Below are 54,935 nucleotides of genomic sequence, written 5' to 3'. Positions count from 1 at the left end.
GGGGTTGGGGTTGGGGTTGGGGTTGGGGTTGGGTTGGGTTGGGTATGGGCTGGGGTTGGACTGGGTGTGGGTTGGGTGTGGGCTGGGGTTGGAGCTGGGTTGGGGTTGGGTATGGGCTGAGGAAGAGCTGGGTTGGGGTTGGGTATGGGCTGAGGAAGGGTTGGGTATGGGCTGGGGGGGGGGGCAGCCACAGAGCCGGCCCTCCAAGACCCACCTACCTTGCAGTAGAGCCGCGCCGCCTCTTAGAGCGGCAAAAGCGCCAAAGCCGTTCGCTGCTCCAAACCAGCGACCATGTCATGCCAGGCCTGCGGCTTGTTCGCCAGAACCGCATAGTAGCGCTTCAGGAACTCCACAACGATCGCGGCATCAAGTTCGGCAGCCTCGTCATCCGTCGGCAGGAAGCAGAGATCAAGCTCCTCTACGGCTTCGCCATTGTTCTCCCATGATGGGTGAACATAAGGGAAATCGATCCGCTTATACCCCAGATGCGACAGTACTTCACGTCGCACGTAAGGATCCATCGGCTTCACCCCGCCAAAAGCATGCCCCTCGATCCGATAAGGATCATAGATTTCGGCGAACATCCCAAGCATCGGCTTACCCGATTCCAAGGCCAACGCCGCCAGATCAGCCCAGCGTTTACGCGCCAGGAACCGCCCAATACCAAGCCCTGCTTGACCGATAATCGTGAAATCGGTCATCGCTACCTGGAAATCGTCATAGTAGCGATACTCTGTCGTACCCACCACTTTACCTTCATGCACCGCTACGAAGACACGGATGCCTGGGTCCTCCAACGGCTCTTTCCATAACGAATATTCGAGTACCTCTTCCGGAGGAAATACCTCCTTCATCAAATCATGCATCGCGCGAAATAAAGGATTATCAATACTTGTTATGCGGATGTACTCCATCTAATCTTGTCACTCCTCTCAGTTTGTCCAAAGCTTTTGCATCATGGCCGAAATGGATTCCGCCACTCCATCAGAAGCGCATAGTTCAGCGACTCCGCATCCTCCAAATAGTTCGGCACTACCTGCACCGGCGTCCTGCCGCATCGCAGCAAGAACGTAAGCACAGGGTCCTTCACATTCCCCTCCATCACTTCGTGGACATATGCGTCTGCGCTCCACTTATCGGCGTATCGCTGATATCCGGGCATCCGGCCACCGCCAAGCAGCCTGCTTAGACCCAGATGCACAACTACTTCATACATGGACTGCATCATCCACTTTCCGAGCCCAAGCTTGCGGTACGCAGGCCGTATGCAGATGTCTACAATGTAGAGGGTATCTCCGTCCGGTCGATGCGTACGAATGTAACCTTCATCCGTTATCGAAGACCAGCTATGGTCAATGGCATCGGCTTCCTCATAATTAACACGAAGACCTGTAAGGGATCCTACGACCTCGTCAGCCACTTCTACACAGAGCGCCCCTTCTGGAAACCGAGTGATATGCTCGGTCAGCTGTTCTTCATCCCACCAAAGCTCCGAAGGAAAGGGCGGAGGAAAACTTTCCTGCTGTACCCGAATGAGCGCGGCGAAGTCCTCCTGGCCGTATGTGCGAATGACAGCCTCAATCGGCTTGCCACCGTCGAAGACGAACATCTTTTTCATATAAAATGCTGCCATGCCGCTAAAGCACCTCCTCATTGCCCGCCCTTGTCTAGGACCAGTCCGTATACAAGTCCGTTCGGCGGTCACGCCATGTGGTGACAGAACCTTTTTCCCGCACGAGGGTCAAAAGGTCCAAATCCAGATCACCCGTAACGACCATGTCACCGTTGATCTCACCTTCAACCAAAATGCCTTTTGGCGGAAAAGGGACATCATTGGGCGTAAGTACCGCGGCCTGCCCGAAATTTCCTCGCATGAAATCAACTGTCGGCAAGGCCCCGACCGTCCCTGTCGTCACCACATAGATTTGATTCTCAATCGTTCTGGCATGGCACGTATAACGCACCCGATGAAAGCCATGGCGATCATACGTGCAAGACGGCACAAAGAGGACATCCACTCCGCGAGCCCTTGCCATCCGTACGATTTCGGGAAACTCCACATCATAACAGACCAACATGGCGATGCGCCCTTTAGCCGTATCAAAAACCTGGAGGGAATCTCCAGCCCCCATATGCCATTCCTTGACCTCAGTAGGGGTGATGTGCAGCTTTTTCTGCTCCCCAATTCGTCCGTCTGGATAAAATAAAAAGGCCGTATTATACAACTTGCCTTCCTCTGCAATAATATGAGTGCCACCAATCAAATGCATGCCCGTCTGCTGAGCCAGCCCTTGAAAAAGGCTGCGGTAAGCTTCCGTGTGGTAGGCAGAGCCTTTCCATTGTCGTCCCCGATGGACATCAGTTGCGTAGTAAACAACTCCGGAAATAGGACAAAATCCGCCTCAAACTCCTGCGCTATTTTAACATAATGCTCCACTTGCGCGGCGAACTCCTCCAAACTATGTATCGTGTGCAAATGGTACTGAACAGCCGAGACTCGCATCTTCAACGTCGACCTCTCCCCTTCAAGCACTTTTATCGCCTTCTCCAGCGATCCTGCAACCCTATAGTCCTACAACCGGACAAGCACTCTTCCTCTCACCTGCCCGTTCAAAACTTCACCGGCGGCCGCCTCGACTTCCTCCAGCGTCACTTCTTTATAAACAGTCCGTTCCAATAACGGTGGTTTCAACTCCGTCGCTATGCGCTCCCAAAGAGGCTTGCGAATCGCCATGGGACAGTACACCGAATCAATGCCTAATACGTTCACGCCTCTTAAAATAAAAGGGTACACCGACGCGCTGAACTCGCCGCCACCTGTCAAACCACTCAGCGCCACGGAGCCGCCGTATTGCATCCTGCTGAGCACATGCGCCAGTGAATCGCCCCCGACAGGATCAACAGCTCCAGCCCAATATTCCTTATTCAGCGGCTTCTGGACTTGCGGGGATAGTTCCTCACGGGAGATAACATGCTTCGCGCCAAGCTCCACTAAATACGCATGATCAGCGGATTTCCCCGTGCTCGCTTCCACTTCGTATCCCCGTCCTGCCAGCATGGACACGCTGTTGCTTCCCACACCGCCGGTGGCACCTCGCACCAGCACAGGCCCTTTGTCCTTGTTCAGCCCATTGTCCTCCAGCCGCTGAATTGAAAGCGCCGCGGTAAAGCCTGCCGTACCAAGAATCATCGCTTCCCGATGCGATAGTCCCGTAGGAAGCGGAACTACCCAATCAGCCGATACGCGCGCGAATGAGCTGAATCCGCCGTAATGCCCAGTGCCCAGTTCATAGCTGGTCACCAGCACGTCGTCGCCTTCCCGATAACGGCTGTCTGACGAAGCAACCACAGTACCCGCCAAATCGATCCCAGGCACCATCGGATAAGTTCTTACGACACGTCCAGATGGACTGCAGGCCAGCGCATCTTTATAGTTCATACTCGTATATTTAACACGAATCGTTACTTCTCCTGCAGGCAGATCCTCCAATGTCAGCTCTTTTACCTCAACAGCAAATTGACCATCTGCGCGCTCAACAACTAATGCCTTGAAGCTCTCCATCCACTTTGCCTCCTCAGTCGCAACGAATCCTGGTCCCGATCACCACTTTCTCAGTTTACTAAAATGAAGCCTTAGTTTCAAAGCATAGCGTGCACAAAAACTCCCCAGTCACCATGACCAGGGAGTTGAACTATCTATGGCTGCACAAAGCCTGCAGCGGTCAAAAACCGTTCAAAAGCCGCTTGCCCGGCTTCATCACGCTTGAAGACGCCTGCGTCCAGCAGCACGTCCATGAACTTGCTGCCGACTTCCGCCTGCAGCAGCGCATTGGCTTCGTCCTGCGTCAGCGAAGCGCCCTGCTTCGCGAGCAGCGACGCGATCCACTCCGCATGCTTGTGCAGCGGATGCGCGGCTTCGGCTTGGATCTCGCGGCCGAATTCGGCTTCGCCGGTGAGGATCTTCGCGATATCCGCGAGTTCCTCCTGCAGGCGGCCTGGCAATACGGCCAGCCCCATGACCTCAATCAAGCCGATGTTCTCCTTCTTGATGTGGTGCAAGTGCTGATGCGGATGGAAGATGCCATCCGGATGCTCTTCACTGGTGCGGTTGTTCCGCAGCACCAGGTCAAGCTCGTACTCGCCGCGCGCATTGTTGCGGGCGATCGGCGTAATCGTGTTATGCGGGGTCCGCTGTCCGTCCTTCTCGCTGAAGGCGAGGACGTCCGCTTCCGCATCACTGTAGGCGCGCCAGTCTTCGAGCAGCTTGCTGGCCAGCTTGTACAACTGCTGCTTGTTATGGCCGCTCAAGCGAAGAACCGACATCGGCCATTTCACGATGGCCGCTTTCACGCCTGCAAAGTTCGCATGTGAGAATACTTTCTCACTTGGCGCTATTTCCATCGGGAATTGGTGGCGACCGCCTTGGAAATGATCGTGGTTCAGAATCGAGCCGCCCACAATCGGCAGATCCGCATTGGACCCGATGAAATAGTGCGGGAACTGCTCAATGAAATCCAGCAAACGGTAAAACGTATTCGCCGTCGTTTTCATCGGAATGTGCTTCTCATGGAAAATAATGCTGTGCTCGTTGTAATACACATATGGCGAGTATTGGAAGTACCACTTCTCACCGTCCAGCTCGAGTGGAATGACGCGCAGGTTTTGCCTAGCCGGGTGATTCACACGGCCGGCATAGCCTAAATTGTCCACACACAGGAGACATAAGGGGTAGCTGCTTTGCGGCAGCGTTTTGAGAAGAGCAATTTCCTTGGGATCTTTCTCCGGTTTGGAAAGGTTAATCGTGATCTCAAGATGGCCATAAGGTGTTTCGGCTAACCAATAGGCATTCTTCTGGATACGGTCCATTCGAATGTAGTTGGAATCAATCGATTGCTTGTAGAAATAATTCGTGGCCGCTTCAACACTAGTCGATTTCGCCGTATTCCAGAATTGATGAACAACCTCGGAAGGACGGGGCATTAAGAGCCCCATAATGCGTGCATCCAACAAATCACGGTAAGTCGTCGTATTCTCTTCTAGAAGGCCGATTTCATAGGCAGCATCCAAAAGCTCCTCCAAAACGGCAACTGGACTCGCCAACTTCACATCCGGCACCTCCCCTTGAAAGGGCTCAGCAAGTCCGAATAGATCGAGTAAAGCATTCCGTGACGTGTACACATCAAGGTGCTCAACCAGCCCATTTTGCTTGGCGAACTGCAGGAGCCTTTCGATCGTTAATGCTGTATGCTGCGACGCTTTCAATGCGTGTTCCATGTACCACTTTCCTTTCTGCCTAACAGATCTATACCCTACTTTTCGTAGCCGTTCGGGTTGTTTTGATGCCAGTTCCACGCGCTTTCGATGATGGCTTCCAAGGAATCACGTGTCGGTTTCCAGCCAAGATCGGTTCTTGCCCGAACTGAAGAAGCGATCAATGTAGCGGGATCACCGCCTCTACGCGGTTCCATCACGGCAGGAATCGCATGCCCTGTTACTTTGCGGGCAATATCGATTACTTCTTTGACCGAGAAGCCTGTGCCGCTCCCCAGGTTATAAATATTGCTGTCCGCTCCGCCACGCAGCTTCTCAACAGCAAGTACGTGTGCGCTAGCCAAATCGCTAACATGTACATAGTCCCTTACACAAGTGCCGTCAGCTGTCGCATAGTCTTCTCCGAAGATGGAGATATGCGTTCTTTGACCAAGCGCCACTTGCAAAATAATCGGGATCAAATGCGACTCTGGACTATGATCTTCCCCGATTTTACCGCCAGCATGCGCGCCCGCTGCATTAAAATAACGCAGGGATACATATTTGATGCCATGTGCCGTATCGAACCATTTCATCATTTTTTCCATAGCCAGCTTCGTTTCGCCATACGTATTCGTCGGCAATGTACGATCGCTCTCCAGGATCGGGATATTTTCAGGATCCCCGTAGGTGGCGGCTGTCGAGGAGAAAACGATTCTTTTCACGTCGTATTGTGTCATTTTCTCAAGCAAGCAAAGCGTTCCGTACACATTATTGTGATAGTATTTCGCCGGATTCGCCATGCTTTCGCCAACTAGGGAGTTAGCCGCAAAGTGGATAATAGCGTCAATGCTATTTTCCGTAAAAACCGTATCTAGAAATTCTCCATCGCGCAAATCCCCAACGTAAAGCTTGCCGCCCAGCACAGCATTGCGGTGCCCTTGCTGCAAGTTATCCACGATCACGACTTCTTCGCCTTTGGCCAGCAGTTCTGCTACCGCATGAGATCCAATATATCCAGCTCCACCTGTTACCAAAATAGCCATCTTATAACGCCTCCCCGATTTGCTCAACACCATTGCCGATATCACAAACGTAGAAACTTGGTGTGAGACCTGTTTTGTCTGTATATTCTTTGCCTACTTGATCGATAAATGTTTGAACACTGTCTTCATGAACCAAGGAAACCGTGCATCCGCCGAAGCCTGCCCCGGTCATACGTGCGCCTAGCACACCAGGAACTTTGAGCGCTGCAGCGACCATAGTATCCAGTTCCACGCCTGTTACTTCATAGAGGTCACGCAGGGAGTCATGAGAACCAATCATCAGCTTGCCAAAAGCTTCAAGGTCACTGGCTTCCAGCACTTCGATTGATTTAAGAACACGGTCGATTTCTTCTACAACATGCTGCGCTCTGCGACGAACCGTTTCGTCTGGAATCAGGTGCTTGAACTCGTTGAACTGCGCCAAGTTCAGTTGACCTAGCAATGTAATAGCTGGGAACTGCTTCTGCAAGTAAGTCACAGCCTGCTCGCACTGGCTTCTTCTCTCGTTGTAAGCAGAATCTACGAGCCCTCTGCGTTTGTTCGTATTTCCGATGACCAGTTTGTAGCTGCCGCTTTGGAAAGGCACATGGCGATATTCCAGCGTGTCGCACATGAGCAGGATCGCGTTATCCTTCTTACCGTTTGCTACAGCGAATTGGTCCATGATGCCACAGTTCACACCAACGAATTGGTTTTCCGTTTTTTGTGCGAGAAGGGCAATTTTTACGGTGTCGATCGGATAATTTTCAAGTGTCAGCAAGCCGAAAGCTGTAACCACTTCAATAGAAGCGGAGGAGGAAAGTCCAGCTCCATTCGGGATTTCACCGTGGAATAGAAGGTCGTACCCCTGTGTCACCGGGAAGCCTTCTTTAGCCAAGTGCACGAAAATACCTTTCGGATAGTTGATCCAGTCGTCCGCTTCTTGGTAACTCAAGTCATCTATGGAAATTTGTTTGCGAAGTGCCAAATTGGTTGAAGCAAACCCGATAACACGATCTTGTCTCGGACGAATGATCAGAGTAGTTCCGAATGTTAACGCTGCTGGAAAAACATAGCCGCCATTATAATCCGTATGCTCACCAATCAAATTTACACGCCCTGGAGCATGAAAAGCTGAAATTGCCGTCGCTGATGTCCCATAAATCTCAATAAACGTGTCTTTTAAAGCCTGCAAATCTGCCATTTTGGCACCGCCTTTAGTAGGTTTAGAATCAATAGGAGAAGTAACTTTGTAACTTCAGTATACGAGAAGAAGCTGAGATTGGCTATGGAGGCATGTTATTTTCACATGGAAAAATGTGATCTTAGGATTTCGTGACTCCTTCCTTTTATGGTAATCTATAGTTAGATGATTTCCATCGATCGGAGAGGATATCCGCTATGTCCAAGCCTGAAAGTTATTATGTCGTTTCGAATCCGCTCCCTGCCGAGGAAAAGAGGCTCACCGTGCTGTTCGCCGGAGAGAGTCAGACGAAGCCGGAGCACCGTTTGGGCCCCAAGGTATATGACTACTATTTGATTCATTACGTCATTTCGGGGAAAGGCGTGTTCTCCTCCCAAGGCGAAGAGTACGCACTCGGAGCTGGCGATAGCTTCATCATCGAGCCTGAGCAGTTGATCAGCTACGTCTCCGACGAGTCCGATCCCTGGCATTATTGTTGGATTGCTTTCACAGGGGAGCAAGCGGCTCCAAGTGTATCTGCAACGGGATTAAACCCTTTACTGCCCATCATCCATACTACGCGGAATCGGCATATTCCCGTCCTGTTTCGGCACATTCAACAAGCCTTGAAAGCCAAGAAAACCAATGCGCAGCTGAAATCAGTCGGATATCTTCATCTATTATTAGGTGAATATTGCGAAGCTCTAGCCTCCTCTACGGCTGCCGGTCCAATAACAGAAGCAGAGAGCGACCGGATCGTGCAGCAAGCGATTCATTACTTATCCACGCAATATGCTGAACCTATCACCATTGAGCTGATGGCCGAGAGTTTGGGCTATAATCGGGCCTACCTTTCGCGCATGTTCAAGCGCCATACCAAAGTAACACCTGTCACCTTTCTCCTCAAGCTGCGAGTAGATAAAGCAAAACTGCTGTTGCGTGAACGGCTGGAGCTTACCATTGAGCAAATTGCCTCCTCCGTTGGCTTCTATGATCCGCTCTACTTCTCTAAGCAATTCCGCCGGTGGTACGGCGTCTCGCCCACTGAGTATCGGAATCAGATGAAGTCTTTATGAATGGTTAGGGGTTACATTCTTTCCATCTTTGCAGTCAATCCTCCCGTAAATTAAGAAAAGCGGCTTTGCCGCTCTATGAGATGAGCGTCTTCATAGCTGTTTTCAGCAATCTAGCAGATACTAGTTCCCTTTGGGCTTTGCAATGGCAGAGAGCGTCGCGTGAAAAGGAACTATGATCCGCTAAATGGCGGGAAATGGGGTAAACGTAGCATGAAAGGGAACTGAGATCCTCTATTTAAGCGGAAACTGCTGATTCCAACGGGGAAATGGTGAAATAGCGGATCGTAGTTCCCCCTGGTGTGGAATATGGCGGTTTTCAGAATGATAGCGTACTGTAGTTCCCTCAAACTCGCGATCATGACACATTCTGCTAGTATCGTGGCTTGACGTTCCCTTATTTCCGCGCGATTGCAAAGCTAGAGGATCTCACTCTGAAAATCTAATGAATGCCAGATGCTCTATTTCAAGCAAATGATCACCAATCGGCCAATATAGTGGCGGGTAGCGCCAACTCCGTTCATTAAATCTCCAAAGTAGCCATTTTCCGGTCTATACGCATCATACAGTTCATTAGATGCCCTTTGGGACCGAAGACCTCCAAAGCAAAGAAGACTGCGGTGGACGCCAATAAATAAGAGGTAAGCTTCGCTCGTCTCAAACATATAAACAATATTAAATAAGGCCAACCGGACATCCGGTTGACCTTTCTTCTATTGCCTTGCTATTGGCAGTTCCTTTGCCAGCTCCTAAGGAGTTCCCTGGGGCAGATCCCTAAGGCAGATCGGTGTCCTACGCTCTAACGCGTTTTAAACCTAGCCAGCGATTCTTGCAGTTCTTGTGCCATGGTACTTAAATCCTCCGCTGAAGCAGAAATTTCCTCCATTGACGAGAGTTGTTTCTTCGACCCTTCTGAAATGCCTTGTCCATGATCATGAGAAGCTTTCGTCATGTGGACAATTTCGTTCATAGATGCTGTGACCTCTTGTGTGCCAGCTGACATTTCCTCCGAAGCCGCCGATACCTCCTGAATTTGATTAGAAATCTCTTGGAACGCCACGATAATGCGATTAAAGACCTGACCTGCGGTATCAATCAACTCGGAACCTTTCCCTACGTCCATAACACCTTTGTTCATCGCTTGTACAGCTCTTATCGTTGAAGTCTGCACCTCCCGGATCAACGTTGAAATATGAGCTGCTGAAGTAGCAGACTGTTCGGCCAGCTTCTTCACCTCGTTAGCTACTACCGCAAACCCGCGCCCTTGCTCGCCCGCTCTCGCCGCTTCGATCGAAGCATTAAGTGAAAGCAGCTGAGTTTGGTTGGTGATTTCACTTATTACCGATACAATTTCTCCGATTCTATGAGAGTACTGCTCCAGATCTCTCATATCTTCTGCCGATTTCCCAACCGATTCATGAATGAACTTCATCTGTTGGACTGCCTGATTAATGGCATCACGTCCTTGCTGTACTTCTTGCAGGGAAGTTTGCGATGCTTCCGTCACAACAGATGAGGACTCGGCAATACGCTGCACACCAACGGCCATTTCCCCCATCGCAATGGACGTTTGCTCAGCTCCCTGCAATTGCCCTTTACTCGCGTTGAATACTTCGTGTATGGATTCCGCAATACGATTGGAGATGCCTACTGATTCGGCAGCTACAGCCGTTAGTTCCTCCGACGAAGCCCCTAACTGCTCAGCCGTATAGCTGGCTTTGCCAACGATATCTGCGAAGGAATCCAGCATCTGATTCATATTGTCGCCAAGCTCTCCAAGTTCATCACTACGCTTGATGGCAAGACGCTCCGTTAAGTCTCCCTGTGCCATCTTCTTTACAGCTTTGGTAATGGCAAGAATCGGTTTTGTTATGGTTGTGGAGACCATCAAGGAGATAGCCGCTACAAGAATAGCCGCAATTACCGCCATCCATATGGATACTTTATTGGCAGTTTTTACTGAACCATACACTTCAGAATCAACCACATCCGTAACCAACCGCCAGCCTGTTGACGGAATCGTTTCAAAGCTGATCTCTTTGACAACCCCATCCTCGCCCTTAAATTCAAACCTGCCGCGCGCTTGTTTCAAGACAGTCTCTTTATATTTGGCTGCTTCCGTTGGAGTAAACACACTCTCTATAGTCTTCCCCATCTTATTAGCGTCTGGATGAGTTAAGAAGGCTCCAGATGGTGACATTAGGTACCCATAGCCAGACTCTCCAATCTGTATCGTTTTTGTATAAACCGTAAGGTTATCCGTGGAGATTGGGCTGGAAACGCCTCCAATATAATTTTGCTTATCATCCAACAGCGGGACAAATAAAACCACAATATGATTTCCCGTTGATTTACTAACTAGCAGGTCGGTACTAACTGGTTTTTTCGTTTGCTTCGCTTGCTTGACATAGTCACGGTCAGCTACAGAAATTTTTTGACCCGTTGACGTCAACGCCATATCATCTTTGTTGATATAAATATACTGTTCAACGTCCTTGTTGGCTTGTTCAAATTTTTTGAGCGTCTTAACAATTTCCTGCTCATTCCCGCTCTTGATCTCGTCGAACTTGAGTATCTCATTTAAAATCGACATTTGACGTTGGATTGAAAAGTCTATCGCTGTTACATTTGTTTTAAGGACACTCTCTTCCTTGGAATGAACTTCTTCTGTGACGACATTATTCAAATAATAAGATGAAAAGATCGTACTAAACAGCATAGGAACCAGCGCGATAAAAAGAAGCATGACTGTCATCCTAGCCTTAAACGACTTCAGTGATATAATTCTTGTCCACCCTCTTGCATTAGCTGGTTTCTGTAAACTCATTATCACTTCTCCCCTTCACTAATAAATTCAAACATATAACCTATTCCTAGTAATTTCGACAAATTCCTGCAAAATACGACATTAGTGAAAAAATGCTCGCAAAATTTGGCGTTAACGCTGAAGGAAACGCGTGCCGGACGCGCTTCCCTAGTAGTTAAGGCTGTATTTCAGCGTTAACTCGGCCACTTCAGCCAGCTTCGCCCCTGTAACGCTGTGAAACAGCCTTAACTTTCGGGAAAACGCGTGCCGGACGCGCTTTCCGAGTAGTTAAGGCTGTATTTCAGCGTTACTGCGCCCACTGCGGACGGCTTCGCCCCTGTAACGCTGTGAAACAGCCTTAACTTTCGGGGAAACGCGTGCCGGACGCGCTTTCCGAGTAGTTAAGGCTGTATTTCAGCGTTAACTCAGCCACTTCGGACGGCTTCGCCCCTGTAACGCTGTGAAACAGCCTTAACTTTCGGGGAAACGCTCGCCGGACGCGCTTTCCGAGCAGTTAAGGCTGCATTTCAGCGTTAACTCAGCCACTTCGGACGGCTTCGCCCCTGTAACGCTGTGAAACAGCCTTAACTTTCGGGAAAACGCGTGCCGGACGCGCTTTCCGAGTAGTTAAGGCTGTATTTCAGCGTTAACTCGGCCACTTCGGACGGCTTCGCCCCTGTAACGCTGTGAAACAGCCTTAACTTTCGGGGAAACGCGCGCCGGATTCGCTTTCCGAGTAGTTAAGGCTGTATTTCAGCGTTAACTCAGCCACTTCGGACGGCTTCGCCCCTGTAACGCTGTGAAACAGCCTTAACTTTCGGGGAAACGCGTGCCGGACGCGCTTCCCTAGTAGTTAAGGCTGTATTTCAGCGTTACTGCGCCCACTGCGGACGGCTTCGCTCCTGTAACGCTGCGAAACAGCCTTAACTTTCACGGAAACGCGCGCGCGCTGCGATTTCCGAGTAGTTAAGGCTGCATTTCAGCGTTAACACCGCTCCCTCGCCCTTCTTCGCTCCAGTAACGCTGCGAAGAAGGGAAACCACAATTTTTGTCGAAATATAAATTCACTATGACAAAAAGAAAAATATGGCTCATCTCTATCGCCTTTCTCCTGATCCTGACAGGCTTGCGGCTTATGTGGTTTTCCGCACACAAAACACCTGTCTATCCGCAAGCGGTTCAAGGCGTTCTGGACTTACGCAATGAAACTCTGTCGGATCGAGATACGATCCCCTTAGACGGTGAGTGGGAATTTATCCCGAATATCCTTGCAGAGCCTGCTGCTGATCTGCCTCATGCTCAAGACAGTTCTTCCTATGTTCAAGTTCCATCCAAACGCCCCATGATCCTACTTGATGATAAAAAGATATCCTACACATATGGTACGTACCGTCTACGCATCCTGATACATACTACCAAGCAGCAGTCGCTGGGTATTCGCATTTCTGATATACAAACCGCCTCTGAGCTGTTCGTGAATGGCCAATCTCTCAATCGCTCTGGAAATCCTTCTGATGATCCCAATCAGTTTATTGCCCGCAACGTCCCTTATTTCGGAACTTTCATAACGGACCGCAATGAAATTGACGTCCTCATTCACGTTTCTAATAGCAGTTTCATCGGAAAAGGCGGCATCGTTGGTCCTATCAAATTCGGAACCGAACAGGCCATCACCTACAAAAAGTACTATTCCATGGGACTACAGCTTGTTGTCTGTGTAGTGCTTATCTTGCATGCCTTTTATGCCGGCTTGTTGGTTTGGATGGGAAAACCGCGCCGCGCGTTGACTTACTTCTTCCTTTTAATCTTGTCTACGATAATTACTGTACTCGTCGATGACGATCGCCTATTATTGGTAGCCATACCTTTTGATTTTGGCGACTCGCTGAAAATCCAGTTTATTTCGTACACAGGAGCCGCAGCATTCCTGCTGCTGTTCGCGAAGCATATGTTTCCGGAATACGGGCGAAACCGTGTATTTAACTGGTTCGTCTATACGAGCAGCCTTTTCTCGCTATTCGTCTTGTTTGCACCTACGAAGTACACAGTGATGGGGGGATTTCCCTTTCTAATGCTGCTTCTCTTGCCGAATTTATTGATTCCGGCCTTCATGCTCCATGCCGCTCTGAAGAAAGTTCCGGATGCTGTCTTTCTGCTGCTGGGCGCAATCAGTATTATGAACACAACGGTATGGGGCATTATCAAAAATGTAGACAGTTTAGAAATGACCTATTATCCGTTTGATCTGATATTCGCTTTCTTGGGATTTGCTGCGTATTGGTTCAAAGCCTTCTATCGAAATGCGGCAGAAACCAAAGTGTTAGCCCAGAAACTTAGTCGAGCCGACAAACTAAAAGACGATTTCTTAGCTAATACGTCTCATGAACTGAGGAATCCGCTGCACGGGATTATGAATATGGCTCAAGCGGTCTTGGATAGTCAACGCGAGGTTCTGAATGAGGCGAATACGAGGAATATGGAGCTGCTGTTGCGCGTAGGCAAGCGGATGTCCTTCCTGTTAAATGATTTACTTGATTTAAATATCATCGCTATGAATGCGAGCCATTTGTACAAAACCAACCTTCAGCTGCGGGCAGTAGCTGCGGGCGTTATCGATACGCTTAGATTTATGACAGAGGGGAAGCCGCTTCGTCTAATTCTACAGCTTCCGCCTGATTTACCACCCGTTCTGGCAGACGAGAACCGACTGATTCAGATCTTATTCAATCTCATCCATAATGCGATTAAATTTACACATGAAGGCGATATAACGCTCAAAGCTTATGCGGACAAGGACCATGTGCACATCAGCATCTCGGATACAGGGATCGGGATTGATCCTGCGGCTCAGCGTCATATTTTCGAAAGGTATGAGCAAGCAGACCCCCTTACGGCATCTGCCGGAGGCGGGTTGGGCTTAGGTTTGAGCATCTCCAGCAAACTGGTGGAATTACACGGCGGCACGCTGACTGTTAGTTCATCTCCTGGCGAAGGTTCCATCTTCTCCTTTACACTGCCTGTTTATAGACAAGACAGCCACTCGCTAGACATGCCGATCGAACAGGCGCAATCAATAACGGATTCGCCTCTCTATCCGGTACAGCATGTCCAAGCTCCTGCAGCAGCTGCTGTAGAAGCAATAGCTTCCGCAGAAGGTAGACAGCGTATTTTGGCGGTAGATGATGATAGCTTGAATTTAACTATTATTTTATCCATTCTCGCGTCGGAATCCTATGAAGTTGTCCCCGTAATGAGCGCCAAAGAAGCGCTAGTCCTGCTTGATTCCGAGCAATGGGACCTGGTTATTACAGATGTCATGATGCCAAACATGTCTGGCTACGAATTATCCCGTCGCATTCGAGAGCGATTCGCGCTATCCGAGCTGCCTATTCTTCTGCTAACGGCACGCAGCCGACCTGAGGATTTATATGCTGGCTTTCAATCAGGGGCCAACGATTATGTAACGAAACCTATGGATGCCGTTGAATTCCGTTCCAGAGTCCGAGCCCTGACTAATCTGAAAAAGGTTGTCAGCGAACAACTCCGTGTAGAAGCGGCATGGCTGCATGCCCAGATTAAGCCTCATTTTCTGTTCAATTCCCTCAATGCGATTGCAGCACTTGGCGATATCGATGTGGAGCGGATGAAGCAATTACTGGATGAATTCAGCACGTATTTGAGATCCCATTTCGACATTGGAAACTTGGATAGAGTCATTCCTTTGGAAAATGAGCTGCAGCTTGTCCGCTCTTATTTGGCCATCGAGCAAGAACGTTTCGCTGAGCGATTGGAAGTCATCTGGGCCATTGACGCGCCTATTCACATCTGGGTACCTCCATTATCCATTCAAACCTTGGTGGAGAATGCCTTGAACCATGGGATCCTCCAAAGGGCTAGGGGCGGAACCCTGATGATCCGTGTCGAGCAAACCGAGGATAGTCTGACCGTCGCGATCATCGATAATGGTGTGGGCATAGAGACCAAAAAACTGCAAAAGCTGCTCGATCCGCACCCCGGAAGAAGAGGCATCGGCCTGTATAACACGCACAGTCGTCTGAAGCAGCTCTACGGCACAGGACTTCATATCCAAAGCACAGTTAGCCAAGGCACGACAGTTTCGTTTACTATACCGCTTCCCGCACTATCGCTGGCTGCTGAATGATGCTTGAACAAAAGTATCAAACAAGCAGCACTGGATGCCAAAAAAAGAGGCTGCTCTCTAGGTTTGTAACCTTTTGAGTCAGCCTCTTTTTCATTCCCGTTGCAATTTCTTGTTATCTTTTACCTGGATCGTAAGGCTCACCAAGAGCAGACGGGGCTTTGGCCCGGCCTACAGCGCCCGCCAAGACCAGAATCGTCAAGACATAAGGCAGCATGTACAGGAATTCCTGCGGGATATTCTTGGAGAAATCAAACAACCGCATGAAGTTGTTAAGTGCTTGCGCCATACCGAAGAATACTGCGGCTCCGAGCGCGCCGACTGGATGCCACTTGCCGAAGATCATGGCCGCCATGGCAATAAAGCCTTGCCCCGAGATCGTATTATGCGAGAAGGTGCTTGTCGTAGTTAACGTGATGGTTGCCCCGCCAAGACCGCCGAGCAAACCGCTGATCAGTACTGCGATATAACGAATTCGCTTCACTTTGATCCCGACGGTATCCGCGGCGCTTGGATGCTCGCCAACCGAGCGCAGGCGCAGACCGAACGGGGTTTTGAACAAGATATAGTAGGTTAACCCTACTAGAATTAAGGCGATATACGTCGTTGGATACGCATTGAACAATGCAGGACCAATGTATGGTATTTTGGACAGAAGCGGAACTTCCCACTTGGAGAACACATCGTTCAGCGTTTCGGTTTGACCCGCGCCATTGAACAATACTTTGACCAGGTACAACGTTACGCCAGCAGCCAAGAAGTTGATAACGACACCGCTGATCACTTGGTTAGCTTTAAATGTAATCGTAGCGACCGCATGAATGAGCGCAAAAATCAGCGCAAACAGCATGGCTGTCAGCAAACCAATCCATGGCGACCAAATCCCCATGTTGGCTTCTTCCGCATAGTAGGCTCCCACCGCTGAAGCGAAAGCTCCTGAAACCATAAGGCCTTCGATCCCAATATTGACAACCCCTGAACGTTCCGAGAAGATCCCACCCAAGGCTCCGAAAATGAGTGCGGTCGAGTAGACGAGCGTTGTGTTGATAAGTTCACTAAATTTCGAGAAAAACGCGTTAAGCATCGTGAGCAGGTCCATATTACGAAGCCCTCTCTTTCTTGCGTTTGCTATAGAACGGAATCAGTACCCATTTCACAATCCCTTGTGTGGCTACGAAGAAAATGACCGAACCGATGACGATCCGGATAATTTCCGGCGGCACATCGGCACCAAAGCTCATCCCCGCCGAGCCATAGGACAATCCGCCGAATAAGGCTGCTCCTAGAACAATCCCAATCGGATTGTTGGCCCCTAATAAGGATACCGCAATACCATCAAAGCCATACCCCGGCGAGCCGGCTGCAATGACTTGATAGTGGAACACGCCGAGAACCTCGAATACGCCGCCTAAACCGGCAAAAATACCGGAAATAAACATCGCTTTAATAATGTTGCGTTTCACGTTCATGCCCGCATACTTCGCCGCATCCATATTATGGCCAACAGCTCGAAGCTCATAACCTTGCTTCGTCTTCCAGAGGATAATATAGAATGCTACGGCTGCGAGTATCGCAATCACAGTCCCCCAGTGCATTCTCGCATGATTCATAAGATCCGACAACCCGACAAGACTTAGCGACGCGGAATCTTGAATCATATAAGAGCGCTGCTGCTTTGGCTCCAACAGAAACTGGTTGATAATGTAATTGGATAGAAACAACGCAATCCAGTTCAACATGATCGTTGTAATTACTTCATTAACGCCGCGTTTGGCCTTCAAATAGCCCGCGATGGCTCCCCACAGTCCGCCGACTAAAGCACCGACGATTACCGCTAATGGCGCGTGGATAATCCACGGAAGCCCATGTATTTTCACGCCGATAAAGGTAGCCCCTGTCATCCCCATGATGAATTGGCCTTCTGCACCAATATTAAATAAGCCTGTCCGGAAGGCAAATGCCACGGATAACCCAGTTAAAATCAAGGGTGTAATCGCGCGAATCGATTCGCCAATATCATACGAATTACCGAAGATTCGTGAAAATAACGCGCTGTACGCAGCAATCGGATTATAGCCGCCTACCAGCATTACGAGTGCTCCGAATATTAGCCCCAGTATAATCGCCACGATTGGATTCACCGCTGATTCACTTGTCAAAATGCGAGCAACTTTATTCATGAGCAGCCCCTTTCTCTGTGCGCTTGCTGCCAGCCATGAGCAACCCGATTTCTTGGTCGTTCGTCTCTTGCGGCAGCACTTCTCCCACAATTTGTCCTTCGTAGATAACGGCAATCCGGTCGGAGACATTCATAATTTCATCCAGCTCAAAAGAGATCAGCAGCACGGCTTTGCCTTTATTCCGCTGCTCGATCAACTGCTGATGCACGAACTCAATCGCCCCCACATCCAAGCCCCGCGTCGGCTGAGCGGCAATCAGCAGATTGGGATTCTTGTGTATTTCCCGAGCAATAATCGCCTTCTGTTGGTTGCCTCCCGACAAGGAGCGCGCTTTATTATAAATACTCGGCGTTCTGACGTCGAATTGCTTAATCAACGCTTCCGCATGGCGATCAATCGCCTCATAATTCAGGAAGCCCGCCTTATTATAGGCTGGGTGGAAATACGTTTCCAAGACCATATTTTCGCTCATGCTAAAATCAAGAACGAGTCCATGCTTATGACGATCCTCCGGAATATGCGATAAACCAGCTTCAGAAATTTGTCTTGGCGTATGGTTGGTGATATCGCTGCCAAGCAGCAGAACATGTCCGCTATCGACAGCCCGCAGACCTGTGAGTGCTTCAATCAATTCGCTTTGACCGTTGCCGTCGACGCCAGCAATACCGAGAATCTCTCCGGCTTTCACCTCGAAATTAATCCCCTTGAGAGCAGGCAGCCCCTGCTGATTGCGTGAAACTAAATCCTGCACTTGAAGCACAGGTTGTCCAAGCTTCACATCCGCTTTATTCACCTTGAAGGTAACATCGCGCCCGACCATCTTCTCAGCGAGAATTTGCGGATTGGCATTTGCGCACACCAAGGAGTCAATCACCTTGCCCCGACGAATAATCGTCACGGTATCCGCAATCTCCATAATTTCTTTGAGCTTATGTGTAATGAGAATGATGGACTTGCCCTCTGTGACCAGATTGCGCATGATAACCATCAATTCACTGATTTCTTGCGGCGTTAGTACAGCTGTTGGTTCATCGAAAATGAGAATATCGGCACCGCGATACAGCGTTTTCAATATTTCGACGCGCTGCTGCATACCGACAGAAATATCTTCAATTCTCGCTTTAGGATCAACACGCAATCCATATTGCTCAGATAACTTGCGAACTTTATCTTGCGCAGTCTTATAGTCAATATTCGACCCTTTTTTAGGCTCCATGCCCAAAATAATGTTTTCTGTTACCGTAAAAGGCTGTACCAGCTTGAAATGCTGATGCACCATACCGATTCCAAGCTCGATCGCCCGATTCGGACTGTCAATAAACACTTCTTGGCCTTGCACTTTAATAAAGCCTTCGTCCGGCTGATACAGACCGAACAATATATTCATCAGCGTGGACTTCCCCGCGCCGTTCTCGCCAAGGAGAGCATGAATCTCACCTTTTTGGAGTTTTAAGCTAATGGCGTCATTCGCCACAATACCCGGAAATCGCTTCGTAATGTTGCTTAATTCAACGACAGGCACTACTTCACTCATGAGATCACCCTAAGGATCAATTTTGTATTTCCTTAAAACTAAAGAACAAGGCTAGTTAAGATAACCAGCCTTGTTTGAACAAAAGTACATCTATCGTTCGTTACCACGACGCTATGAATATCTGTGCAGCTAGCTATTAAGGTTTCTCAGGAACTTTGATTTCGCCACTGATGATTTTCGCTTTGTACTCGTCTACTTTTTTCAAGATATCAGCAGAAACGTTTTTCTTGGATGTTTCAGGAAGGCCTACGCCATCATCTTTCAGACCCAATACAACGACTTTACCGCCTTGGAATTTGTTGTCGATTACGTCTTTGGACACACGAGTTACCGCGTTATCTACACGTTTCAACATCGAAGTCAATGTCACTTCGTCACCGAATTCAAGGGATTGGTCTTTATCTACGCCGATAACCCATACTTTTTTACCGTTTTTAGAACGGTCTTTGGCTTCGTTGAATACACCGTTACCTGTTGAACCAGACGCGTGGAAAATGATATCAGCGCCGTCGTTGTAGATCGTTGCCGCTGCTGCTTTACCAAGGTCAGGCTTATCGAAAGCGCCTGTGTAGTTGATTTTCACTGTTGCTTTCGGGTTAACAGCTTTAACGCCAGCAACGAAACCAGCTTCAAAACGTTTGATAACCGGGATGTCCACGCCGCCAACGAAACCGATTTTGTTCGTTTTTGTTGTAAGACCTGCAACCACACCTACCAAGTAAGATCCCTCTTGCTCAGAGAAAGTAACGGATTCTACGTTAGGAGCTTCTACCACATTATCGATGATCGCTAATTTCGCGTTCGGGTTTTGAGTAGCTACGACTTTAAGTGCATCGCCCATCAAGAAGCCAATCCCCCAAGTCAGGTTGTAGCCGTCTTTCACGAATTGGTTTAAGTTAGGCGTGTAATCAGCATCGCTTTTACTTTCCAAGTTCTTTACGTTAGCGCTGGTTTGCTTTTTCAACTGCTGCAAACCTTCCCATGCGCTTTGGTTAAATGATTTATCGTTGACGCCGCCAATATCTGTAACCATTCCGATTTTGAAATCTTTACCGCTGTTGTTGCTTGGTGCTGCGGATGCTGCTGCACTAGCAGCCGGAGTTGCGGATCCTGCGGGTTTCGTTTCTTCTTTTTTGGCACAACCAGATAGAGCCAACGCAGAGACAGTTACGGCCATAAGCGCTGTGGAAAGTACTTTTTTCATCAATGTTACCCCCAAAAAATAAATTTTTAATTTCTACCTTGGACCCCATAGGTTAGGTTGACCAGAACTAGTTAAATTATGTAAGACTGGCTATATTCGAGTGTATCATGTTGAAAGCAGACTGGAAAGCAGATCACCCTTGAATACGCATAATTCGTGATGTCAAACAAGTTGACATGTCCTTTTTTGTAGCCAGCCACAACTTAGGCTCCAAGCCCCAATTATTTATTATACTACCGCCGGTCAATAAAATCTAGATCAGCCCATTTTAAATTTATCGGTCAAAAGGCTCAGAAATTGGTCGGGATTCAGCGGATTGCTGAACAGCTCTCCTTGAACCTCCGTACATTGCAAGAACCTCAGGTATTCCAGTTGTTCCTTGGTTTCTACACCTTTGGCAATCAAATTAAGTCCCAAACGGTGAGCCATGCGAATAATAGCTGCTGCCAACAATTGATTCTCATCGTCATCGACCAAATCCCGCACCAACGCGCTGTCGAGTTTCACGCTATCCAGCGGCATTCCCTCCAGTCCGCTCCTCGTGAACAGACCTGTGCACAAATCATCCATAGCAATGCGCACGCCGATTTTCTTCAGTAGAATCAGCCTTTCACTAGCTTCTTGCACATTAGATGAAGTAATACTTTCGGTCAAATCCAACTCGATCAGATCAGGTTCAATGTCCGTTTCTTTCAAAACAACAGCAATCTCTTCGATGAATTGGTCATCTCTAAACTGCGAGGCCGTAATCGCGATTGTCATCCGCAAGGAGGGGAAACCGCGCTCCCGCCATACGCGCAGTTGTTGACACGCTGTGCGAACAGCCCATTTGCCTATCGGTACCATGAAGCCCATTTCCTCAGCAGCCTTTGGACAACCTCCATAAGTCGCAGCCCCACTGTCTGCCTTACTCCAATGAAGACTCGCTTCCATTCCAATTAATTGTTGATTCGTAATCGCATATTGCGGCTGATAAAGCAGTTCGAATTGCTCATGCTCCAAAGCCTGCCTAAGCTCCGACTCCAGATGAGCCTTGCTCTTCACCATGGCATCAATCTCCGATGCGTAGAACTGGAATTGATTGCTTCCTCGCTTCTTGGCCTTGTACATCGCTTCATCCGCATGCTCGAGCAACTGCTCCGCCACAGTTCCATCTAAGGGGTATAAAGCAATCCCCATGCTGGCCGTAATCGAAACCGGCTTTCCTCCAAGGATGAAAGGCTCTTCCAGAGCTGATTGAATACGGGCAGCCACGAACCTCACATCCTCCGGTTTCGCAAAGGATTCCAAGAGAATGGCGAATTCATCTCCCCCCTGCCGGAATACCGTATCCGATCCCCGCAAGCAGCCCAGCAGGCGCTCAGCGGCAAGTCGAATGAGACGATCGCCATAGGCATGGCCTAACGAATCATTCACTTCCTTGAACCTGTCCATATCCAGGAACATAACAGCAGTCAGCTGTTCATTGCGCTTCGCATGCAGAAGAGCCCGCTCCAATCGATCATCGAATAATCGACGATTAGGCAGTCCGGTCAACGTATCATGGTAAGCCAAAAAAGCCAATTGCTCACTCTTCTCATCCTGTGAGCGACGCTTCAAGCGAAGATGACGAAGGCAAAGAGCAATCATGAAGCCGGTTACAAATTGAATCAACACGCTAAGGAGAACATAAGCCCCTGGGGAGAAAAATGCGGTTACAAGCACGTTGGCCGCCAACAATAGGAAGCCGAGCACGCCAACATACACGACTGCTTTTGCTCTCACATGCTGTTTCCACTTATCCAGATAGACTTTCACGCGATTCCTCCGTTCTCATATGAAAAAAGGCTATTCCAAATTGGAATAGCCGTAGGTGTACCTGTTAGGTAAACTTCAACCTGTCGGTAGTTCAGCCATCCTCGCTGCATCTGCAACCTTAGACCTGTAACTTTGCGTCCTTACCTTTCGATAAGTTTGCCTTTATCATCCGTATAAGTAATAAATGGGACTAAATAACTATATCATATCCCATTTGCCTTTGGCTAATTTTACTTAGATCAGCAAGTTAAATAACTTAGGATCTTTATTTATCTCAATATAGCCGTAATCTTTGCTGGAGAGACGTTCAATCAAACCGTCATAATCGTCCTTATTTTTAAGCTCAATACCGACTAAGGCAGGTGCATCATCCCGATTGTTCTTCTTCGTATATTCGAAACGGGTAATATCATCGGTCGGTCCTAGGACTTCCTCCAGAAATTCACGCAAGGCGCCTGCGCGCTGCGGGAAATTCAGTATAAAGTAGTGCTTCAAGCCCTCGTAGATCAATGATCTTTCCTTAATTTGCTGCATGCGATCAATATCATTATTGCCTCCGCTTATGATGCAGACGACATTCTTGCCGCGGATTTGATCCCTGTAAGCATCCAGAGCTGCAACAGGCAGCGCTCCCGCCGGCTCAATTACAATCGCATTGTTATTGTACAGCTCCAGAATGGTCGTACACTCCTTGCCGGAAGGGATAATCACGATATCCTCGAGCTTGTCTTTGCAAATCTCAAACGTTAATTGGCCGACCTGCTTGACTGCCGCGCCATCCACAAATTTCTCTATCGTGGACAGTGTCACGACCTTCCCTTGCTGCAGCGATTCCGTCATGCTAGCCGCACCCTCCGGCTCTACACCGATAATTCGCGTCCGCGGGGACACACTGTCCACATAAGTGGCTACGCCCGCTACAAGACCGCCTCCGCCAATCGTTGCGAAGATATAGTCCGGCGTATCGGACATTTGATTCATAATCTCCAAGCCTACCGTGCCTTGTCCGGCAATCGTACGCACATCATCGAACGGATGAATAAACACTTTATTCTCTTGTTCGCAGTAAGCCTTGGCTTGTGTGGAAGAATCGTCGAACGAATCCCCTGTCAGAATGACTTCAACAAAGGAACCGCCGAATAGCTTAACCTGAGAAATCTTCTGTCTTGGCGTTGTCGTCGGCATGAAGATCTTGCCCTGGATGCCAAGCTGCTTACAGGAATACGCCACGCCTTGCGCGTGATTGCCTGCGCTCGCACACACAACCCCGGCCTCGCGTTCCTCCGCTGTTAAGCTTTGAATCACGTTGTACGCTCCGCGAATTTTGAAAGAGCGAACCATCTGCATATCTTCACGTTTGAGATAAACGTTGCATTCATACAAGTTGGAGAGCAGCTCATTGCGTTGCAAAGGCGATGGTTCAATCACCTTGCTGAGCACATGATTGGCCCTAATAATATCTTCCAAACCTACTTTTCCGGAAACAACCATTCTCTTCTACTCCCTTTCTCACCAGTTCATTAAATAAAGTTTTAAAGTATATTGTAGCATATCTGCTACCATCTGTAAGAACTTTATCCAAGAGATCCAGCAGTCCATGTTTCACGTTCACTTGGGCGGGGTACTAATGAACAAGAAACCTTCAAAGGAGTGATTCCAATGTCAACTCAACCACGGAATATTGATATCGAGGAACGCCATGTGGAGAAAAAATCAGATTCCAGCCTAGTCGCCTCTACCTTCATCAAATATGCCGCCTATATCGTCATTATTTTCGGCGTTCTATACTTCTTAGTGAACTATGTATTCCCGATGTTCTAGACGCGGAGAAATGAGCTAAGCAGCTTGCGCATGCTTAGCTCATTTTTTTGGCGTCCGCTGCAGTTTGGTGCTGAGCACCGCAGGGCCCTCGCACAAACAATCCGGCACACTAATGAACTGTAGGATGCTTATAGTCGAGAAAATCGCTACTTTGGCGATCTAATGAACTGAATTGGCGTTATCGAGCATTTTATGGGCGGAATGGTGGCCTTTTACATGGAATAACGCATCAGGAATTCATTAGATTTTTCAAATGACCTATTTTGACCGAATAAAGGTTATTGAGTTCGTTAGGGGCTTAATAGTATGCAATAGGGAGAAGGCTGCCTCAAGGCCATCTTGACCTTGAGACAGCCTCTTTTTTAGTAATAGTTGCGTGGCTGATCTTGAAGCTCAGCGCGCTTCTGCAAGAAGCGGAAGAACGCACTGGCTGCCTGAGCTTTCGTCACTTCTTTTTCCGGAGCGAACTTTCCGTCCGTCAAGGACATGATGTCCAGGCCGACCACGATGGCAGCGACACCTACTTGCTTAAGCTTAGCCGCATCCGCAATCTGTTGATTGAAGACACCATCGAACTTCGTTAAGCTGTTGTAGCCAAGCCCCTTCACGATCATCTGGGCCATTTCTTCCCGACTCAGCGTTGCTTCCGGGTTAAACTCAGCGCCCGCTTCCAATAAGCCGCGATCTACGGCATTTTCGACATAAGCGAAATACGGTGATGCATTGCTCACATCAGCGAAGGAAGCCTTGCGCTCAGCTCCGTAATAAATGCCGCCGCTACCGCCATTCATCGCGATGACCATCATTTTCACCAGCTCGCCACGTTTAATCAGTTGATCCGGGCTCACCTTGCCGTCCTTTACGTCCAGAGCTTGATAATCAAGCATAAGCTGCAGCTCATTCTTAGCCCAGTGTTTATCGATATCGCTCACTGTTACTTTATCCAACGAAATCGTTTCACCTGTTTGGCTGTTTCTCCATACACCGGTTTGCGCATCAAGCAAGTACGCGTCCCGGTTAAATTTAGGAATAAGGGAATATACGAGCTTGGCCGTCTTCTTCTCACCTGCTGCATTCACAGAAGCAGATGGCGGAACTTCGCCAGCAGCCAGCATAACTCTGTATTTCTCAATCGGAATTCCGCCTACATAGCCGTTATCTTCCAATACATAATTAAGTTTGATATCGAATTGACCAAGCCATAGATCCTTGGCTTTCTCAATAGCCAGCACTTCCGGTTTTTGCTTAGGATACGCCATTGAACTGATGGAGAAGTAATAATTCGTAATTTGTCCGGTCACCCGATCAATACTAACGGATACATCTTCATTGTTCGCAGCGACTCCATCAATCACACGGTTGAAGTAGATGTCCCAGTTGCGCTGCTTCTTCAACTGCTCCGTCGTAAAGTCTTTGGCCGATTGCACACGAAGCACCAATTGGTCGGTATAGGCGGGAAGCTGCTTTTTCACGAAATCAACCGCTGTTGTCACGGCAGTTTCGTAGGCAATTTTACCTTCGATATCTTTGTCCGAATCATAAGGGATGTAGCTATTGAAGTTGGTAATTTCCCCTGTCTTGCTGTTCACATTCGCCCAAGCGCCTCTACCTGCCACTTTGCTCACGAAATCTTTCTCCGCTTTCACAGTCCAACTCAAATTCCAGTTGGAACTCGTCTCACCCGTCTCAGGATTGGTCCCCTCATTGTAGGAAGCATCCCTCAGAATGAAATCCTCCGGCAGATTCAACACCGAAGCAGCCTTCTTCACAGCTTCATCCTTCGTCAAATCCAGATTAGCTGCAGGCGCTGTCCCTAGAGGCTTGTCAGTTAAAGGCTTGGTCCCTTGCGTGCCGCCCATCGCTTTCACTGGACTCCAAATCTCCCCAGTCTGTGCATTCAGCGAAAAAGGAGCTAACATATAAGAAATGATCGGCAGTTTTTTGCCTTTGGCCCCATAAGGAATCTGATATTGCAAGGAAAGATCAGCCTTATCGTGGAACAATTGAGCAACTTTCTCTGCAGCAATCGGGGTTACATTGGTTTGGAAAGTAACGTCATTCAACCAATTATAATTATAACTGGTGACCACGCCATCCCCATTCACACTGACATTAATTCCGTTCATACCAAAAGGCACACCGCCTACAGAACGGTCATAACGAACATTGTAGACATAATTGCCATTCAATGGCGTGCGAAAAGCTTTCTCCTCCGCATCATTGTAAACAAGTTCCTTCTGTTTCTCAGGGTTCACTTTGGCAATGAACGCCGAAGCCACTTCCTTGGCCGCTTTGAAATCCACCTTAGGCGGATAGCTCACTTTGTGCGCGGGATCATTATCATTCATCGAAAAAGACGTCAGCGAGCCATCTAAACCATGAATAGACACATTCAGATTCCCGTAGGTCTGATCCTTCACTTTGCGCACATATGAAATGTTCCACGTGGGGAAATTTTGCCCGCTCATGCTGTAATACGCATTCAAACTAATCGACTGTAAAGTAAATCCATCCGGCAGCGCAATATATGACTTAGCCCGCTCTAATGCTTGCTCTTTGGTAATTTTGGCATCCAGCATCTTGTCGCCCCCCGGTGCCACAGGCAATGAAGAAATCGCTTTGCTCTCCACGGCTTCATTAGCCCATACGCCCGGCGCAGCGGTTAGCAGCAGTGTGGAAGCAAGGACCAATGTTCCTGCTTGTTTGACAATTTTCAAAGTCATCTTCCTCCTTAGCGTTTACACGCGTTTCCCTAAAAGTTATCTACATTTTCACTAACGGAACTTATTGGGAAAAGGTTGCTCAAAACCTGCCATTTTTTATTAAAATAAAAAAAGCACCTGCCCGAGCACTCCAAGAGTGTTCAGACACGCGCATTTATTGATTTGCTTTGGCGTTTTCCTGACCGAGTGTATGCATGAGATCCTGCATCTCACCTTGCGTTAAATCCCGCCATTTCCCCACCTTCAAATTCCCCAGATCAATATGCATGATCCGAACACGCTGCAAGCGAACCACGCGGTAGCCAAAAGCTTCACACATCCGGCGAATCTGCCGGTTAAGCCCTTGCGTCAAAATAATCCGGAATACGCGGTCGCCGACCTGATTGATCTCACAAGGCTTGGTCATCGTCCCGAGAATACGGACCCCGCTCCCCATCCCTTTTAAAAACATCGGTGTAATAGCTCGGTTTACCGTCACAATATACTCTTTGTCGTGATTATTTTCTGCCCGTAGAATCTGATTCACAATATCGCCGTTATTGGTCAGAAGGATGAGACCTTCGGAGTCTTTATCCAATCGGCCAATGGGAAAAATGCGTTCAGAATGCCCCACAAAATCAACAATATTGCCTTTGATATGGGCTTCCGTCGTACTCGTGATCCCAACAGGCTTGTTGAGCGCTATGTACACATGCTCCTTCTTCTCGCCAATCACACGACCGTCAATGCGAACCTCATCGCCCGGATTCACAACACTCCCGAGCCCTGCGAGCTCGCCGTTGATCGTCACACGCTTCGCCTCTACCCACTTGTCCGCTTCCCGTCTGGAGCAGACACCAGTTTCACTGATAAACTTATTAATTCTCATACCTGGGAAATTCCCTTCTATGCCGTAATCAGAACATGCAAGTATCTCCTATTATGCTGGATTCGCCCTTTCGGTTCAAGTAGCTAGGCCAGCAAAGAATCTCTCTACTAAAATGATTCAAATCTACCTCTGTCACTCGTGCTATTTCCTTTACGTTTGTAGCCAAACAGTGAGCTGGATAAAAGAAGGAGTTAAGCGGCTTTTATTGCTTAGCTCTTTTTGGGCGAGCGCGCGGCCAGAGCGCGGCCAGAGCATGGCCAGAGCGCGGCCAGAGCGTGGCCAGAGCGCGGCCAGAGCGTGGCCAGAGCGCGGCCAGAGCGTGGCCAGAGCGCGGCCAGAGCGTGGCCAGAGCGCGGCCAGAGCGCGGCCAGAGCGCGGCCAGAGCGCGGCCAGAGCGCGGCCAGAGCGCGGCCAGAGCGCGGCCAGAGCGTGGCCAGAGCGCGGCCAGAGCGTGGCCAGAGCGCGGCCAGAGCGCGGCCAGAGCGCGGCCAGAGCGCGGCCAGAGCAACGTTTATCGGTCTCCACGGACATCCTTCTATAGGGTAATGAGAAGCCGCCGTAAGTCAAGAACCGTCGGACGTCGTGCCCCACCCTCAAGCCCCCGCACCATCCATCTGTCATTCTAATGAACCGTATGATGCTTATACACGAAAAACTGGCTACTTTTAAGATCTAATGAACTCAATTGGCGTTATCGAGCAAATTTTAGGCGGAATGGTGATCATTTTCTTGAAATAACACATTGGGAGTTCGTTAGAATTTTTGAATGCCCTATTTTGGGCAAATAAAGGTTATTGAGTTCGTAAGGTTGATAGCCTCAAAATTTATTGACTTGCGACAGCCGCTTTCCGCGAGACGACCCCACCCCAAGCCCCTGCACACTCCATCTGTCATTCTAATGAACTGTATGATGCTTATATACGAAAAACTAGCTACTTTTAAGATCTAATGAACTCAATTGGCGTTATCGAGCAAATTATAGGCGGAATGGTGAGCATTTTCTTGAAATAACACATTGGGAGTTCGTTAGATTTTCGAGATGCCCCATTTTGGGCAAATAAAGGGTATTGAGTTCGTAAGGTTGATAGCCTCAAAATTTATTAACTTGCGACAGCCACTTTCCACGCGACGGCCCATCCCGACCCCAGCCCCACCCTCAAGCCCCTGCACAATCAATCTGTCATTCTAATGAACCGTATGATGCTTATATAGGAAAAACTGGCTACTTCTAAGATCTAACGAACTTAATTGGCGTTATCGAGCAAATTATAGGCGGAATGGTGAGCATTTATAACACATTGGGAGTTCGTTAGATTTTCGAGATGCCCTATTTTGGGCAAATAAAGGGTATTGAGTTCGTAAGGTTGATAGCCTCAAAATTTATTGACTTGCGACCGCCACTTTCCACGCGACGGCGCCACCCCAAGCCCCCGCACCATCCATCTGTCATTCTAATGAACCTTATGATACTTATACACGAAAAACTGGCTACTTTTAAGATCTAATGAACTCAATTAGCGTTATCGAGCAAATTATAGGCGGAATGGTGAGCATTTTCTTGAAATAACACATCGGGAGTTCATTAGAATTTTTGAATGCCCTATTTTGAGCAAATAAAGGGTATTGAGTTCGTAAGGTTGATAGCCTCAAAATTTATTGACTTGCGACAGCCACTTTCCGCGCGACGGCCCCGGCCCAACCCGACCCCAACCCCACCCTCAAGCCCCTGCACACTCCATCTGTCATTCTAATGAACCGTATGATGCTTATACACGAAAAACTAGCTACTTTTAAGATCTAATGAACTCAATTGGCGTTATCGAGCAAATTATAGGCGGAATGGTGAGCATTTTCTTGAAATAACACATTGGGAGTTCGTTAGATTTTCGAGATGCCCCATTTTGGGCAAATAAAGGGTATTGAGTTCGTAAGGTTGATAGCCTCAAAATTTATTGACTTGCGACAGCCACTTTCCACGCGCCGGCGCCGGCCCCGGCCCAACCCGACCCTAGCCCCACCCTCAAGCCCCTGCACACTCCATCTGTCATTCTAATGAACTGTATGATGCTTATATACGAAAAACTAGCTACTTTTAAGATCTAATGAACTCAATTGGCGTTATCGAGCAAATTATAGGCGGAATGGTGAGCATTTTCTTGAAATAACACTTTGGGAGTTCCTTAGATTTTCGAGATGTCCCATTTTGGGCAAATAAAGGGTATTGAGTTCGTAAGGTTGATAGCCTCAAAATTTATTAACTTGCGACAGCCACTTTCCGCGCGACGGCCCCACCCCAAGCCCCTGCACACTCCATCTGTCATTCTAATAAACCGTATGATGCTTATACACGAAAAACTGGCTACTTTTAAGATCTAATGAACTCAATTGGCGTTATCGAGCAAATTATAGGCGGAATGGTGAGCATTTTCTTGAAATAACACATTGGGAGTTCGTTAGAATTTTTGAATGCCCTATTTTGGGCAAATAAAGGGTATTGAGTTCGTAAGGGGGCTTGAGTCAAGGGATCATTGAGTTTTGCGGCAGCACCCCACGTTTTTTCGTTTACCGGACTGTGGAGGGGAACTACGATACGTTATTTGTGACAAAACAGCTATTTCGGCTTTGCTCGCGGATCGTAGAGACGTCATCTGACTGAAATAGGCCCATTTCAGGGGCAAATCGGCGAAATAGCGGAACCCTGTTCCGCAGACGCCCCATTTTGCGCGATTTCTACCAACATAGAGGATCTAGGTTCCCTCTGAAGCGCAGCTGCTCCACGTGGGGGCGGTTAAAGAGCAGGCAGGAACGAAGAAAGCATCCCTCACCCAGGTTTGGTATACTGGGTACAAATACGAATGCATCAGGAGGACGATCATGCGCATCCTGTTACTAGGGGCTACAGGCCGAGTCGGCCAACGAATTCTGCAGCAAGCATTAGAGGACAACCACGCCGTCACGGCGCTCGTCCGCAGCCCTGACAAAGTCACCGCTGTCAGTGAACAGCTTACGTTGCTGCGCGGCGACGCCTGCTGCGCAGCGGATATCGATGCCGCCGTAGGCGGCGTCGATGTGGTCATAAGCTGCCTCGGGACCGATGGCAGCACGGTCTTGACTGCCTATACGCCCCTGCTTATCGGGGCGATGCAAACACACGGCGTGAGCCGAGTCGTGACTGTCGGCACAGCCGGCATCCTGCAGAGCCGGGAGCATCCCGGCCTGCTGCGCTATGAGGCGCCGGACACCAGGCGCTCCTCTACGCGGGCTGCGGAAGAGCACCGCCGCGCGTGGGAGCTGCTCGCCGAATCGGGTTTGCGTTGGACAGTCGTATGTCCAACCTATCTGCCTGACGGCGAGCCGCAAGGTCAGTACCGCGTTGAGCGGGACTTTTTGCCGGACGGGGGGACGTCGATCACCGTAGGCGATACCGCGGCGTTCACCTATCGAGTGGCCTGCGATGATGAGTACGCAGGGTGCCGCGTGGGTCTTGCCTACTAGCAGCGCGGAGATCCGCAAAGCGTCAAGCGCCATGCGCCAAACACAAAAAGAGGCCCGCCCAAAAGGTTGAAAACCTAGAGGGGGCGCCTCTTTTTGCTATTTTAGCGTAGAGCTGATTAACCTCTGCCTCGATATCGGGACAGCTCCCGAACATTGATCAATGAAATCACGATGCCAATGACTCGGAACACAATCCCAAGTAGCGGGATAAAGCTTAGAAAGGATACTACGATATTGATAATCGTCTTTATTGTCGTGCCATTGTTTGTAAGGAAGGCAAAAACCAGATTGACGAAAACCAACGGAATTACCCACGTATACGACCACAAGTAAGCAAATGGAATAAGGCCGATCAAGTAGCCGACAGCAACGGCAATCTCCGATAAAAGCTGCAGCAAATTCAACAATCGAACGGTATCAGAACGCATCATCGTTCCTCCCTTTCAAGGAAAAAGTGAAGTCTCTTTTCCATTGTAGCATAGCCATATGCGATCGTCTTTAGCCCTTTTCGGCGGTTCGTCCTACGAACTCGGAAGCACTTGGCCCTCGATGTCAGCTGCTGTTTCCCGATGTCCAGCCTGCAGCTGGTACATCTGATAGTAACGCCCGAACTGCTGCATCAGCTCGTCGTGATTGCCTCGTTCGACGATTTCGCCATGGTCGAGCACGAGAATTTGGTCGGCGCTTTTGATCGTCGACAAGCGGTGGGCAATGATGAAGGTGGTCCGCCCCTTCGACAGCACTTCCAGCGCGGCCTGAATGACGGCCTCGGTTTCGGTGTCGATGGAGGCCGTCGCCTCATCGAGGATCAGGATCGCCGGGTCGAACGCCAGTGCCCGAGCGAAGGATATGAGCTGCCGCTGCCCGGCCGACAGCGTGCTGCCCTTCTCGATCACAGGCTCATCGATGCCGTGCGGCAGGCTCTTGAACATCTCCGCTGCCCCAACCTCGCGCAGCGCGGCTTCAACCCGTTCCCGGGTAATCGACGGATCATCCAACGAAACGTTGGAGGCAATCGTCCCTGTGAACAGGAACGGATCCTGCAGCACGATGCCCATATGCTGACGCAGCATCTGTTTGGGCATCTCCCTTACGTCGCGGCCGTCCACCGTGATGCGGCCCTCGTCCACATCGTAGAAGCGAAAGAGCAGATTCAAGATGGAGCTTTTGCCTGATCCGGTATGCCCGACTAGCGCAACTGTCTGACCTTGTTTCGCTTCAAAGCTGATGTCCTTGAGCACATCTTCACCTTTTTTATAAGCAAAGCGTACCTGCTCGAACTTCACGTTACCCAGATAGCGGTCCGCTTTTCCATCAAGGACATCGATGCCTTGCTCATCCAGAAGTTCAAAGACACGATCAGCCGATACAAGCGCCCGTTCCAGATTCGGCAATTGATTCACAATCCCGACCATGGGATGGAACATCCGATTCAAATAGTCGACGAAAGCATACAAAACCCCGACCGTGATCAGCGTATTCAAGGTACTTCCCCCTACATACCAGATGAGTCCGAAAAAGAAGAGATTCCGCACGACGTTCATCAGGTTGTGAGAGGTGAATGAGTTTAGACTAAGCAATTTGTTTTGATACGAGGTATATTCGTCATTCAATTGTTCGAACTCTTCAATCGTTTCCTTTTGGCGGCGAAAAGCTTGAATGATCGGCATCCCTTGGATGGATTCATTGATAATTCCATTGATGGAACCAATTCGTTCACGAATTTCGTGATTGAAATAGGAAGCATACTTCCGATAAACCACAATCCATACGTAAAGCAAAGGAATGACTGGCAGCGTGAATAGCGCTAAGCGATAATCCAGAATGAATAAAGCCGCAATAATACCAATGATATAGATCGTTCCTGTAAAAAAGTTTGCCAACACTTGAATGTACAGATCTTTAACGGACTCCGTATCATTCGTAATTCGGGAGACAATTTTACCTGCTGGCTGATTATCGAAATAGTTGATCGGCAGCCGTTGAATTTGCGCGAAAACATCGCTTCGCATCCGCTGTATGATCCGATTGGCTGCGGACTGCAGCAAGTATCGCTGCCCATAAGTGAAGGCGGCCCCTATGAAAATCAACACCAAATATAGTCCTGCCAGCTTCATCAAGCTTACAAATTCAGGCTTATAGAACGTGTACAGCTGCCCAGCACCTAGCTTTTTCACCGCATACTCTGCCTTCTCCGTGCCCTGTGTAATTGTCAGCATACTGCTGTCTGCAAGCTTACGCACACCATCAAAAGCAATCGCTTGATCAACCCATACGAACTGGCTGCCGACCTGCAAAATGCGAACTTCCTTGCCCTTCGTTTCCCCTTCCGGGAAATTATCCCCGCGCAGGTAATACGTTCCCTCATAGGGAACCGCTTTGTTTGTTTGTGTGGCCGACAACGTCTGGTACCACGGTTTTTCAATGCCGAGAATATGTGTATCGATCATCTGCCGCGCGATAAAAGGTCCCGCCAACTCGGTTGCCACCGCGATCGCTAAGAAGAGCAGCGCGATGAGCAGGGGCTTTTTGAAAATCGCCGCGTATTGGAATAATCGCTTACCTGTTTGTTTCATGAGAGGTTTCACCTTCTTTTCCTTGTTCTTCACTGTGTTTCTATCTTCACGCTAAACCTGCGTCTTTTCTTCTAATTGCTGCCTGTCATACTGCTCTTTGTACCATCCGCCGCGGACAAGAAGCTCCTCATGGGTGCCTTCTTCCACAATATACCCCTCGTCGAGGACGAGGATCCAATCGGCATGCTGAACCGCAGAAAGGCGGTGCGTCGTAATGAGTGTTGTTTTGCCTGCTCGTTCCGAGCGAATGCCGCGGATGATCTCCGCTTCTGTTTTGGCATCTACAGCCGAAAGAGCATCATCGAGTATCAAGATTTCCGGATCTACATAAAGCGCCCGGGCAATCGAAACGCGCTGCTTCTGACCGCCGGACAAGGCCACACCTCGCTCGCCAACCAAAGTTTGCAAGCCTTCTGGCAGGAATTCCACGTCCTTGCGGAAAGCGGCAAGCTCTAAGGCTTGTTGGAGCTGTTCCTCCGTGCTCTCCTTCGTGCCTTCCTCCGCGCCTTTGCCCTTGCCGAACATAATGTTCTCTTGGACCGTTTTGGAAAAGAGTATCGGCTCCTGCGGCACGTAACCGATCCATCCGTGAACCGTATCCATGGTCAGCTTCTCAATCGGAGTATCCGACAACGTAATTGCTCCCTGACCTGTTGGATATTCTCTCAACAACTGCTTCAGCAGTGTGGTTTTGCCACTGCCGGTACGGCCTACAATTCCAAGCGTCTGTCCGCGCTGCAACTGGAACGAAATATTCACCAAATTATCGATGGATGAAGTCGGGTAACGGAATGTAACGTTTTGAAAGCTGATCGTATTCGGCAAAAGCAGTGTCGTCGCCTGCGGATCTTCTTTCACATCGGGCTTATAGCCCAGTGTCTCATTCACCCGATCGAGGGATGCATTCCCGCGCTGCATGATGTTCATCAACTCGCCAATGGCGAACATCGGCCAGATGAGCATCCCCAGGAACGTATTGAAAGATACCAGTTCACCAAGTGTCAACTCGCTATGAAAGACCATATAACCGCCGTAGCAAAGCCCGATTAAATAGGAAATGCCGACGAGAATTTTGACCGTTGGTTCAAAAAGGGCATCGATAACAGCCACTGCGATATTTTTTTGGAAAACATCGTCTGTCATGGTTTTGAAGCTTCTTTCACTTGCCTTCTCTTGCACAAAAGCACGGATGACCCGTACGCCAGCAATCGTCTCCAGGACACGGTCATTCATTTGTCCAAAAGCATCTTGTGCGCGGATGAACCTCTCGTGAATGCGCCCGCCATAGACGGTGATGGCGATTGCCATAAACGGCAGTGGGAGAATCGCGGCCAATGTGAGCTTCCAGCTAATGAAGAAACCCATCATAGCCAGAATCGTCAGCATGAACAACGTCGAATCTACAAAAGTCAAAATACCGAAGCCCGCTGTCGTGGACACCGCCTGTAGATCATTCGTAGCTCTCGCCATCAGATCGCCAGTACGGTTCCGCTCATAAAATGTAGGCGTCATACGCAGCAAATGTCTCATTAATCGCGAACGGAGTATGCGTTCTAGGACGAAGGCTCCGCCAAACAACTGATACAGCCAGACGTAAGATAAACCGTAGCCCGCAATGATGAGCACGCCCCAAAAGGCGAGCAATTGGACCAACTTGCTTCCTGTCAAAGTTCCCATGTGAATCCCGTCAATTGCATAGCCAATCAGCTTAGGCGGGATGACATCAATGATTCCCACGATGATCAATAGCCCGATGGCTAATGTATATCGCTTCCAGTTCATTCGGAAAAACCAGGCTAATTTCTTCAATACCGTAAACATCTATCTTGTCACTCCTCTCAAATAGTGCAAACGAATACGTACTTTCCCACGCAAAAAGGCACACCGCACGCAGCGATATGCCTTCTAGAACCAGAAAAGCGCACGTCACGAACTTCTCGTAACCTGCGCTTTGGAATCTGCGTTTATGTTGAGGTGGCAGCACATACGACACTAGGCGTGCGTACGGACTGATAAGCGGGTTACTTCATATGAAATTATATAGTTATCATGCTTCTTGCTTAGATGGATAAATCGCACTCTAGCCATATCAATCATCCTGTAACCCTCCTTCCAAAAGTTGTATATTCAAGCTTACAGAGGTGATCTTACCACCCTTTTCAAGGCTCTGTCAATCGGAGAGAAAAACTATAATTGAACTATCTGAACAACCTATTTCGCATCAAATTACTTGCCTTTAGCGCATTCCCAACTGTCACACATGTTTCATAATTCCCCGGCATATCCATAGCATATAGGTTCTTAGCGCATAGGGGAGTGAGTGTGCATGGTCGATCAAGTCTTTGCTTTACTGGGATGGATTGCTGCTTTCGGGACTGTCATCGGAGGCGTTATTTATGCCATTGCCCGCTTCGTGAGTCGTGACTCCACACAGTATGATATGGAGTTTCTCTGGGAGTACCGTTTTACACGCAAAGAACTGGAGCTGGAACCAGATGATCCTGTATAAAACAAAAAAGAGGGCTGTCCTAGCGTAGTGAATCTACGCCGGATGGCCCTCTTTCTTCGTGCGAAGACATTGGAGAAAACTTGGCAACTCATTGGATTTATCCAGTAGAATTGTCTTTCTGGGCCTTAAATGGTTAGCTTCATTGGAAATATCCAATGGATACTCCCAATAATGGCCTTCTTGGCAGCCAAACTGTTAATAACATTGGATTTATCCAGTGGAATCGATTCGAGTACTGCGAAATTCGCACTTTCACTGGATTAATCCAATGGCACTAGCAATACTGCACAGCTCTCTCAGCTAACCTCATTTCGCCGGTGCGGCGGATGGTGCGCCCGCGCCAGGACCTGCTCCTTGACCCGGCCCCTGACCTGCTCCCTGACCCGGCCCTTGTCCAGCACCAGGACCCTCGCCGGTCATCGGTCTATGAACCATTTGCCCGCCAAGATGGCCCGTGTAGCTGACAAGAATCACCGCGGCTAGCGCGCCGACCAAGTAAATTGGATTGCGGCCTAATTCAAGCTTTTTCCAAATTAACAAACCAACCCGAATGATAGCTAACAAGATGGTGAGAAACATCGTAATTCGCGCATACATCTCATGCGGAACCACTAGCGGATTACGCCAAGGCGACGGCCCCGTCATGACCGCTGCAATTGCGCCAAGCGCACCTACGACCATGCAAAGCATCCCCGCAGAGTGCCAGTCCCGTTTTTTGAAAATAAGTGCAATCAGATCAAAAACAAAACTAAAGATAAGCAGGGCGATAGGGACATGGGTCACGATGAAATGCATGTTTTTCAAAATATAATCCACTTGGCTTCTCTCCTCTATTTATCTGATAATAGTCAACACTACATAGTGTAGTTTTAGAGGTAAACAATGTCAACCTTTTTCCCTATCTGATAGCAAATCCTGTCCCTACATCTGACATGACTACCATCAAATTGCGAAAAGGCTGACGAAAACAATTCGAATACCTGTTAAATAAGTCCCATGAGCAGAATAATAATAACTAGCGAAGCGACTATCCGAATGTGGGGCCAGTGTAACGACAATTGCATGTGAGGATCAAGAATGTGTTGAATTCTGACATTCATAGATGTTTCTGCGAAGGAGGCATGAGATAAGGAAATCAGATGCGGTTTCGGTACTTGTTTGAGTAATTTGAGAAGAGCACTGCCCAAGTCCAGCGATTGCTTCATTTGGGTCACGGCATATTTATCCGCTCTTAGTTCAATCATAATCGGATATTTCTCTGCCAGCCAAGCAAAGATAGGAATATACCACATCGCCTTGGAAATCCCGGAAATCAGTAAGCTGACGAGTGGATCTCTGTGCTGCATATGGCATTTCTCATGTTCGATAACGGCCTTCAGCTCGTTCGGCTCCAGCATCTCAATTAATCCGGTAGAAAGAAGAATCCGCGGCTTCCATAGCCCCACTGTCATCGCAATCGGAGCGTCATAAGCGATAATCTTCAAGTCTCTAGGAGCAAGTTGAAATTGTTCGCGGTACTGCTCGGTAAGGGATGTCTCTTCCGACATTTCCACGATCTTCCTCGCTTTCCACGTATCGAGGGTATGGCGTATTGTCAGCCAGATCAAGGTGCCTAAGGTGTAGAGAATAAGAACATTGATGGCCAAAAAAGCAACAGGCGCAGGCACATGCAGATGCTTAAATAAAATCATGCAAAGATCAAAGATTGTAAACAAAGGTTTCCATCTGAATAGATGTTGGAGTGCATAGAGCAGCATTTGCACCAAAATAGCTCCTGAGACGACGAGAGAAGCGACATAAACCCATTGTATTCGGGATTCCTTCATCGTTATCGATCCTTTTTGAGTTCTTTGATTTTGAGCTCCAGCTTGTCGAGCAGATCCGGATCTACTTTATCAAGCGCATCCACCATATGAGTAACGGCCAAAGAGCCGAACTCTTCAATAAGATCAAACGTAAGTTCTTTGGATTGCGTTTCCATGAATACATCTCGGGTCACAACGGGCTTGTACATAAAGGAACGGGCTACCGAATTCTTCTGCAGAATCCCTTTGTCGACCAAGCGATTCATCACGGTCATCACCGTATTGAAATTCATCACTTTATCCTGATCCAGCTTCGCTTGGACCTCTTTAATCGTTAGCGCGGCCGTGGTCGTCCACAGGATTTCCATGATTTTCGCTTCCAAGGGGCCAAAAAAACGGTTCAATCCGCTGCCTTCATATTTAAAATTATGCATTTTCATTTGCGCTCACTCCTTACACTACAAATTGTAGTAGGGGGTGCCTCCGAAGTCAAGAAATAAAGGGCTATATGTACAATAAGCTTTTGACAAAGAGCAAAAAAAGAATTATAATACTTACATAAAGTAAGTTATTAAATATTATTTAGTTAAGGAGGAGTTACACATGAGTATTCAAATCTTTTCGGCTGAACAGCAAGGTGTTGGCGCATTTGATGGCGGTAAATTCCTCGAGCAGCGGGCGATCAGCTTCCCTGGGGAAAAAACAGCCCTAGATCGTGTCGGCCCGCTCTTCTACTGGGCTTGGGGCAAAGCTGCCGATGTTGCAGAGATCGGCATGCATCCACATAAAGCATTCGAAATTGTCACTTATGTCATCGAAGGACTCGTCGAACACCGCGACTCTCTTGGTTCCCTCGAAACCGTTACGAACGGTGGCGCCCAGGTCATTCAAGCCGGCTCCGGCGTCTATCACGCTGAGGCGTTCCGCACAGTGGGCAGCGAAGCCATGCAGATCTGGTTTGAGCCTCATCTTAGTGAAACCGTGAAGAAACCAGCGGCTTATCATCAATATAATCATGAGGCTTTCCCAAGCCACCATGGCGATGGCGTTACTGTGAAAGCCGTTATCGGAGGCGATGCGCCCATTCATCTGGATACACAGGCTAACATGTACGACTGGCAGCTGGAGCCAGGCGCTGCATTCAGCTATCCGCTTGACCCCAGCCGTCAGCTGGCGTTCCTCGTTATTCGCGGGCAGGGCGCCGCGGTCTCGGGCGAGCTGCAGACCTTGACTCATAAGGACTTCGTCGTGGCTCAAGCAGAGCAGCAAGGGGACACCCTTCAGCTGCAGGCCGATGACGAGCAAGGCATGCGCATCATTGCTATTGATGTACCCCAAGATCCCGGCTACACGCTGTATCGCAAATAAGGCTAGCATCAAAAAAGTAGCCTGCTGGTGAAAAGGATCTAGAATGCTAAAAGAGCCCATATCATCCCTTCTGTAATACAGTGGAAATAAGGGTTTATCTAAATTTGTCCAATACATTTACTACACAAACCCTCCTTTAATTTACTTTTTATTATATTTTTTGGTAATTTATATGCCAACTTTCTCAATTCTTCCTTAGAACCCCAGGCCAATTTTTAATAATCAAAAGACGACCATTCCCTTGGTCGTCTTTTGATTTATGTCATTCTGAAAATCTACAAGTTTCTTTAATGGCTCAGCAAACATGAGGGAGGGAATCTTAGCCGAAGAAGTCAATGCTAATTCGCGGCATAGTCCCTCTCCTCTTAAATTGTTGATAATTCCTTTATGACCTATCACCACTTTCACATCCCTATGATAACATGCAAAATGACCCATAAATATAATTTCAGGGTCATTTTGTATGATTTTTAGCAACCTAGGATCAAACAAATCCAAAGAGTTGAGCGTCTAAATTGTAAGCCCTTTCGAAAGGAGATCTTATGAAACGATATATATTTGTCTTTCTAATTGTGTTGGCCAACATAGCAGGTTGCGAGGGGAAGGAAACTCTTCCAGGGACAAGTCCCGTCGCCTCGATACTGCCAAGTACAGACGCTGATTCTTTTAAACCGTATACCGATCATGTGTCTTTGAACCCAGAAGTAATGGATTTAGAGGAGCGTAAAACATTATCGTCGTTGGGCAAAGAAGTAGTGGCTTTACTGGATGATTATGTGCACGTGTTTAACAACCGCATTCCGCAAAAGGACGGAGATAAATTCGAGGCAGTGGATACGGCGGGTTCTGTGCGGCATACGGAGGGAGAAACATTAAAGCTGAAGGCCACGAATCAGATCCGGGCGGATGGTCCCGTAGTCATCATTGTTGCTTATGCGGAACTACGCCATGAAGCGAGAGATCCGAATCCATTTTGGAGTGGAAAGCAACAATTCCGGTTTCAAATTGTAGATGAGAAGTTGAAGTTGGGGTACTGGAACGAATCAGCCCCATAGTCCTCTTTAGTCAGCCACGCAACTACCAACGCTTTCAGTCTAAACTGAAAAAACGCGCACCGATTGAGTATCGATGCGCATTGGCAGCATAGCTTTTTTCATCTGTCTACTTAACAGGGGTATGACCATGCGGCTGGAAAGTCCTTTTCCTGCTACTGAAGATCCTGCAGTCTGGCTTCTTCATCGCTTAATGCTTGTGCCACCTCTTGGGCGGGTTGTGCATCCGAATGCATGGTTGCTTGGTCTACGGCTTTCTCCGCTTTGTTGATGGCATTCTGCGCCTGATCCAACGTTTGGGATGTCGGGTGTGACAGCGCACTGGAAACGGCCCGATGAACATTCTCCACCGCATTTTGCGCGGAAGAAATTGGATTTTGCGTTTGAAGACTCGTATCTGTCTTAGTCATGATCGTCAAAACCTCCTGGCGTTGAATGTAGTACAACCGCTATGTTGAGGTTTTTCCTCACATTTTATACATCGGATTCGCTCTTCTTCGTTCCAATGCCCGCCACAAGCCTCTGAATACCATAAAAGCAAGACTCGCGCCCAGCACATTCAATATCACGTCATCCACATCCAGACTGCCAACACGCAGCAGCATTTGGAGCACTTCCAAGCCTGCAAGCGGACAACCAAACAACAAGAGAAACCAGCTGTACCGCCTCGCAAGTGGAAATAGATAGGGCAACAGGACACCAAATGGCGTAAATACGCCAATATTGCCAAATAAATTAATGATCCACGTCCGCAGCGGAAAGGCATGAATATGCAGCACATACATGCCAATCGTCCGAAAAGGCACCACATTATAGGCAAATTCTTCTCGCCGATACAGACCGCGGCCAAAACCTAGAAACATCCAATACAGCAAACAGCTTGTATAGCCGATAAAAATCAGCCAAGCCAGTGTCCGGGCCCATTTCCTACTCATTACCGTCTCCTGCTTTTGCACCTATTTTAGAAAGGTAAGGGACTCGAAAGCCTTGATTAATCGATTTTCATTTGCTTCTGTGCGAACCGCCTCGTCAATGCTCAGCGACACATGATAAGTGATCTGATTTCGGACGAAAATATAGACGGTTTCCTTGTACGGGACCTTAGCTTTATCATAGCTAATATCGAATTTTTTCGCTTTGATATCGTCAAACAAGGTCACATCCGAGCTGGTGTACACATACTCGCTATCGTTATCGTGGCTTTTCTTCTGAGCAGCTTCTTCCTTCTTAATTGCGTCTTCATAAGACGATTTGGTATCTGCCCCTATGGTTAAATCCCCACCGGTGAAACTGAAGATTTTGTTCGCTTGATCCTTGTTGTCATAGGAATTAGCACTTGTCCAATTCTCAGGAACATGCACAGCATATTTGTATTTCTCATTCTTGTAAGTAATCGTCCGATCCGGGTCCATCAGCTCGTCCAGATCTTGAATATAACCAAGCTCTTGGTCCATGCTGTCTTTATCCACTTTGATCGTTGAAGTCAAGGTTTCCAGAAGTTCGTCCAGTTCCTTGCCCTTGTCATCTCGCGGATAACTCACTTCCACCTCATATTTGTACTTATCCTTAATGAAAAAGAGAGAGTAACCCGCATTCCACTTATTGCCGAGCGTGTCGGCATAGCCTACTTGCAGGGCAGGCACACCTGCCAGCGTAATCTCTTTGGGTTCGTCAACCGTGCGGTACTTAGGCGCATATAAGGCTTCGAACTGTTTGGTTTGACGCTCTGCCCAAGCAGCCAGTGTATCACCGGAAGAGGCTGAAGTCGCCCGAACATGAATCGCTTGCGTATAATCATCATTAAAGAAGGAAGATCCGCCTGTATAGCCGCCTTGCTGCCAACTGGATGGCAGGGCGAAGGACAAGCCGTACTCATTCGTGTAGGTTGTATTCCCATTGGAAAATACCGAGATATCACGAAGGGAGCCATCCTTCTCATTAAAGGAAAGCTTAAAGCTGTCCAGCAGATCGTTATAACTGTTTTGCTTGAAATTATTGTTGTAGTGCTCTTTCGTTACAAACAGTTGCACTTTGTACAGCTTGCCTTGGTGCAGATAGCCGCGGGTTTGGACATAACCCCTATCCCCAGAGCGGCTGACAATTTTACCAAATGGGTTGCTGTCTCGCTTCACATACTGGCGCTCCAGAATTGTGGCTGACGACGTACCGGAATAATTATCCTCATTGTCACTCGCCAAGCGATTCAGCAGGGCTGTAGGCGAGAGTTCGTCGCTCAGTTTGCTCTCTATCGAAATGGATAACGAGAATTCGCCCTTGGCATCTATGAAACTAACCGCATCTCCGTCATCGGACTGCCGTCCTTTGACCAGCCCTGCGGGATATTTCATCGACCAGCCGAAGTGGCTGTCGCCAATCTTCGTTTTGCCGCGGTCCGCGTCCAAATAAGTGCCTTCCGCGTCCTGCTTCCACTTCGTCTCTTGCTGCTTCACTTCGCCCAGGGTGACGGACTTGGTCACTGGGGAACTGCCAGATTGTATGGCGATATCCACCTTCTCGCCTGGCAAATAATGCTTGATCGCCTCATTGTAATCGACCAGCGTTTTCACTTTGCTGGTGCCGATGGAGACGAAGAAATCATCCTGCTGAATGCCTGCGCTTGCTGCTGGTGAATCCGGATCCACATATGCGACCCGCAGGCCCGTGGAGCTTGGTAAACCAACTACGGCTTCCCAGCTTTCTTCCAGTTCAAGGCCCAGATACGGCCGTTTGACTTTGCCATACAGTTGAAAATGCTTCAATACATATTTAACGGTATCCACCGGAATGGCAAAACCCAGATTCTCCACGCCGATTTCCGCATATTTCATCGTGTTAATGCCGATAACTTCGCCTTTCATGTTAATTAAGGCGCCCCCGCTGTTGCCTGGATTGATCGCGGCATCGGTTTGAATCAGCTGATACTGCGAGCTCACCGAGCGGTCAAGTCCGCTGACAATGCCCACCGTAACCGAATTTCTCAGGGCGAACGAAATTGGCGTGCCAATGGCCGCAACCGTTTCGCCGACTTTAATATCCGAGGAGGAAGCAAATGTGGCGGGCGATAAGCCGGTTGCGTCGATTTTGACCAAAGCCAAATCGCTTTCCTCATCGATATTCGTGGCACGACCATTGTAGGTTGTTCCGTTGGATGTCACGACGACGATATTTCTCATCCCTTTGACAACGTGCGCGTTCGTTACGATAACCCCGTTCGATTCCACGATGACACCGGTACCGTGCGCAAGATTAAATCGATTCTTCTCCAGCGACTTATCCGAGTCAGAAGGCTTCCCAATAATGGCAACGACCGAAGGCGATGTTTTCTCAATGACCTTAGGAACTTCCGTATTCGCTTCAGCTGCATAAGAAGGTGCAGGACCTAGCAGGGAAACAAGCAAGAACGCTGACAGCAGCGCAAAGAACCCTTTTTTCTTATATGTATTCCAATTCCCCATGCCGAACTCCCTCTCTTAACAAAATATGACAGTAGCTAGAATCTAGCATATTTGAGAATGAGAGACAATATAAAGTTTTCATATAAGAGAGATAGCGCAAAGTTCATCTTAGTTACACCCTATTATTCGCTCTGGATGTGTGTATACGGTCAATTGCTCCTTACGAATGAAGCCGACCACCGTAATTCCCAGATCCTGCGCCAAGCGAAGAGCCAAGTCGGTAGGAGCTGATTTGGACAAAAGAATGCCCACACCGATTTTTGCCGCTTTGAGGGCGACTTCGGAAGACACTCTGCCGCTGAAAGCGATCACTTTATCCCGGACCGGTACGCGCTGTCTCAGCAGGTAGCCATATATTTTATCAAGCGCGTTGTGTCGTCCAATATCAGCTCTGCTAAGCAGAAGCTCGTCCGCTGTGCACAGCCCGGCATTATGCAATCCGCCTGTCGCTTGAAAGTCGATCGATTGCTCCTGCAGTTGATTCATAAGGTGGAAACATTGTTCGACTGTGAGTTGCAGTGGTGTGCGAACCGTTCTGGCTGTACGGGCATCATTATGGAAGTAGAACTGCCGACTTTTCCCGCAGCAGGAGCCGATGAAGCGCCTGGACACCATCTTCTGGCTCAACTGGTGCAGGTGACGCAGTTTCACATGGGCGAAGCCTCGCTCCTCCTCCAGCGCAAGCGACTCGATTTGGTCCACGAAGCGAATCAGACCCTCGGAAGCCAGAAAGCCCGTCACCAGCTCCTCTGTATGGGTCGGCGTATACACCAGGGTCGCGAATTCTTCGCCATCGATTTGGATGGTGAGGGGAGCTTCTATGGCGATGGTATCATCATCCGGGATGATCGCGGCGTTCTTATAGCGGTGGACCGTCCATGTGGTCGTAGAGGTAAGCGAGGGCTCCTCTAATGGTCTATGCGGCTCGTCTTGCATGCTCGCTCATCACTCCACTTCTGTTTCCAGTTCTTCAATCCGTTTCTCGATGTAACGTGTATCTTTGTAGGCGTGGTAAGTCTCTGCTTTCTCCACGATCACTGCTGTATTATATTCCGGAATCCCGGCATATTGCTCATAAACCCCCTTGGGAATCAGGGAATTGCCTTCGGGCCAATGCACCTCGATATTGCCTGATTTGACATCAGCCCGCTTTACCCGGCCGTGCATACTCCCATAGCTGTTGTAGACGACAATGGCGTCGCCATCGTGCAGCGAGAGAGCTCCCGCGTCGCCCGGATGGATCAGCACATCGTAGCGATCCGCATCATTGAACGGATCGGTGTCGCTGTAGATCATCGAATTGAACTGCTTGCCGCGGCGCGTCGTCACCGCGAAATGCCCCTCCGGCTTCCGCAGTTCCGGAAGCTCGATAGGCAGCAGCGCGGCGCGGCCATCCGGTGTCGGACAGACACCGTCCTCGCACAGCCACGCGCCGCCGTATTGAAACACATCGCCGCGCTCATGCAGGTGCTGAATGCCGTTGTAGCTTGGCGCGGCCAAGGCGATCTCCGCGCGAATGGCTTCTGCGCTGCCGCAGCCAAGCTGCTCGGCGGCCTCGGGCTTCACGCGGCGGGCGAGATCGGCGTAGATCGCCCATTCCGCGCGCGCTTCGCCGATCCGGGGGCCGGCGATCTCGGGCGAGAAGTACACCATCCGCTCCGTCGAGGTGGACGTCCCGCCTCCTGGCTGCTCGTAGCGCGTCATCGCGGGCAGCACAACCACAGCCTCCCGCGCGTCCAGCAGCGTGGAGGTGTTCAGGATGATGTCCTGGTGGACACGGACATCGATGCTCGTCAGGGCTTCACGGACGAATGCCGGGTCCGGCATCGTCTCGAGGAAGTTGCCGCCGGATGTGTAGAACATCCGGAGCTTGCGCTCCTGCTCCTCGGGCAGGAGCGCGTTCTCGAGGGTGACACCGACGATGTCACCCTGCCAGCGCGGCAGCCCGAAGCCCCAGAGCTGCTCGATGCGGCTGCGGTCGGCGGCGCTGCTGATCTCGCCGCCCGGCAGGCTGAAGGGATCCGCGCCCATCTCCCCGGAGCCCTGCACGCCGCTATGGCCGCGGATGGGCATCAGCCCGCAGTGCTCGCGGCCCAGGAAGCCCCGCAGGAGGGCGAGATTCGCCACCTGCGAGATATTGTCCGTGCCGAAGCGGTGCTGTGTGAGCCCCATGCTCCACACGAAGACCGCGCTGGCGGCACGCGCCAGCAGCTCCGCGAACTCGCGCATGCGCTCGCGGGTGAGGCCGGACGACTGCTCCAGCGTCGTCCAGTCCTGCTGCGCCACGTGGGCGCGCAGCTGCTCCAATCCGTGCGTGTGCGCCTGCACGAACGCATGATCAATGGCGGAGCCCGGCTCCCGCTCCTCCATCTCAAACCACACCTTCATGACGCCGTTCATGAAGGCAATGTCTCCGCCGATGTTCACTTGGTACACATCGTCGCACAGCTTCGTGCCGAATAGCGCCGATTCGGCAATGGAAGGAATCCAGTACTTCTCCATAGACGGCTCGTAGTACGGGTTAATGACAATGATTTTCGTCCCTTTGCGCTTGGCCGCATACATATACTTCGTGGAGACGGGCTGATTATTCGCCGCCACACTGCCCCAGAACACAAGGACGTCCGTACCGATCCAGTCCTTGTAATTGCAAGTCGAAGCGCCGACACCCACGGAGCGCTTGAGGGCCGTCTTCGACGGCGAGTGGCAAATGCGCGAGGCGTTGTCGATGTTGTTCGTGCCGAGCAGCCTAGCCACCTTCGCTGCCACATAGTACGACTCGTTCGTAATCCCCCGAGCCGTGAGATAGAAAGCCGTCTGCTTAGGATTCGTTGCCCTCATCTTCGCCGCAACCAGATCCAGCGCCTCGTCCCATGTCGCTCGGCTAAATCTCCGCTCCCCCTGACGGCGAATGAGCGGATAAGGAATACGGCCGAGCTGTCTAAGCTCGGTGCTGCCCAGTCGGCTCAACTCCTCGATATCCGCATGCAGGATATCCTCGCGAATCGCCGGCATTGTGTTTAATCTCAGCACGTTCAGCCGGGTCGTGCACAGATGCGGTCCCGCTAGGGTTTGATCGTAGAGCCCAGACACTCCCAAGGCACAGCCATCGCATACACCTTGCGTTAGAATCCGGTACGCGTACGGCAGATTGTCGCGATTCTGCCAAGCAATTTTCGCTGTTTCGCGAATATGCTTAGGTTTGATTTTACCCATGCCGAATGGCACCTTGCTGACCCACAACTTGGGATCCGGCTTGGCGGGCAGCTTGATGGGCCCGGTATGCTTTGTTTTCCCCATGAACGATTGGCTCCTTATATTGAAAATTTCGGCTTATTGATGCAAAAAACCACCGTAAAACAGTCCTCAGCCCTCTTCCCAAAAGAAGAATCCTCAAGTCATGTTTCACAGTGGTTAGTCTTAGGCAGGTTCGCTACCAAGTGCCAAGCACCTTGCTATATCGATTTATATTTCTTTTCTAAATCCTGATCGAAAACGAAGATCGACATCCCGATATCCTGTTCAATATCGATATCTACGAACAACTGGACGAACTTCGCACCCAGCAGCTCTTCCATTTCTACAGGAGGATGCTCCTTGTAAATCTCTTTCACCATTTCTGTGCGCGCCGTGCGGAGCATCTGTCTGCCATCGCCCGTCTTCGCCATAAACTTCTCCACCGGGGACAAGTTGCCTGCCATTTCGCAGATCGCCCAACATTTGCAGAAGGTCGTTGTCACACGCTCCGGCCCTTTGCCCATATGCTTCTTGCGATATGCCTTAACCAGATTACTGAATTCGGCCTCCATGCGTTTCATCGGCCAGCCACCTTTGAATGAACTGCTTCAATCATAGCAAGAAAGCGTATACCTGACAACCGAATATCAGTCGCGTTTTAATCGTGATCCTCTTCATCCCATCTCCGGGAGTATGCCTTCTTCGTCACCCAGAATGTTGCGCCTATAATGATGACAAGAGCAATAATCCCCAAAATGATGGCCGCTAGCATGATTCCGCACTCTCCTCTATGACAAACCTGCACGTTAGTCTTGTTTATTACTTCTACTATAGCTGAATTCTATAGAAATACGCAAAAATTTCGGCTCCCCTTGGCTAAGCAAAGAGGCTTAAGATGCGCTGCAGCTCCCGCTTCAACTCTTCATTTGCCGCCAAATTACCCGCAGCTAGTTTCATATTCACATTGGCAACCTTACTGGAACCAACAAGGGTTGCCGTCATAAGCCCAAGTGTCAGCAGCAGCGAATCATGCGCCTTCTCTCCACCCGTAGTTAATGGTGATGCACTAATAACTGCTGTTGGCTTATCAACAAATTCACCGGAGGAGACGATCCAGTCTAGGGCATTTTTGAGCACACCAGGTACGCCATGCGCGTATTCCGGCGTACTCAAGATAACTCCGTCAGCAGCTTGCAGAACTTTACGCCACTCCTGTACGGCTTGAGGCGGCTCGTCTCCGTCTAAATCGGGGTTGAAATGCGGCAGCTCACCGATACCTTCATATATATTGATCTTGATACTGGCAGGAGCTAACGCTGATAAGACCTGAATTAATTTGGTATTCGACGACACGGTTCGCAAACTACCTGAGATAGCCAATATGTTCATCATCCAACGTTCCTTTCAATTTGGCTTTTTTCCAATGATAAGCTATGCCATTAACGTTAGGGTCAAGGAAGAAATCAACCCTTTTCCTTATTTTGCATAAAGCCTGTTTATTTGAAACATAATGCAATCAATGCTTCGTTTTCCTTCAATCCTAGTTATCCATGTTGAATCTTAGTTATATAAACCCAATACAGAAATCAGGTACTCTTAGAGATGTAAGCACAACCATTTCAAAGTACTTGGGAGGTCACATAGTAGATGAAAAAATCATTCAAACAATGGGTTGGCGTTGGAACAACAGTCGTCATGGCAGCCACCGTGGCAGCAGGATGCGGAAACACAGCAAGCGAGACCCCACAGCCATCCGCGCAGGCAGGCACATCTGCAACAGCCAATGCCAAACCCTATGCAGGCAAAACGATCTCGTTAGTCACCGCCAATCATCCTTGGGCCGAAGCTATTAAACCTTTACTGCCTGATTTCGAAAAAGAAACCGGCATCAAAGTGAATGTAGAAAGCTTCTTCGAGGACCAGCTCACCCAAAAGCTGACCGTGCAATTCACATCCGGATCTGCTACACCTGACGTCTTCATGTACCGTCCACTTCAGGAAGGCAAGCTTTTCTACAAAAACGGCTGGGTACAGCCGCTTGATGATTTTGCGCAAAAAGCCAAAGATTACGATTTTAGCGATTTCACCAAATCCGCTATCGGTTCCACGACGGTTGATGCCAAATTAGCTGGCATCCCGATTATTACCGAGCAAGAAATCCTTTACTACCGCAAAGACTTGCTGCAAAAAGCCGGCATTGCCGTACCGAAAACACTGGATGAACTGACGGCAGCCGTGAAGAAATTGCATGATCCCAAAAATGAGATGTACGGCTTCGTAGCCAGAGGCCAACGCTCACCTTTGGTGACGCAGGTATCTTCCTTCCTATACTCAGAGGGCGCCGATTTCACAACTGGCGACAAGGCGAGCATCAATACGCCTGAAGCGCTGAAAGCTTTCACCACCTATGGTACCCTGCTCAAAGATTATGCGCCTCCAGGCGTTCTGAACATGTCGTGGCCGCAAGCTTTCGCCATCTTCGCCCAAGGCAAGGTTGCCTTCCTAACGGATGCTAACTCGCTGTACCAGAATGCGACAGATCCCACGAAATCCAAGATTTCTGATCAAGTCGGATTCGCTGTATTCCCTGGCGGCAAAGCAGGCTCCAAGCCTTACAGCATCACCTCCTGGGGACTTGCTATGAATGCCAAATCCGCCAATAAAGAGGCGACATGGGCGTTCATTCAGTGGGCAACCAGCAAAGATGTCGTCTTGAAAACGCAGCAAAAAGGCAATCCAGGCGCCCGTGTTTCCGTTTGGGATAAAGCCGAGGGTACCACAGGATTCCCAGCAGAGCTCGTTCCAGTTATCAAGGAAAGCGCCAAAACCGGTGTCGACCATGACCGTCCGACCGTGATCAGTGTAGGCGAAGCCCGCGATGCTGTCGGTGAAATCGTCCAGAGAATCATGACGGGCGAGACGAATCTCCAGCCTGTCGCCGACAAAGCCAACCAAGCCCTGCAAACGATCATCGATAAAGACAAATCCAGATAAACCGTTAGTTCCGATGAAGGGGTCATCTTATGGCCCCTTTCATCTTTCATCAAGGCCTGTTACCGCCTTCAGAAAGGATGTATGCACCATGCAGTACAGTTGGTTTAACCGCAACTTGAAATGGATTTACACACTGCCAGCCGTCATCTTCGTTATGCTTATGATGCTCTTTCCAATCATCTATACCGTTCGAATCAGCTTTTACGAGTGGAGCATGTCCGCCACTACGCCGCCGGCGTGGGTTGGGCTGTCCAACTATATCGCATTACTCAAAGACGAACGCTTCTGGCATGCGGCAGGTTCTACGTTCTACTTTACCTTCGCTGCCCTTACCCTAGAGGTTATTCTCGGTATTGCCATCGCTTTGCTGCTGTCCAGAGAATTCCGCGGCAAAAATCTCGTTAAGACCGTTTTCCTGCTGCCGATGGTAGCAACCCCTGTCGCTATGGGTCTCGTCTGGATGTTGATCTATGAGCCTACAATCGGTGTTGCCAATATGATGCTGAAATCACTCGGCTTGCAGCCGCTCCTTTGGCTGGCCTCCCCCAATCAGGTCATTCCGTCCCTCGTCATCGTCGATGTGTGGGAATGGACGCCTATGATTGCGCTCATTATTATGGCTGGTTTAGCCACACTGCCGTCAGACCCTTATGAGGCAGCCGACGTAGACGGTGCAAGCTCTTGGAGAAAGTTCGTCTCTATCACGCTTCCATTACTTCGTCCAACGATTATCGTTGCAGCTATGCTGCGCTTGATCGACGTTCTGAAAACCTTCGACATCATCTATGCAACGACCCAAGGCGGACCGAACTTCGCTTCGGAAACGCTGAACCTGTACGGCTATGTGCTTGGCTTCCAATACTTCAAGCTGGGCATGGCGTCCTCGCTGCTCGTGATCTTCTTCGCGCTCGTGATGGGCCTGACCTTATTCATGATTTGGATGCGTAAACGATTGGAGGGAGCTTCATCATGAGGAAAAAGAAAGGTCCAAGAATTGCCCAAACACTGCTTACCTTCCTTGTGCTGATCGTGTTTGCTTTTCCTTTCGTCTGGATGCTGCTCGCTTCCTTCAAGACACAATCGCAGATCTTGTCGACCGGCCAACTGTTCATCTTCAAGCCGACGTTCCATAACTATGTCAGCGTATTCAAAGAATACGACTTCATGAAATTCATCTGGAATAGCTTTCTGGTCGCTGCCGGTTCAACGCTGATGTCACTTCTGCTGGGTCTGCCGGCTGCTTATGCCATCGCTCGCCATCATCTGCAGAAGCTCGGACTGCTCATCTTGGTTGCTCGTATTATCCCAGGCATTACATTCCTGATTCCATGGTTCATCCTGTTTTCCAAAATTCATTTGGTCGATACGTATACCGCCCTTATTCTCAGTCATATGCTTGTCGGACTGCCCTTCATCATCTGGATTATGATCTCCTTCTTCGAGGCGCTGCCGACAGAAATCGAGGAATCCGGCCTCATCGACGGCTGTACGCATCATCAAGTATTCCTGCGGATCATCCTGCCGATCTCCGGTCCGGGCGTCATCACAGCTTCCCTGCTCTCGTTCATCTTCTCGTGGAACAACTTCATGTTCTCCGTGATTCTGGCCGGTGACAAAACGAAGACGCTGCCGATTGCCGTATTTAATTTCATGTCCTATTCTGAAATCAACTGGGGCGCATTAATGGCGGCGGCATGTATCATCACGCTTCCTGTCCTCCTTATCGCTTTGGTATCCCAGCGCTACGTCGTTAGCGGACTTTCCGCCGGTGCTGTCAAAGGTTAAATAACGGAACTCCTGTCTACGAGAGCTGCTGCCTTTCCTTTGGCGGGCATCTCTCGTATATTAAGTTCTAAGTTGGTTAGCTTAGCAGATAGTGGAAGGTGATTGGGCATGCCGTATAAACTGAATATTTTCAGCAAAATTTTAGTCCTGCTGGTCCTGCTTCTGATTCCTATTGTCCTTCTGTATAGTTTCACAAACCGCATTACGAATCGTGTCGTTCAGGACCAGATTCAATCGTCCAATTTAAATCAACTGTCTTTCTTCATGCACCAACTGGATGCGGATGTGGAGCGGCTCGCGATGTCCCCTGTCATTCTGGGCAGCGATCCTTATGTCAGGGAATATATCGACCGGTACAATGCGCCGGATTACGACATGCTGAAAGAGCAATCGCGCATCATCCAGAAGCTTAGCTTGCAAAGTGTTTCCAGCGGTTGGGTGAACGAGCTTACGATTGCGACACCCAAGGAGAAGCAAGTGCTGTCCTCCAGCATTTTCGTCAATGGGACCGATTCTTGGCCTTGGCAAAGAGCGATTCAGCGAACATGGACCTATGAGCAGCGCGAAGGCGACAAAGGCTTAGGATCGTTTATACGGGAAATTAGCGAGCCGATTCGCGCGCAAACCGTTGAGCAGGCAAATGTGCTTTATCAAGTGAGATTTAGCGTGCAAAATATGATCCAACTGCTGGACGTATACAAAAAAGATAAACGCAGCGACCCTTTTCTGCTTGGCGAACAGCAGGCCATCCTTTTAAACAGTTCGTCCAATGCTTCTATCGCGAGCATCATCAGGGCTGAGTTCGAGAAGAAGGGGTTGCCGGATTCCGGTCAACTGCAAATCGACATTCAGAAGCAGGAGTACTTGGTTAGTTATGTGAAATCGGAGCAGCTGGGCTGGTATTTAGTCGATTATGTGCCTGTTCAGAAAATATTGGCGCCCATAACGATGACACGCAACTTATTTTACGGATCTATTGCGCTTCTGCTCATGCTCAGTGTGCTGGCAGCTTTTTTATTGTACAGAAATGTACAAATTCCTATCGGCAAAATGATTCAGAGCGTACAGAAAGTGAAAAGAGGCGATCTCTCGGCACGCATCGACTACAAAGCCAAAAATGAATTCGATTTCCTTATCCAACGCTTCAATGAAATGGCGACGCAAATCCAAGTGCTGGTCGAGGATGTATATGTCGAGAAAATACGTTCCCGCGAAGCTACACTGAAACAATTGCAGTCGCAGATTCATCCGCATTTTCTGTATAATTCTTTGTTTTTCATCATCAATTCCGCCGAAATGGAAGATAAGGAATCCGTTGTGGCGATGGCGCAAAATTTGGCCGAGTTTTACCGGTATACGACCAGAGTCGAAAAGCAGACCGTCCGCTTGCAGGAAGAACTGCACCTGGTCACGCATTATTTGAACATTCAGCAGCTTCGCATTCATCGGTTGACGTATGATATTGCCATTCCGGATGACATGCTGAACGAACAGGTTCCCCGGCTCATTCTTCAGCCTTTGGTGGAGAACGCCATCGTCCATGGCATCGAACGCAGCATAGCTAGCAATAGGATCACCATCACAGGTGAGCAAGAGGACGGCTGGAACCGGGTTATCGTTGAGGATAGCGGCCCAGGTTTAACGCTCGAAGGGTTAGCCAAATTAACGAAGCAGTTGCAATCGCCCATGTCTGACGATATTGGCTGCGGGACGTGGAATGTGCATCATCGGCTGCTTTATCAATTTGGCGAAGGCTCTGGCCTCACGTTCCATCTGAGTAAACAAGGGGGCTTGCGGGCTGATCTGACTTGGAAACGGGAAACTCGGCAGGAAGCCCTCCCGGCGGTAAAGGAGAATAGACCATGATCCAACTTCTGATTGTCGATGATGAAGCGCACGTCGTGGATCGACTTCACGCTACAATCGACTGGGCATCTCTGGGGATTGAACAGATTTTCAAGGCTTACTCTGGCCAAGAGGCGCTGGAGCTGCTCGAGCAATTCTCCATAGATATCGTCCTGACGGATATCCAAATGCCAGGAATAACAGGCTTGCAATTGATCGCCGAAATCAACCGCAGGTGGCCCAAAACCAAATGCATCCTTCTGTCAGGCTACTCGGATTTCAACTATGCCAAAGAAGCGATTCTTCAGGGGACAGAAGACTATTTACTGAAACCGGTAACGGAGAAGGATCTGCTGGGTACCGTCAAACGCGTGATGGATAAGCTGCAAAAAGAATGGCAGGAAGTCTTTTCCACACGGCGGCTCGCCTATACATTCAAAGAAAATCTGCCCCTGCTGCGGGGAAATTTACTCAATGATCTTCTTCAGGGGCGCAACCTGACCGAGACCTCCTTGCAGGAGAAAATGCAGATGCTTGAGCTCCCTGATTTTCACGGGCAAGCCTGTGTATGCATGATGATTCGGCTAGAATCCGACTTCCTCGACTACGATATGAGACGGCTGTCCTTAATGGAATATGCCATCAGCAACATGGTGGAGGAATTATTCGCGGAGAAATTCGACACCTGGTCAACGAAAGATGCGCATGATTACTTAGTTTTTATTATGAAACGGAAGATCGCTATCTCCGAGAAAGAGGAACCTGCCTGGCTGGAACGAACCGCAGCCGTTCTGCAATCGGCCGTGAACAATTATTTGAAGGGTAAAATCTCCATTTTGCTAAGCAGTTGGGGGGAATTTCCTTCTGATCTTACAACCCTTTATCATGCGTCTCTGAGCGCCTTCCGCAAACGGATCGGCAGTGAGCATGAACTGTTGATGCGGCTGGGTGACGAGGCTGTCCAGACGGAACTGTCCGCTTTGCAAAGGCTGTACGAGCCCCCTACGCTCAATCATCTCCTGGAGGCCGCTCGTTGGGAGGATACCGCGGATAAGCTTACGCAGATTTTCGATGAGATGGGTACGAAGTTCTCTGAATCCCAGGAGCATCTGCTGGAGGTTTACTTCTCCATTGCTTCAGCTTTTGCCTATATCGCCCACAAAAACGGTCGACAGCTGCATCAGCTTATCG

At 49.2% G+C, this 54,935-nt stretch carries 40 protein-coding genes, 1 pseudogene and 1 riboswitch (1 of these 42 running past the window's edge); of the genes and pseudogenes, 12 read left to right on the top strand and 29 right to left on the bottom strand.

Annotation, left to right across the window (positions count from 1 at the left end; genetic code table 11):
* Positions 1 to 242: 242 nt before the first annotated feature.
* The 7 genes and pseudogenes from IEY34_RS17025 to IEY34_RS16995 form a co-directional block, all read right to left on the bottom strand.
* A complete protein-coding gene (locus IEY34_RS17025; protein ID WP_189013287.1) occupies positions 243 to 914 on the bottom strand; it encodes a GNAT family N-acetyltransferase in 672 nt (223 codons plus the stop codon).
* Between the two features lie 41 nt (positions 915 to 955).
* A complete protein-coding gene (locus IEY34_RS17020) occupies positions 956 to 1,633 on the bottom strand; it encodes a GNAT family N-acetyltransferase (protein WP_189013286.1) in 678 nt (225 codons plus the stop codon).
* Positions 1,634 to 1,667: 34 nt separating this feature from the next.
* Positions 1,668 to 2,509, bottom strand: a pseudogene (locus tag IEY34_RS17015) (carbon-nitrogen hydrolase family protein).
* A gap of 63 nt (positions 2,510 to 2,572) precedes the next feature.
* The gene (locus IEY34_RS17010) at positions 2,573 to 3,562 is read right to left on the bottom strand and encodes an acrylyl-CoA reductase family protein (protein ID WP_189013284.1); all 990 of its coding nucleotides are present in this window, start codon (positions 3,560 to 3,562) and stop codon (positions 2,573 to 2,575) included.
* A gap of 134 nt (positions 3,563 to 3,696) precedes the next feature.
* Entirely contained in the window at positions 3,697 to 5,274 is a 1,578-nt protein-coding gene (locus tag IEY34_RS17005) for a UDP-glucose--hexose-1-phosphate uridylyltransferase (protein ID WP_189013282.1), read from the bottom strand.
* A 35-nt stretch (positions 5,275 to 5,309) separates the two neighbouring features.
* Positions 5,310 to 6,296 (bottom strand): UDP-glucose 4-epimerase GalE, encoded by a 987-nt coding sequence (galE, locus tag IEY34_RS17000; protein ID WP_189013280.1) that lies wholly within the window; start codon positions 6,294 to 6,296, stop codon positions 5,310 to 5,312.
* 1 nt (position 6,297) lies between these two features.
* Positions 6,298 to 7,479 carry a galactokinase gene (locus tag IEY34_RS16995; protein ID WP_189013278.1) on the bottom strand — a complete coding sequence of 394 codons (1,182 nt, stop codon included), beginning with the start codon at positions 7,477 to 7,479 and terminating at the stop codon, positions 6,298 to 6,300.
* 197 nt (positions 7,480 to 7,676) lie between these two features.
* Here IEY34_RS16995 and IEY34_RS16990 point away from each other — a divergent pair, with 197 nt between their 5' ends.
* Positions 7,677 to 8,534 carry an AraC family transcriptional regulator gene (locus IEY34_RS16990; RefSeq protein ID WP_189013276.1) on the top strand — a complete coding sequence of 286 codons (858 nt, stop codon included), beginning with the start codon at positions 7,677 to 7,679 and terminating at the stop codon, positions 8,532 to 8,534.
* 796 nt (positions 8,535 to 9,330) lie between these two features.
* Here the strand turns inward: IEY34_RS16990 and IEY34_RS16985 are convergent.
* The gene (locus IEY34_RS16985; RefSeq protein WP_189013274.1) at positions 9,331 to 11,358 is read right to left on the bottom strand and encodes a methyl-accepting chemotaxis protein; all 2,028 of its coding nucleotides are present in this window, start codon (positions 11,356 to 11,358) and stop codon (positions 9,331 to 9,333) included.
* A 1,027-nt stretch (positions 11,359 to 12,385) separates the two neighbouring features.
* Between IEY34_RS16985 and IEY34_RS16980 the strand changes: the two genes are divergently transcribed.
* A complete protein-coding gene (locus tag IEY34_RS16980; protein ID WP_189013272.1) occupies positions 12,386 to 15,499 on the top strand; it encodes a hybrid sensor histidine kinase/response regulator in 3,114 nt (1,037 codons plus the stop codon).
* A 112-nt stretch (positions 15,500 to 15,611) separates the two neighbouring features.
* Here IEY34_RS16980 and IEY34_RS16975 read toward each other — a convergent pair whose 3' ends face one another.
* The 6 genes from IEY34_RS16975 to ilvA all read right to left on the bottom strand — a co-directional run bounded on the left by IEY34_RS16975 (position 15,612) and on the right by ilvA (position 23,702).
* The gene (locus tag IEY34_RS16975) at positions 15,612 to 16,595 is read right to left on the bottom strand and encodes an ABC transporter permease (RefSeq protein WP_189013270.1); all 984 of its coding nucleotides are present in this window, start codon (positions 16,593 to 16,595) and stop codon (positions 15,612 to 15,614) included.
* A gap of 1 nt (position 16,596) precedes the next feature.
* Entirely contained in the window at positions 16,597 to 17,676 is a 1,080-nt protein-coding gene (locus IEY34_RS16970; RefSeq protein ID WP_189013268.1) for an ABC transporter permease, read from the bottom strand.
* Positions 17,669 to 19,210 carry an ABC transporter ATP-binding protein gene (locus IEY34_RS16965; protein WP_189013266.1) on the bottom strand — a complete coding sequence of 514 codons (1,542 nt, stop codon included), beginning with the start codon at positions 19,208 to 19,210 and terminating at the stop codon, positions 17,669 to 17,671. The genes IEY34_RS16970 and IEY34_RS16965 overlap by 8 nt, the downstream gene beginning before the upstream one ends.
* 136 nt (positions 19,211 to 19,346) lie before the next feature.
* A complete protein-coding gene (locus IEY34_RS16960) occupies positions 19,347 to 20,414 on the bottom strand; it encodes a BMP family lipoprotein (protein WP_189013265.1) in 1,068 nt (355 codons plus the stop codon).
* 258 nt (positions 20,415 to 20,672) lie between these two features.
* Positions 20,673 to 22,211, bottom strand: coding sequence for a putative bifunctional diguanylate cyclase/phosphodiesterase (locus tag IEY34_RS16955; protein ID WP_189013263.1), 1,539 nt, complete (start codon positions 22,209 to 22,211; stop codon positions 20,673 to 20,675).
* Between the two features lie 82 nt (positions 22,212 to 22,293).
* Positions 22,294 to 22,382, bottom strand: a riboswitch (cyclic di-GMP riboswitch).
* A gap of 63 nt (positions 22,383 to 22,445) precedes the next feature.
* Positions 22,446 to 23,702 (bottom strand): threonine ammonia-lyase IlvA, encoded by a 1,257-nt coding sequence (gene ilvA / locus IEY34_RS16950; protein WP_189013261.1) that lies wholly within the window; start codon positions 23,700 to 23,702, stop codon positions 22,446 to 22,448.
* Between the two features lie 168 nt (positions 23,703 to 23,870).
* Here ilvA and IEY34_RS16945 point away from each other — a divergent pair, with 168 nt between their 5' ends.
* Positions 23,871 to 24,032 (top strand): hypothetical protein, encoded by a 162-nt coding sequence (locus IEY34_RS16945; protein ID WP_189013259.1) that lies wholly within the window; start codon positions 23,871 to 23,873, stop codon positions 24,030 to 24,032.
* A gap of 362 nt (positions 24,033 to 24,394) precedes the next feature.
* Here the strand turns inward: IEY34_RS16945 and IEY34_RS16940 are convergent, their stop codons facing one another.
* Both IEY34_RS16940 and rluF read right to left on the bottom strand, forming a co-directional pair.
* On the bottom strand, positions 24,395 to 26,749 hold the full coding sequence (locus IEY34_RS16940) for an S-layer homology domain-containing protein (protein ID WP_189013257.1): 2,355 nt from the start codon (positions 26,747 to 26,749) through the stop codon (positions 24,395 to 24,397).
* Between the two features lie 160 nt (positions 26,750 to 26,909).
* Positions 26,910 to 27,623, bottom strand: a complete 714-nt coding sequence (gene rluF, locus IEY34_RS16935) for a 23S rRNA pseudouridine(2604) synthase RluF (protein WP_189013255.1) — start codon at positions 27,621 to 27,623, stop codon at positions 26,910 to 26,912.
* A gap of 2,874 nt (positions 27,624 to 30,497) precedes the next feature.
* Here rluF and IEY34_RS16930 point away from each other — a divergent pair.
* Positions 30,498 to 31,118, top strand: a complete 621-nt coding sequence (locus IEY34_RS16930) for an NAD(P)-dependent oxidoreductase (RefSeq protein ID WP_189013253.1) — start codon at positions 30,498 to 30,500, stop codon at positions 31,116 to 31,118.
* 116 nt (positions 31,119 to 31,234) lie between these two features.
* Here IEY34_RS16930 and IEY34_RS16925 read toward each other — a convergent pair whose 3' ends face one another.
* From IEY34_RS16925 to IEY34_RS16915, 3 genes are all read right to left on the bottom strand, one after another.
* Positions 31,235 to 31,549 (bottom strand): hypothetical protein, encoded by a 315-nt coding sequence (locus IEY34_RS16925; protein ID WP_229757692.1) that lies wholly within the window; start codon positions 31,547 to 31,549, stop codon positions 31,235 to 31,237.
* A gap of 90 nt (positions 31,550 to 31,639) precedes the next feature.
* A complete protein-coding gene (locus tag IEY34_RS16920; protein ID WP_189013251.1) occupies positions 31,640 to 33,694 on the bottom strand; it encodes an ABC transporter ATP-binding protein in 2,055 nt (684 codons plus the stop codon).
* A gap of 51 nt (positions 33,695 to 33,745) precedes the next feature.
* Positions 33,746 to 35,515 (bottom strand): ABC transporter ATP-binding protein, encoded by a 1,770-nt coding sequence (locus tag IEY34_RS16915; protein WP_189013249.1) that lies wholly within the window; start codon positions 35,513 to 35,515, stop codon positions 33,746 to 33,748.
* Between the two features lie 505 nt (positions 35,516 to 36,020).
* On the opposite strand from IEY34_RS16915, the gene IEY34_RS16910 reads away from it, so the two are divergent.
* A complete protein-coding gene (locus IEY34_RS16910) occupies positions 36,021 to 36,203 on the top strand; it encodes a hypothetical protein (protein WP_189013241.1) in 183 nt (60 codons plus the stop codon).
* 306 nt (positions 36,204 to 36,509) lie between these two features.
* On the opposite strand, the gene IEY34_RS16905 is transcribed toward IEY34_RS16910, so the two are convergent.
* The 3 genes from IEY34_RS16905 to IEY34_RS16895 form a co-directional block, all read right to left on the bottom strand.
* Positions 36,510 to 37,019: a DUF2231 domain-containing protein gene (locus tag IEY34_RS16905; protein ID WP_189013240.1), complete on the bottom strand. Its 510-nt coding sequence runs from the start codon at positions 37,017 to 37,019 to the stop codon at positions 36,510 to 36,512.
* Between the two features lie 167 nt (positions 37,020 to 37,186).
* Complete coding sequence (locus IEY34_RS16900; RefSeq protein WP_189013239.1) at positions 37,187 to 38,029, bottom strand: M56 family metallopeptidase; 843 nt, start codon at positions 38,027 to 38,029, stop codon at positions 37,187 to 37,189.
* A gap of 2 nt (positions 38,030 to 38,031) precedes the next feature.
* On the bottom strand, positions 38,032 to 38,448 hold the full coding sequence (locus tag IEY34_RS16895; RefSeq protein ID WP_189013238.1) for a BlaI/MecI/CopY family transcriptional regulator: 417 nt from the start codon (positions 38,446 to 38,448) through the stop codon (positions 38,032 to 38,034).
* Positions 38,449 to 38,611: 163 nt separating this feature from the next.
* Here IEY34_RS16895 and IEY34_RS16890 point away from each other — a divergent pair, with 163 nt between their 5' ends.
* Both IEY34_RS16890 and IEY34_RS16885 read left to right on the top strand, forming a co-directional pair.
* The gene (locus IEY34_RS16890; protein ID WP_189013237.1) at positions 38,612 to 39,376 is read left to right on the top strand and encodes a pirin family protein; all 765 of its coding nucleotides are present in this window, start codon (positions 38,612 to 38,614) and stop codon (positions 39,374 to 39,376) included.
* Between the two features lie 542 nt (positions 39,377 to 39,918).
* The gene (locus IEY34_RS16885) at positions 39,919 to 40,431 is read left to right on the top strand and encodes a hypothetical protein (RefSeq protein ID WP_189013232.1); all 513 of its coding nucleotides are present in this window, start codon (positions 39,919 to 39,921) and stop codon (positions 40,429 to 40,431) included.
* A 152-nt stretch (positions 40,432 to 40,583) separates the two neighbouring features.
* Here the strand turns inward: IEY34_RS16885 and IEY34_RS16880 are convergent, their stop codons facing one another.
* The 7 genes from IEY34_RS16880 to IEY34_RS16850 form a co-directional block, all read right to left on the bottom strand.
* Positions 40,584 to 40,838 (bottom strand): hypothetical protein, encoded by a 255-nt coding sequence (locus tag IEY34_RS16880; protein WP_189013230.1) that lies wholly within the window; start codon positions 40,836 to 40,838, stop codon positions 40,584 to 40,586.
* Positions 40,839 to 40,895: 57 nt separating this feature from the next.
* Positions 40,896 to 41,363, bottom strand: coding sequence for a VanZ family protein (locus tag IEY34_RS16875; protein WP_189013228.1), 468 nt, complete (start codon positions 41,361 to 41,363; stop codon positions 40,896 to 40,898).
* A 21-nt stretch (positions 41,364 to 41,384) separates the two neighbouring features.
* On the bottom strand, positions 41,385 to 43,883 hold the full coding sequence (locus IEY34_RS16870; protein ID WP_189013226.1) for a S1C family serine protease: 2,499 nt from the start codon (positions 43,881 to 43,883) through the stop codon (positions 41,385 to 41,387).
* 108 nt (positions 43,884 to 43,991) lie between these two features.
* Complete coding sequence (gene fdhD, locus IEY34_RS16865) at positions 43,992 to 44,819, bottom strand: formate dehydrogenase accessory sulfurtransferase FdhD (RefSeq protein WP_189013224.1); 828 nt, start codon at positions 44,817 to 44,819, stop codon at positions 43,992 to 43,994.
* A gap of 9 nt (positions 44,820 to 44,828) precedes the next feature.
* Positions 44,829 to 47,183, bottom strand: a complete 2,355-nt coding sequence (locus tag IEY34_RS16860) for an FdhF/YdeP family oxidoreductase (RefSeq protein WP_189013222.1) — start codon at positions 47,181 to 47,183, stop codon at positions 44,829 to 44,831.
* Positions 47,184 to 47,338: 155 nt separating this feature from the next.
* Entirely contained in the window at positions 47,339 to 47,701 is a 363-nt protein-coding gene (locus tag IEY34_RS16855) for a Na-translocating system protein MpsC family protein (RefSeq protein WP_189013221.1), read from the bottom strand.
* A 295-nt stretch (positions 47,702 to 47,996) separates the two neighbouring features.
* The gene (locus IEY34_RS16850) at positions 47,997 to 48,512 is read right to left on the bottom strand and encodes an NADPH-dependent FMN reductase (protein ID WP_189013219.1); all 516 of its coding nucleotides are present in this window, start codon (positions 48,510 to 48,512) and stop codon (positions 47,997 to 47,999) included.
* Between the two features lie 255 nt (positions 48,513 to 48,767).
* On the opposite strand from IEY34_RS16850, the gene IEY34_RS16845 reads away from it, so the two are divergent.
* The 5 genes from IEY34_RS16845 to IEY34_RS16825 form a co-directional block, all read left to right on the top strand.
* A complete protein-coding gene (locus IEY34_RS16845) occupies positions 48,768 to 50,114 on the top strand; it encodes an ABC transporter substrate-binding protein (protein ID WP_189013217.1) in 1,347 nt (448 codons plus the stop codon).
* 88 nt (positions 50,115 to 50,202) lie between these two features.
* The gene (locus IEY34_RS16840; protein WP_189013215.1) at positions 50,203 to 51,087 is read left to right on the top strand and encodes a carbohydrate ABC transporter permease; all 885 of its coding nucleotides are present in this window, start codon (positions 50,203 to 50,205) and stop codon (positions 51,085 to 51,087) included.
* On the top strand, positions 51,084 to 51,899 hold the full coding sequence (locus IEY34_RS16835; protein WP_189013213.1) for a carbohydrate ABC transporter permease: 816 nt from the start codon (positions 51,084 to 51,086) through the stop codon (positions 51,897 to 51,899). Before IEY34_RS16840 ends, IEY34_RS16835 begins: the two co-directional genes overlap by 4 nt.
* Positions 51,900 to 52,007: 108 nt before the next feature.
* Complete coding sequence (locus IEY34_RS16830) at positions 52,008 to 53,765, top strand: sensor histidine kinase (protein WP_189013211.1); 1,758 nt, start codon at positions 52,008 to 52,010, stop codon at positions 53,763 to 53,765.
* Positions 53,762 to 54,935, top strand: the 5' portion of a protein-coding gene (locus IEY34_RS16825) for a response regulator transcription factor (protein WP_189013208.1). Its footprint extends 443 nt past the window's final position; only the first 1,174 of its 1,617 coding nucleotides appear in the window; it begins with the start codon at positions 53,762 to 53,764; its stop codon lies off the right edge, out of view. The genes IEY34_RS16830 and IEY34_RS16825 overlap by 4 nt, the downstream gene beginning before the upstream one ends.

Origin of the sequence: Paenibacillus marchantiophytorum (genome assembly GCF_014640555.1) — a bacterium.
Lineage (GTDB): Bacteria > Bacillota > Bacilli > Paenibacillales > NBRC-103111 > Paenibacillus_E > Paenibacillus_E marchantiophytorum.
Note: the sequence above shows the minus strand (reverse complement) of the source record. Positions and strands in the feature narration are given on the sequence as shown.

What these genes read in the sequence shown, in the direction of transcription:
- IEY34_RS17025 (WP_189013287.1), bottom strand. Translation starts at nt 914, where the DNA reads ATGGAGTACATCCGCATAACAAGTATTGATAATCCTTTATTTCGCGCG.
- IEY34_RS17020 (WP_189013286.1), bottom strand. Translation starts at nt 1,633, where the DNA reads ATGGCAGCATTTTATATGAAAAAGATGTTCGTCTTCGACGGTGGCAAG.
- IEY34_RS17010 (WP_189013284.1), bottom strand. Translation starts at nt 3,562, where the DNA reads ATGGAGAGCTTCAAGGCATTAGTTGTTGAGCGCGCAGATGGTCAATTT.
- IEY34_RS17005 (WP_189013282.1), bottom strand. Translation starts at nt 5,274, where the DNA reads ATGGAACACGCATTGAAAGCGTCGCAGCATACAGCATTAACGATCGAA.
- galE (WP_189013280.1), bottom strand. Translation starts at nt 6,296, where the DNA reads ATGGCTATTTTGGTAACAGGTGGAGCTGGATATATTGGATCTCATGCG.
- IEY34_RS16995 (WP_189013278.1), bottom strand. Translation starts at nt 7,479, where the DNA reads ATGGCAGATTTGCAGGCTTTAAAAGACACGTTTATTGAGATTTATGGG.
- IEY34_RS16990 (WP_189013276.1), top strand. Translation starts at nt 7,677, where the DNA reads ATGTCCAAGCCTGAAAGTTATTATGTCGTTTCGAATCCGCTCCCTGCC.
- IEY34_RS16985 (WP_189013274.1), bottom strand. Translation starts at nt 11,358, where the DNA reads ATGAGTTTACAGAAACCAGCTAATGCAAGAGGGTGGACAAGAATTATA.
- IEY34_RS16975 (WP_189013270.1), bottom strand. Translation starts at nt 16,595, where the DNA reads ATGGACCTGCTCACGATGCTTAACGCGTTTTTCTCGAAATTTAGTGAA.
- IEY34_RS16970 (WP_189013268.1), bottom strand. Translation starts at nt 17,676, where the DNA reads ATGAATAAAGTTGCTCGCATTTTGACAAGTGAATCAGCGGTGAATCCA.
- IEY34_RS16965 (WP_189013266.1), bottom strand. Translation starts at nt 19,210, where the DNA reads ATGAGTGAAGTAGTGCCTGTCGTTGAATTAAGCAACATTACGAAGCGA.
- IEY34_RS16960 (WP_189013265.1), bottom strand. Translation starts at nt 20,414, where the DNA reads ATGAAAAAAGTACTTTCCACAGCGCTTATGGCCGTAACTGTCTCTGCG.
- ilvA (WP_189013261.1), bottom strand. Translation starts at nt 23,702, where the DNA reads ATGGTTGTTTCCGGAAAAGTAGGTTTGGAAGATATTATTAGGGCCAAT.
- IEY34_RS16945 (WP_189013259.1), top strand. Translation starts at nt 23,871, where the DNA reads ATGTCAACTCAACCACGGAATATTGATATCGAGGAACGCCATGTGGAG.
- rluF (WP_189013255.1), bottom strand. Translation starts at nt 27,623, where the DNA reads ATGAGAATTAATAAGTTTATCAGTGAAACTGGTGTCTGCTCCAGACGG.
- IEY34_RS16930 (WP_189013253.1), top strand. Translation starts at nt 30,498, where the DNA reads ATGCGCATCCTGTTACTAGGGGCTACAGGCCGAGTCGGCCAACGAATT.
- IEY34_RS16925 (WP_229757692.1), bottom strand. Translation starts at nt 31,549, where the DNA reads ATGATGCGTTCTGATACCGTTCGATTGTTGAATTTGCTGCAGCTTTTA.
- IEY34_RS16920 (WP_189013251.1), bottom strand. Translation starts at nt 33,694, where the DNA reads ATGAAACAAACAGGTAAGCGATTATTCCAATACGCGGCGATTTTCAAA.
- IEY34_RS16915 (WP_189013249.1), bottom strand. Translation starts at nt 35,515, where the DNA reads ATGTTTACGGTATTGAAGAAATTAGCCTGGTTTTTCCGAATGAACTGG.
- IEY34_RS16910 (WP_189013241.1), top strand. Translation starts at nt 36,021, where the DNA reads ATGGTCGATCAAGTCTTTGCTTTACTGGGATGGATTGCTGCTTTCGGG.
- IEY34_RS16900 (WP_189013239.1), bottom strand. Translation starts at nt 38,029, where the DNA reads ATGAAGGAATCCCGAATACAATGGGTTTATGTCGCTTCTCTCGTCGTC.
- IEY34_RS16895 (WP_189013238.1), bottom strand. Translation starts at nt 38,448, where the DNA reads ATGAAAATGCATAATTTTAAATATGAAGGCAGCGGATTGAACCGTTTT.
- IEY34_RS16890 (WP_189013237.1), top strand. Translation starts at nt 38,612, where the DNA reads ATGAGTATTCAAATCTTTTCGGCTGAACAGCAAGGTGTTGGCGCATTT.
- IEY34_RS16885 (WP_189013232.1), top strand. Translation starts at nt 39,919, where the DNA reads ATGAAACGATATATATTTGTCTTTCTAATTGTGTTGGCCAACATAGCA.
- IEY34_RS16880 (WP_189013230.1), bottom strand. Translation starts at nt 40,838, where the DNA reads ATGACTAAGACAGATACGAGTCTTCAAACGCAAAATCCAATTTCTTCC.
- IEY34_RS16875 (WP_189013228.1), bottom strand. Translation starts at nt 41,363, where the DNA reads ATGAGTAGGAAATGGGCCCGGACACTGGCTTGGCTGATTTTTATCGGC.
- IEY34_RS16870 (WP_189013226.1), bottom strand. Translation starts at nt 43,883, where the DNA reads ATGGGGAATTGGAATACATATAAGAAAAAAGGGTTCTTTGCGCTGCTG.
- fdhD (WP_189013224.1), bottom strand. Translation starts at nt 44,819, where the DNA reads ATGCAAGACGAGCCGCATAGACCATTAGAGGAGCCCTCGCTTACCTCT.
- IEY34_RS16860 (WP_189013222.1), bottom strand. Translation starts at nt 47,183, where the DNA reads ATGGGGAAAACAAAGCATACCGGGCCCATCAAGCTGCCCGCCAAGCCG.
- IEY34_RS16855 (WP_189013221.1), bottom strand. Translation starts at nt 47,701, where the DNA reads ATGAAACGCATGGAGGCCGAATTCAGTAATCTGGTTAAGGCATATCGC.
- IEY34_RS16850 (WP_189013219.1), bottom strand. Translation starts at nt 48,512, where the DNA reads ATGATGAACATATTGGCTATCTCAGGTAGTTTGCGAACCGTGTCGTCG.
- IEY34_RS16845 (WP_189013217.1), top strand. Translation starts at nt 48,768, where the DNA reads ATGAAAAAATCATTCAAACAATGGGTTGGCGTTGGAACAACAGTCGTC.
- IEY34_RS16840 (WP_189013215.1), top strand. Translation starts at nt 50,203, where the DNA reads ATGCAGTACAGTTGGTTTAACCGCAACTTGAAATGGATTTACACACTG.
- IEY34_RS16835 (WP_189013213.1), top strand. Translation starts at nt 51,084, where the DNA reads ATGAGGAAAAAGAAAGGTCCAAGAATTGCCCAAACACTGCTTACCTTC.
- IEY34_RS16830 (WP_189013211.1), top strand. Translation starts at nt 52,008, where the DNA reads ATGCCGTATAAACTGAATATTTTCAGCAAAATTTTAGTCCTGCTGGTC.